The following is a 43,677-nucleotide window of genomic DNA, read 5'->3' as shown; positions in this document are numbered from 1 at the left end:
CATGGCCTCGCCGCGCCGGGCGGGCTGGTCTCCAAGACCGGCATCGCCGGTCTGACGCTGGGCGGCGGGCTCGGCTGGCTGCGGCGCAAGCACGGGCTGAGCTGCGATAGTCTGGTGTCGGTCGAGATCGTGACCGCCGACGGCGAAATCCGCACCGCAAGCGAGGCCGAGAACCCGGAGCTCTTCTGGGGCGTGCGCGGCGGGGGCGGCAATTTCGGAGTCGTCACGCGTTTCGACTACCGCATTTATCCAATCGGCCCTGAGGTCATGTTCTGCTTCGTGCTCTACCCGCTCGAAGACGGCCGCTCGGTCCTGAAGGGGTGGCGCGATTTCTGCGAGCACGCACCCGACGAAGCCTGCTCGATCGTGCTGTGCGGAACGGTGCCCGGTGAGGAGCCGTTTCCCGCCGGGATCCACGGGCGCCAGTTCGTTGCCCTTGCCACGCTCTATGCCGGGCCCGTCGCGGAGGGCGAGCGCGTCCTGCAGCCGTTGCGCGAGCTCGGCGCGCCCTTGTGCGACTTTTCCGGTCCGGCGCCCTATGTCGAGGTGCAGACGATTTTCGACGGCGACTACCCGGACGGGCTGCGCTACTACTGGAAGTCGCTCTACCTCGAACGCTTCGATGACGACGCCGTCAACATGGTATTGAAGCTGACGCGGGAACGGCCGTCGCCGCTTTCGACGATCGATGTCTGGCAGCTCGGCGGCGCGATGGGGCGGGTGGCACCGGATGCCACGGCCTTCGGCGAGCGCAGCGCGCCCTGGCTGCTCGGGGTCGAATCGAACTGGGACGATCCGCAGGCGGACGAACGCAACAGGTCCTGGACGCGCGAGGCCTGCGCCCGCATGGAGCGCTTCTCCAATGGCGTTTCCTATCTCAATTTCGAGCCCGACATCGATGTGGGGCCGCCAGGTGGCAATGCCCATCGCCGGCGCCTGGCCGAGATCAAGCGACGCTACGATCCCGCGAACCTGTTCCGCCTGAACCACAACATCCTGCCTTCGGCGTCGCCAGGCTGACGGCTATCGGAAGGGGGCGAGGCCCCGGAACCCCAAGTCCGGTCATCCGGCTTCAAATCTCCAGTACCGCATAGGGCCGTCCGGTCGGTTTCTCGATCGGGTAGGCGACGTTGTAGACGCGCGTGCCGCCGGCTGTCCTGCCTTCATGGGTTCCGTGATGCGCATGGCCGTGCACGACCGCGCTGATACGGAAGCGGTCGATGGTCTCGCCCAGCCGCGAGGACCCCAGAAAGGGATAGATCTCCAGCGGCTCGCCCTTCACGGTTTCGGCGATGGGCGCATAGTGGACCAGGACCACCGAGCGCTCGGTGTCGAGCTGGTGCAGGGCATTCTCCAGCTTCATGGCTTCGGCGACCGTCTCGGCGACCATGGCCTTGATGGCCGCCTCGCCGAAGGAGGCCAGCATGCGACGCCCGAAACCGCCGGCAAACCCCTTCACGCCGGTGAAATGCACCCCTTTGAGCTCGACCGTCTGGCCATCCAGCAGATGCACGCCCGCGTCCCTCAACAGGTGCGAGATGTGGTCCACCTGGTCGCATTCATGGTCGTGGTTGCCGAGCACGGCGACGACCGGCACGCCGCACCCGCGCAGGTCCTCCGCCAGGAGCTCGGCCTCGCGCGGCTTGCCGAGGTCGGTCAGATCGCCGGCGATCGCCAGCACGTCGGCCTCGCGGGCGATTTCATTGAACAGTTCACGATAGGAGACGGCCGCGTCCTCCTTCATGTGCAGGTCGGCGATGGCGGCGACCCTGACTGGCTTGTTCGTTTCCGTCATTCCTGTTTTCCGTCCTTTCCGTCGATATCGGCGAAATTCCATTCGCGCACGTCGATCTCGTAGTCCGCGCTGGAAAACATGCGCCCGCGGCAGATCCTGGCAGAGGGCGGTGGCAGCTTGCGCTGGTGCCGAAGCCGGTCCAGGAGCTCGTCCAGCAGCCATTCCGGCACATGGTCGCGCTCGCTGGGATAGATCCACCGGAAATTCAGGAGGTGGATGAGAAGCACCTCCCAATGCATCTCCATGTGCTGGAGAAGCCGCGCCCAGTCGATCTCGTCGTGCGCCCGCAGGATGAGATGTGCCACATCCGCCCCGTCATAGCGTTCGCGGTTCTGGATGAAGCATTTGGACCAGACGAGTTCCGTCGGCCCCACCAGCCGCACGGTACGGCCCAGAACGTTGCTTTCGCGGGCATTTTCGAACCAGGTGTCGGTGACCGGCGAGGTGCCGTTGGAGGAGGCGAAGATGACGTCGAAGAAGGCCGCGCCGCGCTCCACCTTACCCAGCCAGCGCTCGTCCTCGATGTGCACCCTGTCTCCCAACTCTTTGAAATGGGTAAGGATACGTGGCCAGTCCCCGGCCTTGCAGAAGATGTCCAGATCCTTGGTCGCACGCGATATCCCGGTATAGGCGCTCACCGCGAAGGTTCCCGCCACGAGGAACGGGATGCCGGCTTCGTCCAGCGCGCGGATCGCATCCGCGTAGAAGGCCTCCGCCTCCGCGCTGTCGATTACGGGCGCGGCGCGCGCATGCAAGGCGCCGGTGTGCGGGGAACTGCTTGGCGGGTCGCTGGTCATGTCCGGATCCATCGCTTGTCGAGACAACCCGCCGGCGGGCACACCGGTTCCCGTCCGCCTCACCGCAACGCGTAAAGCAGCACCAGGCCGCCGAAATAGGTGATCAGGACGGCGATGGAATCGTAACCGAACCGCAGCACGGACCTGTCCCGCCGCTCCGCAAGCCCTGCCAGGAAGAGCGCGGTCAGCACGATCGCCAGGAGCGCACCAAAGGTGGCGAAGCGGTCCGTCTCAGCGAGCGGAGGTCCCGCCGGACTGAGCACGTCGACGAGGAAGACCAGTCCCACATTGATGAGGTTGGTACCGAGAATGTCGGACATGGCCATGACGAAATGCCCATGCCGGGCCGCCGCCAGGGCCGTGCTCGCTTCGGGCAGGGACGTGGAAATCGCCACCAGGACGAAACCCACGAAGCTCGCGCCGAGACCGGTCTGCTGAGCGATCGCTTCTCCGGACCGGGCGACGACGAAGCCGGCGAACAGGATCACCGCGGCGGCCGCAAACGTCTTGTAGAGAACCGGTCTCAGCCCAGGCTCGTGCGCCCCGTCCTCCTGATATTGCTCGAGTTCGCGCATCAGGGCGCGGTCGGGTTTCCCCCGCCGTGCGGCCAGCCAGGGCTTGCGCCCTTCTTCGCGCGACAGGATCCAAACGCAGCCCACATAGGAAAAAAGACATCCCCACGACCAAAGGCCGACGCCCAGAACGGCGACGTCGCCCACCACCATGCCGCTGGCGGCTATGGCGAGAAGCAGCACGCACAGGATGCCCTGCAGCATGACCGTCGGCTCCGGTACCACTGCCGTGAGCGCGCGACAGCCGATGATGAAGTCGACACCGGCCAGCAATGCGACCTGCATGGCAATACTGCCAAAGAGATTGTTGATGGCCAGCGGGGCGTTCCCAGCCAGCGAGGCGGTCGCCGTAACACCAATCTCGGGCAGCGAGGTAACCCCGGCAAGCAGCAGCATTCCGATCGCGGCATGGCCGAAGCCCGTCATCGAGCTGATGGCGTCGGCATAGCGCGACAGGCGCGCGCCGGCGATAAGTACCGCCAACGCCGCTACGGTGAAGAGCGCCAGGTTGAGCGGAAGCGGAAAATGCGTGAATTCAAGCATAGCGCCCCTGTCGGAAAGGGGTGGCGCTGTCCGTCCCGTCCATACGGCAATGTCGCGGTACTAGCGAGTGGCGGCCACGCGCACCTTGGTGGCCAGCGGTCCCGTGTCGCCGACCTCCTCGACGTAGTGGACCTCGTCGCCCACCCTGAGCTTGTCGAAATCGCCCTGCAGCATCGCGTTGCGATGGAAGTAGAGGCTGCCGCCCTCCTTCGTCAGCAGGAAGCCGTGATCCTCCTCGGGGTAGATCTGCGCGACCTGGCCGAGAAACTGGTTCTGAGAATCGTGATCGGCACCCTTGCCGCGCCCCTCACGCGATTCCTTCAACAGCGAGAGCCGCCTTTCGGCGATCCCGAAGGCGTCATTGATCGCATTCCCGAGATCCGGCGACTGGTATTTGTGCTGAAGGCGGTCGGGTTCATAGGCGACCACGAGCGGCGCCATTCCCGGCAGGCTGATCTCGATGCGCACGACCGGCGGCAGCGTGCCTTCGACGTTCCGCGCGCGTTGATCGACGGTCACGCGGCATCCGACAATACGGTCGTAGAAAGTCTGCAGCTTGGCGACGCGGGCGCGGATTTCCTCCTCCGCCCAATCGGACTTCTCGGCTCTGTGAAAGGCGATCTGCAGGGGGATGTCCATTCTGATCCTCGCATGAGACGTCGGGGCTGGCCCGAGTGATCGTCGCCTTAACGCCCGCGCAAATGACTTGTTCCGTTTGGCCACGGACCGGAACCCCGGCAAGCCAAGGTGCGTTAATCTTCGCGAACCAGGGAGAAGCATCGTGAACGAGAAACCGAAAGTGACGGTCGAGCCGTTCCGCGGATCGGTCACCGTCAATTTCTCCGACGCCATAATCGCCTCGACGCGGGATGCGCTCTTGTTGAAGGAGTCGGGACACGATCCGGTCTTCTACATTCCGTTTCGGGACATCTATTTCGACTTCCTCTGGCGCTCCGACACCGAATACCGCTGTCCGCGCAAGGGGCTGGCGCATTACTGGAACGTCGAGGCGGTGGGAGAGGCCGAAGACGACGTTATGTGGGCCTATGAGGAGCCGCTCCCGCAAGCCAGCGCCATCCGCGAACACGGGGCCTTCGATCCCGCGAAGGTGCGCATCGAGGTCACGCCCGAGGAGGACCTGCTGCACCGCCCGCACGTTCCCTGAACGCGACCGGTAAGCCCATGAACCCGCCCAGGCAGAAGCCAGAGCACGAGGATCCGCCCACGGTCGACCGCCTGCGCCACGATATCGACAGCGGCAAGACCGGTGAGAAGGTCCCCTATCCCGACCCGGCCGCGGCGCCGCTCGGGGCCGATGACGAGGCAGCGGGAGCACCGCCGACCGCCCGCCAGCGCCGTCAGGCGGTCACGGAAAAGCCACGCGGCGAGCCGGCCCGCCGCAGTGAACCGGGAGTGCTCGTCCTCTATGCCCTGCTGATCGGCGGGGTGCTGCTTGTGGTCCTCGGTGCCGTGCTGCTTCTGCGGGCCTGATAAGGAGGACGCGATGCCCATACCGCCGCGCCCGGTGCCGATTCCCGATCCCACGCCTCCACCCGTGCCGCCGTTCGATCCTTCCCGCGAGCCGGAGCCGGTGCGCGAGCCCGATCCCGATCAGCTTCCGGACGAGACGCCGCTGCCCAACCCGGACGAGAACGACGAACCGCCGCGGCGCGCGGACAAAACAATGCCGAGAAGGCCGGACACCGGCTTTCCGTCCGCAACTGCGTGAATCAAGCGTTCCCCCGTTGCCCGCGAGCCGTTGGAGTGATCTAGCGCTGCCGATCGTCGTTGCCGTAAAGCTCCCGCGTTTTGGAGTTGCGCTCGGCTTTCTCTTCCGCGCTCAGCCGCCTACGCTTCACCAGTGCGTATATGACGACGAGAGCGACGAGGAACGGGGCGATCCCGACGGCAAAGAACCACAGATAGTCCGCCATGAGGTCTCCAAACGGTTTGCCGATCGTCACCGTCCGAAAGGACGGCGCCTGTCCTGGGAGGAACGGGACCCCCGCGGCTTGGTTCCACGCGGCGGCGGCCCCGACGTCCCGTGGCGGGCACTGCGCACGCGCCTGAACCAGCCCGGCAGGATTTCCGCCAGGAGGCTGCGCAGAAATGTACGGGCCTTGCTTGCCATTTCCGATCAACCCGCGAAGCGGCGGCTTGTTCCGGTTCGCTCACGCTTCCTGGGCGCGCAGCCACCGCAGCACGAGGGACTCCTCTGCATCGAGCCCCTTCAGGGCGCGGCGGTTGCGGCGGCGTATGTCGGCGAGCTCGGCGGCAAGCCGCCCCTCCTGCCACGCCTCCACTACGGTCGGATGAATATAGCAGCTCCGGCACACGGCGCGGGTGTTGTGCAGCCTGCGCGCGACGCGGTCGATTATGGTGTTGAGTTCCCGCGTTGCGGCGCGCTTGCTGCCCGGCATCGGGGTTTCCGCCAATAGTACGGCCGCCGCCCGTGTCGCCCCCCAGGTGCGGAAGTGCTTGGATGTGAACGCCTCTCCCGCGTGCGCGTGGATATAGGCGTTGACGTCGTGCGAATGCACCGGCCGGCGCTCCCCCGCCTCGTCGATGTACTGGAAGAGATGCTGGCCGGGCAGTTCCTGAATGGCACGTACGACCCGGGCGATGCGCCGGTCGGACAGCTTCAGTCTCCATTCCTGGCCCGACTTGCCGACGAAGGAGAACCGCAACTGGCCTCCCTCCACCGCAACGTGATGGTTTTCCAGCGTGGTCAGGCCGAAACTCATGTTCTCCCGCCGGTAGGTCTCGTTGCCGATGCGGATCATCGTCCGGTCGAGCAGCCACACGACAGAGGCGATGGCCCGCTCGCGCGGGATTCCCCTTCTGGAGAGGTCCGCATCCACCTGTTCCCTGAGTCGCGGCAGCCCATAGGCGAAAGCGAGCAGGCTGGAGAACTTGGCCTCGTCGCGTAGCGCCTGCCAGTCGGCATGGTACCGGTACTGCTTTCGTCCGCGCTGATCGCGGCCTGTCGCCTGGATGTGGCCGTCTGGCTCTGGCGAGATCCAGACGTCGATCCAGGCGGGAGGTATGGCGAGCTTGCGGATGCGCGCCAGCGTCTCTCGGTCCGAGATGCGTGTGCCGTCGGGCGCATGATAGCTGAAGCCCTTGCCCGCCCCCCGGCGGCGGATGCCGGGCTCCGTGTCGCTGACATAGACGAGATGCGCCCGCTGCGCATCGGCGGCCGGATCTCCGTTGCAAGGAGCCGGAATATCGATCTTGTTCAGGTCCGTGCTCCTTCTCCAGCACAAGCGGCGCGGTGTCGGAAATGAAATGCGGCCAGGGCTGGTTCCACGCCAACGGCCGGAATCGTCCTTTCCGTGAAACTTCCCCGTTGGCCTGCCGCGTTCCGATGCGCTATGACGGGCCGGACGGTGCCCATGCGCGAAAGGGCACCTGCTACGGCGATGGCGGTTGCCAAAAGCCCGACGAAGCGGCAAACCTGGGCGGAAGGGCAAGAACGGGGTTTACTTTATGAAGGGCAAGAACGATCCGCGCTCGGGCTCCGCGCGCAAGCCGGCTCGCGATTTTCCGCCTGAGGTGCGGGTGCTTTTGTCGGAAATCGAGAAGGAACCCGTTCCCGAAAGACTGCTCGAGCTTGCCAGGCGGTTGCAGGACGCGCTGGTGCGCAAGCGCGCCGAAGAGGACGAGCCCTCGGAGCGCCATGCCAGGCAAGCCGGCCAAAGGTGACGTTTCCCGGGCCGCACCGGTCAGGCAGTCTGCCGATAGGTGCTGTCGGTATCGCGGCGGCGCTTCCGCCGGCCTTCGCTTTTCAGGCGGAACCAGGCGATTGTTTCCTCCAACCCCTGCGACAGGCGAATGCGAGGCTCCCAGCCCAGCAGATTGCGGGCCCGTGATATGTCCGGGCGCCGGCGGCGCGGGTCGTCCTCCGGCAAGGGCCGGTACACCACCGCCCCCGCCCCGGGCACTCTCTTGCAAATCATTTCAGCCAGTTCCCCAACAGTGAACTCGCCGGGATTGCCGAGATTCACCGGCGCCTTCGGGTTCGGCTCGACACACATGAGCGCCATGAGCCCGGCCACCATGTCGCTCACATGGCAAAAGGAGCGCGTCTGCTTTCCCGTGCCGTAGACGGTCAGCGGCTCGCCGCGTAGCGCCTGGTTGATGAAATTCGAGATGATGCGCCCGTCATCGGCACGCATGCGCGGCCCATAGGTGTTGAAGATACGCGCCACGCGCACATCCGCCCGGCCGAGCCGCAGATAGTCGAAACACAAGGCTTCGGCGGCCCTCTTGCCCTCGTCGTAGCAGGCGCGCGGCCCGGTCGCATTTACGTTTCCGCGATAGTCTTCCGGCTGGGGATGCACCTCCGGATCGCCGTAGATCTCGCTGGTGGAAGCCTGGAGAAACCGCGCCCCGTGGCGTACGGCCAGTGCCAGGAGATTGCCGGCGCCCACGACACTGGTCATCATGGTGTGGATCGGGTCCGCCTGATAACGCGGCGGCGAGGCCGCGCAGGCGAGATTGTAGATCTCGTCAAGGGACTCATCGATCGCGAGCGGCTCGCAGATATCCTGCCGCACGAGCCGGAAGGCGGGATGGTTGCCGAGGGGCGCGATGTTGGCGCGCACGCCGGTGACGAAGCTGTCGACGCAGACGACCTCATGGCCGTCGGCCAGGAGCGCGTCGCACAGATGCGAGCCTATGAACCCCGCCCCTCCGGCGACGAGCACCCGCTTGCGCACCTTTCCGACATTCACCGCATCCATGCAACGATCCCTTTCTCGTCGGCTCGCCTCAGCCCGTTCTGGCGAGCCTGCCTTGGCCGGCCCCCGCTTCCTTCAGCGCCTGAACCATGCCCCGCGCTCGCGCGCGCCCGGTATGGCTTTTCAGAACCAGCGCCCGACCCGCTTTCGCCATGGCCAGCCGTTCGTCTTCCGGCATCCGCGTGAGGGCATCGACGACCGCGTCGGCCTTATCGGCGATCAGGATGGCTTCGCCGTCGGGAAAGAGCTCTTCGAGGCCCGGCCAGCGATCGCTGATGATCGGCGCCATGCAGGCCCCGGCCTCGAACAGCCGCACGCTCGGCGACCATCCCGCGGCCACCATGTCGGCGCGGGTTGCGTTGAGGGTGAAACGCTGCCGGCTGTAGAAGGATGCGTGCGCTTCCGGCGGCAGATGCTCGATGCGCTCGACATTGGCGGGCCAGTCGATATCGTCCGGATACTGCGCCCCGGCCACCACGAAGCGCTTGTCCGGCAGGCGGCCCGCCGGGGCGATCAGGAGCCGTTCCAGCACCGGCTGGCGATCCGGACTGTAGGTGCCGATATAGCCGAGGTCCCAGCGCGGCGGCTCGCCGGTGGGCCGGTAGTGCTCCGGATCCACCGAGCAGTAGAGTGCCTCGGGCCGCCGGGCACCCGCCTCCGAGCGCAGCCGGTCGAGGACCTTGCCGCCGGAAAAGGAGAAGTAGACGTCGAAGCGCGGCACCTGCCGACGGGCCAGAAATTCCTCCTCCCCGCGCGCGAGCGCGGCAAGGGTGACCGGCGTGTCGATGTCGTAGAAGGCAAGGAGTCGCGGCCGCATCTCCTCCACCCGTTCGATGACCTCTCGGCCTTCCGGCACGAATGAGCCGACGACAACCGCATCGGCGTTGCGGATCGCCGGTTTGAAGCGGTCCAGGTCGGCAAGGCTGTCGTAATAGGCCAGGCGACAGAAATCCGGATCCGGCATGTCCCGGTGCTGGGCGTACCACGGCATGTCGCGCTCCAGGAACAAGACCTGATGCCCTTCCTCCTTCAGCCCCCGCAGCAGGGCCCGGTAAGTCGTGGCATGTCCGTTGCCCCATGAGGACGATAATGACAGGCCGAGAATGACGATGGAGAGCGGCTTGCTCATTCAGCCGCCTCCACCTGGCGCGGTGAGATGTGGCTGGTGATGATGCGGTGCACCTCGGCGGCCCGATGGGCATAGGTGTGATCGCGCATGATGCGCGCACGCGCGCGCCGGCCGATTTCCGCCGCCTGCGCCGGCGTCAAGGAGGCGACGGCGTCCGCCACGTCCTGGCCATCGCGTGCGGAAAGCACCTCCTCACCCTCCTTCAGGAAAAGCTCGAGGCCTGTCCAGGCGTCGGTGATCAGGCAGGCGCCTGCCCCCGCTGCCTCGAACACCCGGGTGGCCGGCGAATAGCCGTTGGCCGCCATGCTGGCGCGGCTGATGTTCAGCACCGCCTTGGGCGTGACGTTGAAGCAATTGTGGTCGCGCGTGGAGACATGGCCGATATAGCGCACGTTGGCAGGCATCGGCTTGTCGCACCAGCCCGATCCGCCGAGCAGGAATGCCGCGTCGGGCAGCTTCGCCGCAGCATCGAGGAAAAAGGTCTCGACCCGCGCCTCGCGGTCCGGCAGGCGATTGCCCAGGAAGGCGAGGTCGGCCGCGAAGCGGTCGTCGGGGCGTACCGGACGATGGGTATCGGGATCGAGGGCATTATAGATGGGCACGCAGGCCCGCGCACCGAAGGTGCGATAGCCGTAGACGACGGGATCACCCCCGCCATAGGTGAGCACCAGGTCGACCTTTTGCAGTTGGCCGTGCAACGGGTGGTCCGGTTCCTGCCCCAGTTGCGCCAGCGTCGCCGGCGCGTCGACGTCCCAATAGATCTTCAGCGCATCCGGCCGCGCCGCCGAAAGCACGTGGTCCATCAATGCCTCGTCCTCGAAGCCGACCCCGCTCGCCTTGACGACGACATCGGCTTCGCGCGCCTCGGCCGCGGCCTCCTTCAGCGCCTCGCGCGTGCCCTCGTAGACGACCACCTTGCACCAGGTGGGCGGAACCATGTCGCGATGCTTCTGCCGGTCGTAGACGTTGGGCTCGTAGAAGGTGACCTGATAGCCGAGCTTGGCGAGCTGCCGGATGAGGCCCCGGTAATAGGTGGCCGCGCCGTTCCAGTAGGAAGAAAGCAGGCTCGAACCGTAAAAGGCGATCTTCGTCATTCCGCGGCCTCCCTCGGCGCCAGTTGCGAACGCACCTTCTGCGTGCCGTGGCCCGCAAGGTGCTGGAAGAGCTCGTCCACCCGGTGGGCGCAGCTATGCCGCTTGGCTATGGTCTCGAGCCCGTGCGCCGACAGGCTGGCCGCCAGTTCCGGATCGGCCATGAGCCGCCGCATCTGAGCGGCCATCTCCGCGCCGTCGCGGGCGAACAGAAAGTCCTCGCCCGGGCGGAACAGCCCCTCCGCGTCGTCCCAGGGCGCGGAAACAAGCGGGATTCCGCAGGCCAGCGCCTCGAAAACACGGATGGTGGGAATGCCCGGCAACGCCTCCACGTATGGTCGGCGCGGGATATGAACCGTCATTCGGTGGCGCGCGAAGGCGGCCGGCACATCGGCATTGGCGATCCAGCCGCCATAGGCAAGCCCCGCTTCGGCGAGTGCCGCACGCGCTTCCGCCGGATAACGCACGCCGCGCACGGTACCCTTCAGCCCCAGCCGCGCCGCCGGCTCCACGAGGAAGGTGCGGATCTCGGCCGTTCGCTCGTCGTCGCCCCAGTTGCCGATCCAGATCAGGTCACATTCTTTTTCCTCCCCGGCAAGCGGGCGGAAAAGACGGGTGTCGGCCGCCTCGTGCCAGGTGACCACCTGCCGGCCCCATCCGGCCCGGCGATAGCGCTCGCTGAGCGCTTCGCCGAAGGCGAGGATCAGATCGTAGTCGGCAAGATCCAGCCCGGCGATCTCCGGCCGTGCCGAGACCGCCCGGTGATGGGTATCGTGGAAGGCGAGCGTGAAATCGCCACCGGCCCGCCGTGCCCGGCCGATCCGGGCAATGAGCGCCGGATCCGTCCATTCGTGCACGATCACGACATCGGCGTCGTCCAACACTGCTTCATGCGGGAAATCCGCGTCATAGGCGTGCGAGACCAGGCCGGGAAAATCCCTTTGGAAGCGCTCCAGCGCCGCCTCGCCCTGCTCGCTTACAAGGTTGCTCCGGCTCCAGCCGTCCTGCGGCTCCAGCGCCAGCACGTCGTGGCCCTCCCGCACCAACTCACGCATGACACCGCGCAGGAAATGGGCGTTGCCATGATTCCAGTCGGAAACCAGCGAATGGGTGTAGAAGACGAGTTTCATCTCAGGCCCTCGCCACCGGCGCGTCGGTCAGATCGCGGTAGAGCTCGGCCATGCGCCGCGCCTGGACATCGGGCGTGAAGCGGCGCGATCGGGCAAGCGCCCGCGCGCCCATTTCGAGGCGCAGGGATTCGTCCTTAACGAGCCGGTTGACGGCCTCCGCCAGGGAGTCCGGGTCGTGCGGATCGAAGAAAAGGGCAGCCTCGCTCCACAGCTCGCGATAGGTGGGGATATCCGACAGGACCAGCGCCGCCCCGGCACGCGCACCTTCGAGTGCGGCCAGGCCGAAGGGCTCGTAGAGCGAGGGAGAGACGACGATGGCCGCCTGCCGCACCTGCGCCAACACCTTGCGGTGCGGTATCTCGCCGAGGAGGCGAACACGGGAAAGCCGGGTTTTCTGGCCCGAGGGACTTACGTCGGCGCCGGCGAGAATGATCGGCCAGGAGATCTTCGCCGCGGCACGGTCCAGCGCACGCGCATTCTTGCCCTCGTCCCACCAGCGCCCGGCGCCAAAGACGAAATGCTCCTTCTCGCCGCCCTGGAGAAAGGCGCTGATCCCGTTGTGCACGACGTGGAGAAGCGGCTGCTCGCCGTAGCAGCGCACGAGCGCCTGAGCATAGCTGCCGCTGGGTGACACGACGGCATCGGCACGCGCCATGCCGGCGGTGTTCAGCCGCTTGATCCAATCCCATTCGCCGGGCAGCGACGTGCCGTGGACGGCATTCCACCACGTCACCATGCAGGAATGGGACACCGCGACCACGGGACGGCGCGTATCGAGCCCGGCAGCCTGCGTGGGCAGGTTGAGGTGCAGGAGGTCCGCTCCCTCCTCTTCCGCCAGCCGCGCCAGGGTCGACGGGATCTGTGCAAGGGCTCCTTCGTCCCGCGCCATCCAGTCGAGCGGCGCATCGAGCCAGACGACGTCGCCCAGCGGCTTTATCTCTTCCACCTTCTCGCGCGACGGCTTCGGGCCGAGGCCGGCGAACACGACCTCGACGCCGTGCGGACGCAGCCCGCGCGCCAGTTCGACGGCATAACGCCAGACCCCGCCGACGGCATCGAGCGTCATCAACACGCGCCGCCGCTCCCCGTCGCCGTAGCGGCTCAGGAAATCCAGAGCCGCGTTGTTCGCCACGCCCGTCATTCGCAGCATGTTCATGCCGTCAGCCTTTCCTGTTGGGTCGTCCGCCCCAGCCCGCGTTCTTCTCGCAGCCACTTCGCGAGTTGTCTCAAACCGTCGCGCCAGCCGGTGTTCGCCTTCCACCCGAGTTGACGCTGCAACCGCCGCGTGTCGGCGACGAAATAGTGCTGGTCGCCCGGCCGCCAGTCGTTCCATTCCACGGCCGGGTCCCGTCCGGTAATGTCGCGGATCTCCTCGAGAACCATGCGCAGGCTGACGGCGTTTTCGACCCCGCCGCCGAGGTTGAAGGTCTGTCCGTTCACCTGCGGGATCCGCTCCAGTAGCGCCCGGTAGGCCGCCACCGCATCGGCTACGTGCAGAACGTCGCGCACCTGTTTGCCGTCGCCGAAGATGGAAATGGGTGCGCCGGACAACGCCCGGATCAGGAAATGGGCGACCCAACCCTGATCCTCCGTGCCGAACTGGCGCGGACCGTAGATGCAGCTCATGCGCAAAACGGCGGTGGGGATGCCGTAGGAGGCGGCATAGTCGAGCACATACTGATCGGCCACGCCCTTCGAGCAACCGTAGGGCGTACAGAAGGAAAGCGGGCGCTCTTCCCCGATTCCGTGCCGCCGCACGTCCTCCGCCGCCGGGACGTAGCGGTCTTCCAGCGCCACCATCTCCAGATCCTCGAGCGCGCCGTAGACCTTGTTGGTGCTGGCGAAGATGACGGGCACCCACCGGCCGCCGCGCCGCACCGCCTCGAGCACGTTCAACGTGCCGCGGGCATTGACCTCGAAGTCCTCGAAAGGCTGACGCAGGCTGGTCGTGACCGCCGTCTGCGCCGCAAGGTGGAAAACGGCCTTGGCATCTGCAAGGGCCGGCTCGATGGCCCGCAGGTCGCGTATGTCCGCCACGAGCGGATGGACACGGGCCCCGTACGCCTCCCGCAGCCATGCCAGGTTCCGATCCACGCCCGGCCGGCTCAGATTGTCGAGGATGACGACGTCCTCGCCGGCCGCCAGATAGCTTTGCGCCAGGTTGCAGCCGATGAAACCGCTGCCTCCGGAAATGACGATCGGCCTTGCCTTTCCGGAAATGGCGGTCATGACACCAGCCCCCTTTCCTCCAGCTGCCGGCGCATCTTGGCGGCGTTGTCTACCGCGCCGACGTCACGCACCCAGCGGGCGAACTCGCCAACCGTGTCCTCCAGCCGGTACTGCGGCCTGAAGCCAAGCAATTCGCGCGCCTTGGAGATATCGGCAAAGCAGTTGCGGATGTCGCCCGCACGCGCCTTGCCGAGGATCTCCGGCTCCAGCTCGGGGGCCTCCATCGCCTCGGCGACGATCTCAGCCACCTGGCGGATCGAATAGGCGTTGCCGCTGCCGATATTGATCACCTGGCCGTCGGCACGCTTCTGCTCGAGCGCCAGGCGGAAGGCGCGCGCAACATCGCGCACGTGAACGAAGTCGCGCTTCTGGTTCCCGTCCTCGAAGACAAGCGGCCGTTCGCCATTGGCAAGCCGCGAGGCGAAATTGGCCAGCACCCCCGTATAGGGATTGGAAAGCGCCTGCCCCGGCCCGAAGACGTTGAACAGCCTGAGCGCCACCGCTTCGACGGGGTAGGCCTCGCCGAAGATCAGCACGGCGCGCTCCTGGGCATATTTCGTCAGCGCATAGATGGACGCCAGGTCCACCGGCTTCTCCTCATCGGTGGCGACCGGTGATATGGGCCGGCCATCCGCATGGAGCGGCTCCCACTGGCCGGCCTGGACCTGCTCCTTGCGCCGACGCGCAGCATCGAAGCGGGCGCCGTCCTTGCTCCGGTAGAGCCCCTCACCGTAAACGCTCATCGAGGAAGCGACGACAATGCGCTCGACGGGCCGGTCGATCAGACATTCCAGCAGGACGGCCGTGCCCAGATCGTTGGCGCCCACGTAGCGGGAAATCTCGTACATGGACTGGCCCACCCCCACTTCCGCGGCGAGATGGACCACCATGTCGACGCCGCTAAGGGCGGCGCGCACCGCCTGCGGGTCGCGTACGTCGCCGAAGCGATACTCCACCTTCTGCTGTGTGGCTGCTCTTGCCTCTCCGTGTACCTGCTCGACGAGGCTGTCGAGAACGACAACCGAATATCCGTTATCCAAAAGCTCTTCCGCAACCTGCCGGCCGATGAAACCGCAGCCTCCGGTAACCAGGACTTTCTTGCTCACGGTTGCTCCCGAAAACCAATGAAGAAGGTATGTGACGGTTTTCAAACACCGAAACGGGGTTTTTGTTCCCGCTGCACGATGAGCCGGCGAAGCGCGCACCCCTCGCCGGCAGGAACAATTTCCGGCCGCATCGTGTTCGCTGAACGTACAGGTGGCGCCTGCCGGTGCAGAGCGCCGCGCATCGACATACGGGAACCAAAGCGATGAGCCAGGCCAGCACCACCACCGACCATGACACCATCCGAAAATGGGCCGAGATGCGGAACGGCCGCCCTGCGCGCGTGAAGACCACCGAGCCCGGCGGCATTCTGCGCATCGATTTCGGCGAGCCGGAAGAAAGCCTCGAGGAGATCGACTGGGACGAGTTCTTCCGTGTCTTCGAGGACCGGAAGCTTGCCTTCCTCCATCAGGACAAAACGGACAGCGGAGAGACCAGCCGCTTCAACAAATTCGTCGACCGGCAAGCTTCTGAATAGCGCGCGAAATGCGTTGCGAGGCGGCGCGGCAAGCCGCGCCGCCGCGATATCTCCTTACGTTTCAATCCCTTCCGTCCTTCTTCAGCTTCTTCAGCGGGAACAACGTCTCCGGTCCGTGGTTAGGCGGCCGTAACCGTCACAGGAGAACGGCATGCAAATCACGATGATCGGCGCTGGCTATGTGGGCCTGACCACCGGCACCTGCCTGGCCAATATGGGCCATGATGTGTGTTGCTATGACATCGATTCCCGGCGCATCACGCGTCTGGAACGGTTTGACCTTCCCATCTACGAACCGGGTCTCGAGAACGCGATGCGGCGGGCCGTGGACGTCGGCCACCTGCGTTTCTCCTCGAAAATCCGAACCAGCGTCAGCGAGGCCGACGCCGTCTTCATTACCGTCGGCACGCCGTCGGCTCCGACCGGCGGCATTGACTTGACCCATGTCTTCTCGGCGGCCCGACAGATCGCACCGCACCTGAAGCGCGGCGCCGTCATCGTCATCAAGTCCACCGTGGTGGTCGGCACGGCACAGCGCGTCCGGGAGATGATCGCCCGTGAACGCGGCGCCTTCGATATCCGGGTGGCCTCGAATCCGGAATTCCTGCGCGAAGGCTCGGCGATGCGGGATTTCGCCGAGCCCGACCGGATCGTTCTGGGGGCCGATGATGCCCGTTCCAGGCGGCTTCTGCGTTCCATCTACGGTACGTTCGAGAAAATCGGGATCCCCATGGTGGTGACCAGCACGGGCAATGCCGAGCTCATCAAATATGCCGCCAACGCTTTCCTGGCCATGAAAATCGGCTTCATCAACGACGTCGCCGATCTTTGCGAAAAGGCCGGCGGCGACATCGCGGACGTGACGCGCGGCATCGGTCTGGACCATCGCATCGGTGACAGCTTCCTGCAGCCCGGCCCAGGCTTCGGTGGTTCGTGCTTTCCCAAGGACACGCGCGCCTTCGCGGCCACGGGGCGGCAGTATGGCGCGCCGCAGAAGCTGATCGAGACGCTGATCGCCCGAAACGACCAGCGCAAGACGGCGCTCGCCCGGCGTATCGTCAAGGAGGCGCGGCTGGCGCCGGGCAGCAAGGTGACGGTCCTCGGCCTGGCTTTCAAGGCCAACACCGACGACGTGCGCGAAGCCGCTGCCCTCTCCATCATCCCTTTTCTCCGCGAAGCGGGGATGCGCGTCACCGTCCACGATCCCAAGGCCGCGTTCAACGCACGCGCGCATCTGAGCGATGTGACGTGGTCCGATTGTCCCTACAAGGCCTGCAAGGATGCGGCCGCCGTCGTCCTCCTCACCGAATGGGAGGAATATCGGGCACTCGACCTCGCACGGCTCGCCAAGGCACTCTCGGGCGACTTCCTCTTCGACTACCGCAACCTCTTCGAGCCACGCACGGTCGCCCGCCACGGGCTTCGTTATGCAAGCCTCGGCCGGTCGACGGTCTTCACAAGACAGCGTGCCGACGTCTCCTCGCTGGAGACATGGCCGCGCCGGATCGCCGCCCCGGGGCACATCTAACCCCCGACGCGACGAGAATCAGCGTGTTATGCTATGAAAAGGCATGGACCAACTGCTGAACGAGGGAACCGAACACCTTGCGGCTCTGACCGAGGCGGCGCCGGGCTGGCTGGTCTCGCTCGTCATCCTGCTTGTCGCGATTGCGGTCGCGCTCGTGCTGCACCAGGTCCTGCACCGGATTCTCCTGCACCTGGTGCGGCCGTACGAGCTGTTCTGGCACCAGCTCGTTGCGCGCACCAGACGCCCGCTGCGGCTTGCCTTCGTCCTCGGCGGGCTCGCCCTCGGCGCGACTTGGGCGCCGCTGAAGGAAGGAGGCCAGGCGCTGATTCACCACATATTGCTGATCGGCTTCGTCGCCATCCTCATGTGGCTCGCGCAACTGGCGCTCAACACCTTTATGGCGCTGCATCTGCAGCGCTTCGAGCATCAGACCGACGACCCGTTCCTGGCGCGCAGGCACATCACCCAGTCGCGCATTCTGCAACGGATCGCCGGCACGCTGATCATCGTGCTCGGTATCGGTGCGATGCTGATGACCTTCGATACGGTGCGCCAATACGGCATTAGCCTGCTCGCCTCCGCCGGTGCGGCAGGCATCATCGTCGGCCTGGCGCTACAGCCGATGCTGAAAAACCTTTTCGCCGGCATCCAACTCGCCATCACGCAGCCGATCCGCATCAACGACGCACTGATCGTCGAGGGCGAGTTCGGCAATGTGGAGGAGATCACCTCGACCTATGTCGTGGTGCGCGCCTGGGACCGTCGGCGCCTCATCATTCCGCTCAACTACTTCATCGAGCAGCCGTTTCAGAACTGGACGCGCGACGAGACTGCGCTCACCGGCATCGTCCTGCTCTATCTGGACTTTTCCGTGCCGCTCGACATGCTGCGTGAAAAGGCGCGGGAGATCGTCGAGGCCTCGCCGCTCTGGGACGGCGAGGTCTTCGCCCTGCAGGTAACGGACCTGCGCGAAACGTCCATGGAGGTGCGCATCCTGGCGAGTGCCGCGAATTCAGGCAACGCATTCGAACTGCGCTGCAACATCCGTGAACTTCTGGTCGCATTTCTCGTTCAGAACTATCCGCAGGCGCTGCCGCGCGTGCGCGCCGAGACCGAGGGCGGCAAACCCTCAGGCCGGGTCTCGGCCGCACGCCGGCAATTCAACCGAGAGGGAGGCTCGCAATGAACACCGCCAATCTGCAGATGGAAGGCGTTTTGATGGCCATGTCGGCGCTGTGCCGCATCATGCGCGAAAAGGAGATCGCCAGCAGCGAGGAGATCGATACCGCTCTGGCCGAGGCGGAGGCGGTGCTCGCGGCGGACAGGCTACGTCCCGAGAAGATCTCGCATGCCAATGTCGAGGCGGTGCTCTTTCCGCTGCGTTTTCTGCGCGAAGCCAATCGCCGCGAAGCGCCGGGAACAAGCGCGGCCTATACCGAAATCGCGACCCGCGTGGGGCGCCGCCGCGGCGAGACCGCTTGACGCCGGTCAGCCCTTCTTCTTGCGCGAGGGAATCTTTCCCTCGCGCGCCCGGCGTTCGTTGCGCCGCGAGGGCAGTTCGTCCTGCCAGTGATTGATTCCGTCGCCGTGAAGCGAGAGGTCGACGGGCTCGATCTTTTCGCCGCCGCCGACATTGGCGACCTCCGGCACGTCGGCCGCAGTCGGCTGTTCGGCGCGCTCGAGCACCTGGCGGTCGCTTTCCGTCGGCGTGCCGCGCTTCTGCTTCCGGCGGACGTTCCTTTTCGCTCTATCAGGCATAAGCGCTCCCCGAGACCTGTGGCTTTTGCTCAAACCGGAGGCCGAGGCGAATGTTCCCGTGTGGAACGCACGCACCCGCGAACGTGTTGACGCATAAAGGCGAGGAGACGTTCGGTGGCAGACGACGAGAAGAGGCGGCGCGAAGACGGCGGAAACGGCCCGGGGCCGGCCTATCCCGCCCGGTATGTACGGCTGGGCCGCGTCAATCTCGCCAGACCGGGCCGGCGCGCCATCCTGGGTACGGGAGCCCTCCTGCTTCTCGCCCTGCTGTTACTCGCGATCCTCGCAAGCTGAGCCCCCTCTGCCGAATGTCAGGCAGAAAGGAACCAATTCCGCCTCCTCCTGTTCTTCTTCCAAACGGTCGAACATCGGGCACCAGGAATGTCACAAACGCTTCATCGCGCTGCATCCTCCCCTCCTTCCCTCTCCACACGCAAGTCCATGCAAGCCGCCGTCCTGACCGGTCCCGGAAAACTGGAAATCCGCGAGGTGCCCTTGCCGGAGCCGAAGCCGGGAGAGGTCCGCGTACGCCTGAGGGGCTGCGGCGTGTGCGCCTCCAATCTGGAGCCCTGGAGCGGGCCGGACTGGATGGCGTTTCCCACGCGCCCCGGTGACCTGGGGCATGAGGGGTGGGGTGTCGTCGACGCGCTCGGCCCCGGCGTGACCGGCCTGGCACCGGGACAGCCCGTCACGACCCTGTTCTATAACAGCTATGCCGAGTTCGACGTGGGACCGGCCGAGAATGTCGTCCCGCTCCCACCAGCGCTGGAGGACATGCCCTTTCCCGGCGAGCCGCTTGGCTGCGCGATGAACATATTCCGCCGTGCCGGCATTCGGGCGGGGCAGACCGTCGCCATCGTCGGCATCGGCTTCCTGGGTGCCCTCCTCACCCGCCTTGCAAGCGAGACCGGCGCCCGTGTGGTCGCAATCTCAAGGCGCCCCTTCGCGCTGGAACTGGCCCGCCGCATGGGCGCGGCGCGCACGATCACGATGGACGACCATGCAAGGATCGTCGAAAAGGTCGAAGCGCTCACCGGCGGGCGCTTTTGCGAACGCGTTGTGGAGGCGACCGGCAAGGCATGGCCGCTGGCGCTCGCCGGCGAACTGACCGGCGAAGGCGGCCGGCTCGTTATCGCCGGCTATCACCAGGACGGCCCGCGCGAGATCAACATGCAGCTTTGGAACTGGCGCGGCTTCGATGTGATCAACGCCCATGAGCGCGATCCCATGGCCTATATCAGCGGCATGCGCGAGGCCATCGACGCGGTCCTGTCCGGCCGCCTCGAGCCCATGCCGCTGATTACCCACGCCTATCCGCTCGTTCGAACCGACGAGGCGCTGGACGCCACCCGCGACCGCCCGGACGGCTTTCTCAAAGCGGTGGTGAGGATGCCATGACCATCCCGCTTGGCGACCAGGCACGCACAACCGCCTGTAAGCGGCCGCGCCTCGGTTTCCTCGGCGTCGGCTGGATCGGACGGCACCGCATGAAGGCCCTTCTGGACTCCGGGATCGCCGAGGCCGCGGTGATCGCCGAACCCTCGCCCGAATGCCAAGACGAAGCCGCCAAGCTCGCACCGGCGGCGCAGCGCATGGAAACGCTGGAGGACCTGCTCGCCGCCGAGGTGGACGGGATCGTCATCGCCACGCCCAGCGCGAACCATGCTGAGCAGGCGATCGCCGCTCTTGGTCACGGGATTCCGGTCTTCTGCCAGAAGCCGCTCGGCCGGAGTTCAGAAGAAGCGAACGCGGTCATTGCGGCCGCCAGGGCCGCGGACAGGCTCCTCGGCCTCGACCTGTCCTATCGGCATACCGAGGCAATGCGGCGGATTCGGCCGATCGTCGCCGAAGGCGGCATTGGCCGCGTCCATGCCGTCGATCTCGTCTTTCACAACGCCTACGGCCCCGACAAACCCTGGTTCTACGACCCCGCCATCTCCGGCGGCGGCTGTGTAATCGACCTTGGCGTGCACCTGGTGGATTTGGCGCTCTGGACGCTCGACTTCCCCGGGGTCGCAAGGGTCGAAAGCCATCTCTTCAACGCCGGCAAGCCCTTGCCGCCAGATCCCGACATCGTCGAGGACTTCGCCGTCGCCACGCTGACGCTCGAAACCGGCACGGTCGTCCGTCTCACCTGCTCCTGGCGGCTGCACGCCGGCCGGGACGCCATGATCTCGGCCGCCTTCTACGGCACCGAGGGCGGGGCGACGCTCAGCAATGTCGACGGCTCGTTCTATGATTTCGTGGCCGAGCTCTTCAACGGAACCGCGCGCACGCGACTGGCCGCGCCGCCGGACGACTGGGGTGGCCGGGCCGCGGTTGCATGGGCCACGCGCCTTGCCATGAACAATCGCTACGATCCGCAAGCCGAACAGTTTGCTACAGTGGCGGAGATACTCGACCGCATCTACGGGAGAAGGCCACAGGAAAGCTGAGCGCAAGGGAGGCTCACCCATGTCCCATCTGCCCACCGACGAACTCGAAGGCCGGCTCAACGCCCAGCGCGAGACGCTGGCCATCATCGCCGCCCATATCGCCTATCTGGAGACCTGCTGGCGGCACTCGGCAACCGGGATCATCGAGACGCTCGAGGAGCACGTGCAGTTCCAGGATCACCAAGAAGACCCCGGCGCCGTCCCGACCGGCACGGCGCTGGCCATCGAAGGCGGCTCGACGCGCGAATTTCGGCTGATCCTCGAAGAGGTTCGGGCGCGGTTTTCGGAACTGCGCGAGAGCTGACGCCTTTCAGACCTCGTCGAAGCGTCCGCCCTCGCGCGCATTGTTGCGCCGGAAGACCTCTTCCTCCTTCTCGTCCGGCAAGGCCTCGTCGCTTTGCTGATAGGGATTGTCCTTGCCCTCGCCGTAGTGCTCGTCGGTACGCACCCTGCCGGCACGGTCGAAGGGGACCGCCTCGCCTTCGGCGTCTTCGGGTGTGAACTCGACGCCTTTCACCTCGTCCCAGTCCTGCCCCGCCCGTTCAGGCGCCTCCTCGGAGACGTCCTCGGGCGGATGCTTCTTGTTCTTCTCTTTGCTCATCCCGATGCTCCCTTGTGTTGGCAAGGCGAGGCCGCGCTCACGGCTGCGCCTCGCTGTCGCCCGTCTGGGTGTGACGCCCGCCGGGTCGCGAGATGCCGGTCAGCGCTTCGCCGGACGGGCGCAGTCCTTCGGTGATGGCCATGTCGCCAAGCGACAGGATTCCCACCAGGCGCTTGTCGCGGTTGACGACGGGGATGCGCCGGATCTGCTGGTCCGCCATGTTGCGGGCGATGTGATCGGTGTCCTCGTCCTCGAAGCAGTATTTGACGTCGCGTGTCATCACGTCGCCGACAAGCGCGGTCGGCCCCTGGCCCTGTGCCACCGCGCGGATGGCGATATCGCGGTCGGTGATCATGCCGACCAGCCGATCGTTGTCGCCCACCGGAAGTGCGCCCACGTCCATTTCGGCCATGACCCTGGCGGCTTCCTGGATCGTCTCGTCGGGATTGGCCACGCGCACGTCGCGCGTCATCTCCTCGCTGACTTTCATGGCTGAACTCCTTTGCCGGATTTGCCTGGCTCGATGCGTGCAAGCTCACCGAATCAAACGGGACCTCGCCGCCGAATGTTCCGGGGGTGCACGGATTTTCCCGTGTTTCCGCCGCCCACCGGGCTTGGAACAATCGACGCCGGCCTCCGGTTGGATTGGCTGAAGAAAACGGCTTTCATCAAACCCGCGAAGAGGAACGGAACCATGACCGCGACCGGGCTCGACGTCATCGACAGGACGCTGCAGACCACGAATATCTGGCTGGATGAGATCATGGACGAACTGGGGCCCGACCGTCAGTTCGCCTGGCATGTGCTGGGCGCCGTGTTGCGCGGCCTTCGCGACCGGCTTTCGCCGGAACTCGCCGCTCACCTCGGAGCCCAACTGCCGCTCCTCGTGCGCGGCACCTATTACGACCGCTATCAGCCGTCGAAAACACCGGAAAAGGTGCGTTCGCTCGACGAGTTCCTGTCCGGGATCGCCGACGAGCTTTCAACGACGCGGCCCGTGGGCGCCGAAGACGCGTTCCGTGTCGTCTGCCGCGTGCTCGACCGCCACATCGAAGGCGGCCAGGCTCAGAAGGTATGGCAGGCCTTGCCCGAGGACATCCGGCGCGTGGCCAACCCGTCCTGAGGTCGCCGACGGACTCTAACCCAGCTCACGCACCATCTCCGCTTCCCGTTCCAGGACAGCGGCCACTTCCTCACGCGTCAGATGCGTCAGCATGAGGCTGATGCAACACTCCAGATAGGTAAGCGACGACCGGCGCAGAAACTCTCTCGTCTGTTCCCGTGACAATCGGTCGATCTTGCTTTCCCGCTTCGACATCATCGTAACTCTTTGGTACCGGAGGACGGCCATGGCCGTCATTCCCGCACCCAATCGCCAAGGCCCGCCGAGGTTCCCTGCCGGACCGGTCTTTCATCGCCCTTGCGCGCAGGAAGACAGGGCCACCATGGCGATCCCCGACCACGCGATGCCGAAAAGCGACAGGAGGCAGAGGATCCGGGAGATTGCATCATAGACCCGTCGGTCGTCCGTCTCGTCGCCGATCCCGAACAAGCGGCCGGTGCGGCGCTGCAGGAGGACGGCGAGCGCCAGCGGCACGAAGGCCACCGCCGTTGCGGCCAGAAGGATCGTTGTGGAGACCGATGGCGCGCCGCCGAGCGCGCAGACGAGCGTGTGCGCGCCATAGACGACGAGAAGGTGCAGTCCCCATACCAGCGGCCCCAGCATCAAATAAGCGAGCATCACGACCACGGAGGGCTCGCGTTCTGCATGGTGCAGTTCCGCCATCCCTGCCTCCTCAATATGCGATGCGCGGAAAGCCGTGGATGACCACGAGTCCGAGCAGGATCTGTGCCGCCGCGTAATAGTAGAGCAGCGCCGCGTTGTCGAAGCTGAGGCGGCGCACATTGTCGAGCTTGCCGGCAACGTAACGCGCGATGGCGAAACCGGCCAAAACGACGCATGCGAGGCCCACCTGCAGATTGAGGAAGCTCGCCATATAGACCATCGCCCCATAGGCGTTCGCCGTGGGGCGCAGCCCCGTCGTCCAGTGCCCCCAGGCTTCCAGCGCTACGGCGGAAGCAAGGCATACGGCGCCGATGGCGATGAACACCGGCGCCAGCACACGCCGGGTGCCCGGGGCCGGCAGAAGGCGCCCGCCCGCGAACATCGAAGCCGCGCCGCCGACGACCAGCAGCGCCGAGGCGAATGGCAGCAGAGGCTGCGGCAAGGCGGGAGAGCCCTCAGGGGCCCAGATGTCGGGCGAAACGACCCAGAGATAGAAATAGGAGAAGACATAGGCGATGTAGAGCGAGGAAGCGACGATGATGAGGACGAACATCGCCCACCAGGAATGTGACGTCGGACCGGTCATATAGGTCGGCACCTTGATGCCGGCGCCGATATCCACCGGCCCCGTGCCCGGTCCGTGATCGAGCCCCCATGCCCAGACGATGCAGGAAGCGACCGAAATGACGCCGCATATGAGGGCCGGCACCACCAGCTTGACCGTCAGAAGCAGGAAGAAGCCGGCCATGAAAACCGCAGCCACCATCTGCGGCCAGCCGGGCCCCGGCATGCGAATGATGTATTGCGGCCGGGCGTCGATCGGGCTGGTGACGATGGTCTCCCGCCCGCCCGTGGGCGCCCCCGGCAGAAAGTGCCGTCCCTCCTCGACCTCGCGGGTGAGGTTCGGCTGGTCCCACAGCGGCTCCCGACTGGTGACGTAAGGGATGCTGCGCGTGGAATAAACGCCGCCCGGCAGCCATTCGAGCGTGCCCGCATCCCACGGATTGCCCTTCCCCCCGGCAGCGGACGGCCGGAAGTGCAGGACGAGGTCGATCACGAACACGAGGACGCCCACCGCCAGCATATAGGCTCCCACGGTCGAGATCATGTTGAGCCCGTTCCAGCCGAGATCGTCCGGATAGGTCCAGACGCGGCGCGGCATGCCGATCAGACCGGTCAGGTGCATGGGGAAGAAGGAGACGTTGAAGCCGAGAAACATCAGCCAGAAGACCCAGCGCCCCAACCGCTCGGACAGCATGGTGCTGCTCGCCATCGGCGCCCAGTAGTAGAAGGTCGCAAAGAGCGGGAAAACCATGCCGCCGACGAGGACATAGTGGAAGTGCGCGACCACGAAATAGGTGTCGTGTACCTGCCAGTCGACGGGGACCAGCGCCACCATTACGCCCGTCAGCCCGCCCACGGTGAAAATAAAGAGGAAGCCGAGCACGAAGAGCGACGGCGTGTTAATGCGGAAACGCTCCTTGCCGGCGGCAATGGTGGCGATCCAGGAAAAGACCTGGATGCCCGAGGGAATGGCGACGGCCATGCTGGCGGCCGAGAAGAATCCCAGACTGAGGGAGGGAATGCCCGTCGCGAACATGTGATGCACCCACAGCCCGAAGGAGAAGAAGGCCGTCCCGATGAGGGCGACCACGATCAGCCGGTAGCCGACCAGCGGATGCCGCGCCATGGTCGGCACGATCATCGAGACAAGTCCCGCCGCCGGCAAGAAGATGATGTAGACCTCCGGGTGGCCGAAGAACCAGAAGAGATGCTGCCACAGGAGCGGGTCGCCGCCCTTGTCGGCGGTGAAGAACGGCCAGCCGAATGCGCGCTCGATCTCCAGAAGCATGGTGGCGAGGATGACGGCCGGGAAGGCGACAATGATCATCGCCGCGAAGACCAGCATCGACCATGCGAAGATGGGCATTCTGGCCAGCGACATGCCCGGCGGGCGGGTGCGCAGCGCCCCGACGATGATCTCGATCGCCCCGGCGATGGCGGAAATCTCGATGAAGCCAATGCCGAGCAGCCAGAAATCGGCGTTGTTTTCAGGCGAGAATTCGAGCAGCGTCAGCGGCGGATACATGAACCAGCCGCCCTTCGGGGCAAGGTCGAAGAAGACCGTGAGGAAGAACACCGTGCCGCCGACGAAATAGGCCCAGATGGCGAAGGCCGAAAGCCGCGGGAAGGGAAGGTCGCGCGCCGCCAGCATCTGCGGCAGGAGGAGGACGCCCAGCGCCTCCACCGCCGGCACCGCGAAGAGGAACATCATGGTGGTGCCGTGGACGGTGAAGATCTGGTTGTAGAGGTCCTGGCTCAGAAAGTCGTTCTCCGGCACGGCAAGCTGCGTGCGCATGAGAAGCGCCAGGACGCCGGCGGCGAGGAAAAAGACGAAGGCGCCGCCGACATAGGCGATACCGACCACCGTATTGTTGACTGCCGTGACGATACGGAAGCCCTTGGGCGTCGCCCAGACGCGCTCGAGCTCCTCCAGTTCGCCCTCGGGCCTCGGTGCCTCGTTCGGCAGCTTGGTTTCCTGCTCCATGCACCTACTCCAGGCTTTCCAGATAGGCTGCGAGCGCCGACAACTCCTCCTGCGAAAACTGTTCGAAGGGCGGCATCAGGTTCTCCGGCTTGATTTGCTGGTTGTCGGCGATCCAGCGCGCAAAGGCCTCGCGGTCGTTCGGCAACGCCGCCGCCGCCAGCGAGAGGCGGCCGCCGACATGGGTGAGATCCGGACCGATCTCACCCCTGGCTCCGATGCCCCTGACGCGATGGCAGGCACCGCAGCCGTTCTCGAGGAAAAGCGTGCGCCCACGCTCCTGCTGTTCCGTCTGCGGTTCGCGCGCCGGCTCCGCCTCTTGTGTCAGCCAGGCATCGTATTCGTCTTCCGGCATCGCCACCACGTAGAGCGCCATGAGCGCGTGTGCCCCGCCGCAATATTCGGCGCACTGGGCGCGGCTGACCCCGGGCTCGCTCACCTCCACCACGAGTTCGTTGGTGCGCCCGGGGATCATGTCGAGCTTGCCGGCGAGCTTCGGCGCCCAGAAGCTGTGGATGACGTTGTCGGATTCAAGCTGCAGGCGCACCGGGCGCCCGACCGGCAGGCGCAATTCATTGGCGCTCACCACTTCCTCGCCGTCGGCCGTGGCGTAGGTGACTTCCCACCACCAGCGTTTGCCGACGATGGTCACCATGTCCGCGTCCGCTGCCTGGCTGCGCACCATTCCCGCCTGCATGACGACGAGTGCATAGACGAAAAGGCCGGTGAGCACCGTCACCGGAAAGACGATGCCGCCGCCGATCACCACCCAGTCGCTCGCCAGGCGTGAGCGCCAGCGTGCCGGTCCGTAAAGGGCGATCGCCACCAGCACGAGGACGATGAAGGTCACGACGACGCCAACCCAGGTAGCGGTCCACAACAGCGGATCGATTTGCAAGGCCTCCACGCCGCTCGGCGACAGCACGGACTGTACTCCGGCGCATCCGGCTGTCGCCGCAACGGGTGCATGAACCATGATGCGAAGGAGCAACCGTGCGGCCTGCCTCATCGCGCAGCCTCCCTGGCCGACGTTTCCGCCGCGCCGCCCGATGTACCGAGGGATGCGAAATAGGCGGCGACGTCCTCAATCTGCTGTTGGCTCAATCTGTCAGCGACGGGTGCCATGATGTCCGCATAGACGGTGCCCGAACGGACTCCGCTGCTGAAAAGTGAAAGCTGCGTCGCGATATATTCCGCCGGGAGCCCGTCGAGCCGCGGAAACTGCCCGGAGGTCGCGGTGCTGTGACAGGAGAGGCACGCGGGAACGTTGCCCTCTGGCGCGCCGCGCAACGCTATTGTCTGGCCGCGGCGCACCGCCTCCGGATCCAATGCACCGGGTGACAGTATTGGTTCGCTCTCACGCTCGGCATAGCGGCGGGCCAGCGCTTCCATCTGTCCTTCTCCGAGCTCGGACGCCACGGTTTCCATGATTCCGCTCTGGCGCCGATTTTGCGAATATTCAACGAGCGCACGCTCCATGTACTCGGGCTTCTGTCCCGAGAGCCGCGCTGCAAGCGGGTGGACCGGCGCCGCACCCGGTGCGCCGTGGCAGGTGTCGCACATGGCGGCCACATCCGCCGTCTCGAGATCCTGGCCGAACTCGAAACGGGTGGCGCCGGCAATCTCTTGCGTATCCAGGCCCGTCATTTCCGCATAGGTCTCGGCATCCATTTCCGGCAGACGCTCCAGGAACGCGACCAGCGCCCAGACCTCCTCGACGCGCTCTCGCCCCGGCCAGGCAGGCATGCCGGTGAATTTCAGCCCGTTGTCGACGATCCAGAAGAGCTCCTTGGTTTCCCAGTGCTCGACCGCCCGCGACAAGGGTGGAGGAGCTGGATACATCTCCGCGGCAACCGGGTTCTGCGTTGCGGCCGGCGAGGCGTGGCACGGTGCACAGCCCAGCGCGAAATGCCGCGCACCAAGCCGCGCCAGAGCTTCTTCGGAGAGATCGGGCGGGTCGCCGACGCCGAAGCTGTGGGTCTCCACCGACCGGCGCAGCGTGAGCCGGATCACGGCATTGGTGGCATCGAAATGGCGCACCGCCGCGCCGACATTGTAGACGCCCGAAAGGACAAAGATCCCGCCCAGGAGGAGACCGCCGACGACAGCAATAACGACGCCGAAAAGCAGCGCTTCCCAGCCCGGCAGCGAGATCCAGCGCATCTCAGCGGCTTTCTTCCGGCAAATAGGTTGGCGACCGGCGTTCGATGTCGCGGATCCAGCGCGCGGCGATCACCACGCCGGCAAGGACATAGGTGAGTGGACAGGCGATCAGCATCAAAAGTCCGGCAAGCTGCTGGTCGGGCAGCAACGCGGCAGCGGAAACGGGCCCGCCCATGTGGATTTCGGCGGCCCGCGAATAAAGAACGCGCGGTGCGAAGGTGAGCAGCGCACCCAACAGGCAGAACAGCTTGCCCGTGATGGCCAGCGCCCCCAGCGCCCGCCAGCGTGCCTCCTCCGCTTCCTCAAGGACGGCGCGCCAGAACCAGAGTGCGGAAAGTACAAGCGTGCCGTGCATCAGCATTGTGCCGCCTGGCGTGCCGAGCGCAAACGCCATCGGTGCGGGAAGATGCCACGCCCACAAAAGCGTGATCTGGACGAGCGCCGCCGGCCCGATCCAACACGCATAGCCTGGCGCAGGCCCGCTGCCTCTCCACAGGCGCCACGCGAGCACCGCGAGCGGCGCCCCGACGTTCATCGCCAGGATATGCGTAACCATGTGCTCGGTTAAAAAGCCGGCAGCTTCCATCATGTCGCCTGAACCAGAAAACCGCTAAGTTGTTCCGCCCGCCGCCTCATTCCGCGGCTGTTTTCATTGATGATTCGCCGCCTGCCGCCACGCTGGCACCTACCTGGTCGCGCATCTGCTTCTCGATGCGGCGGCGCTCCGCCTTGGAGCGGACCTGGTGCGTGGTGACGCTTTCCGACCGCAATATGCGCCGCCCCGCCCTCTCCACGATCTCGTAGTTGCGTTGGGCGGCGACGGGCCTGTCCTCCGATCCGTAAGTCGCCACGATCGTCAGCGTCAGCGCGCGGACAGAGGCGATATCCCTGCCCGTCTGGCCAAGGCTGTGCTCGATGATCTTGTGGTAAGGACCGAGCTCAACGGACCGGCCGCTGTTCAACGGCCCCTGATAGCCGTCCACCTCGGACTGACCTTCCGGCTCCACCCGTCCGCCCCAATCGGTGATGGAACAGACGATCGTATCGTCGGGGTCGTCACACTTCAGTTCCGCGATCACGCCCTCGATATAGATCGCCTCCGTACTCATGTTCGTCACGACGCATTGCGTGCCGAGGCTGTGGCCGTTGGCGCGGTTGATGAGAATCTTCGCGTGCCGCGCTCGCCGATACCCGTTGAGCAGCAATTGGAAATAGAGCGCCCAGACCACGAGCATGAGCCCGTTGAGAACGACATTGATCGGTTCGTTCTGCTGGCTGATCCAGTTCCACATGTCGTACCCGCCTCTCCCTCCACCGTCCACCCGAACGCCGAAGGGGGGCAATGGTTTCGCGGCCGTGGCGGAGAGGCAGGAGGAAGGGCGCCAACCCTTACGGTAATTTAATGATATAATGGATGAAATCAGACCCAATCTTGCCGTACATATGGTGTACGCATCGGTTTGGGCTACGGGATTGTTTTCAACCCTCCGTTGCTCCCGAGTCCGTGCATTGGAGAACTGAATGTCCTGGTGGAAGCAGGCCCTTTTGAGCCTCCTGATCCTGATGGTCGCGGCCGCCCTTTGGTACCGCTTCTTTCCCGGCGCGGCGGAAATCGCCAGCCATTGGGGACTCACGGAGGGTCCGGTCGAAGCGGCCGTCTCACAGGAGGAAAGACGGCGCGGCGGGAACGGAGGTATTGGCGGGCCCGGCGGCATACAGAGCCCCGTCATCACCATGCCGGTGACCAGCGCCACCATCAACGACCGCCTGACCGCAATCGGCACGGGCAGCGCGCTCCATACGGTGGCGGTGCGGCCCTTCACGGCGGGAAGGCTGACGGAGATCCTCGTCGAATCGGGCGCGGACGTCGCGGCCGGCGATGTCATCGCCCGTGTGGACTCGGAAGCTGAAAGCATCGCGGTCGACCGTGCCGAGCTCGCCCTCGACGACGCGCGCGCACGCCTGGAGCGTGTCATCGAGCTGCGCTCGAGCAATACCGTGACCGCCGTCCAGCAGACCGACGCGGAGTTGGCGGTGCGCAATGCCGAGCTCGAGCTGCGCACGGCCCGCCTGGCGCTGGAGCGGCGCCGGATCGTGGCGCCGATCAACGGCGTGGTGGGCATATTGCCGGTTTCTCCGGGCGACTATGTCACCTCCTCCGACGAGATCGCCACCATTGCCGACCGTTCGCAGATCCTCGTCGATTTCTGGGCACCGGAACGGTACGCGCCGGCGATAACGATCGATGCGGCGCTGACGGCGTCCTCCGTCGCGCGGCCGAACGAGTCCTATCGCGGCACCGTCCGCGCGATCGACAACCAGGTCGACCCGGAAAGCCGGACGATCCGCATCCAGGCGCTGATCGAGAATCCCGCCGATACGCTGCGCTCGGGCATGGCCTTCCGCATCAGCATGCGCTTCGAAGGTGAGATCTATCCCGCGGTCGATCCGCTGTCCGTCCAGTGGGGCACCGACGGCGCTTATGTCTGGGTGGTACGCGAAGGGGTAGCGCAGCGCACGCCGGTGGAGATCGTCCAGCGCAACGCCGACGCCATTCTCGTCGAAGGTGAATTCGCCGAGGGAGACCAGGTGGTGGTCGAAGGGGTGCATGCGGTGCGCGAAGGTGTACCGATCGCCGGCGGCGAGGACAACGACCTCGCCGTGCGCGGCTCGTGAGGATGCGCCGATGACCGCGGGGAACACCGATCAGGCGAGCCGCGGCATCACGGCGCTCTTCATCCGCCGTCCCGTCTTCGCTTTCGTGGTGAACACGCTGATCGCGGTGGCCGGACTGGCCGCGCTGTTCGGGGTCGAGGTGCGCGAGCTGCCCGATGTCGATCGCCCGGTCATTTCCGTCAGGACAAACTTCGACGGCGCTGCCGCCGAGACCATCGACCGCGAGATCACCGCCGTCATCGAGGGCGCGGTCTCGCGCATCGCCGGGGTTTCCGCCATCTCCTCCTCATCCTCCTTCGGCAGGAGCCGGATGACGATCGAGTTCCGCGAGAGCGTGAACCTGGACACAGCCGCCTCGGACGTGCGCGATGCGGTCGGGCGGATCCAGAACCAGCTTCCCGACGATGCCGACACGCCGACCATCGTCAAGGCCGACGACGATGCGCAGCCGGTCCTGCGCCTGGCGGTCACCTCCGAGACGATGAGCGTGGAGGACATGACCGTCTATGTGGAGGACGAGATCGTCGACAGGTTTGCCGCCGTACCCGGGGTCGCGAGCGTCCAGGTCTACGGCGACCGGGACAAGATCTTCCGCGTCGACATCGACCAGGCTAGGCTCGCAAGCCTCGGCATGACGGTCGGCGACATCGGCAACGCGCTGTCCAGCGTCGCTTTCGACAGCCCCGCGGGATCCCTGACCAACAACACGCAGGACCTCGTCGTGCGCGCGACGGCTTCGATCACCACGCCGGAGGACCTGGAAGCCATTCAACTGACGCGCAACGTGCGACTGGGCGACGTGGCGACGGTGTCGCTCGGACCCGATATCGGCGAGAGCCGCCTTCGCTCCAACGGTAAGCCCGGAATCGGGCTCGGCATCCTGCGCCAGGCGCAGTCGAACACGCTCGACATCTCGACCGGCGTGCGCGCGGCTGTGGAGGAGTTGAGGCCCATCCTGCCCGAGGGCATAAGCATAGCCGTCACCAGCGACGACGCCACCTTCATCCGGGGCGCCATCCACGAAGTGGAAATCGCCCTCGGCATTTCGGTGACTATCGTGCTGCTCGTCATCTATCTGTTCCTGCGCGACGTGCGGGCGACCATCATTCCGGGGGTGGCGATCCCCGTGGCGCTCATCGGCACGGTCGCGGCCATCTACCTGGCGGGCTTCTCGATCAACATCCTCACCCTGCTGGCGCTGGTCCTGGCGACCGGTCTCGTGGTGGACGACGCCATCGTGGTGCTGGAAAACATCGTCCGGCGGCGCAACCAGGGCATCGGGCCCCGCGCCGCCGCAACCCTCGGCACCGAGGAAGTCTTCTTCGCCGTCGTCGCCACCACGGCCACGCTGATCGCGGTGTTCGTGCCCCTTTCCTTTCTCCCCGGCCAGGCCGGAGGCCTGTTCCGCGAATTCGGTTTCGTTCTGGCGATCGCCGTTTTCCTGTCCTCGATCGTCGCGCTGTCGCTGTGCCCGATGCTGGCCTCGCGCCTCCTCGCCACCGGTAACGTTGAGGCGGAGGAGAGACGGCCCGGAGTGATCGAGCGTTTCGGCGGTGTCCTTGCGCGTCTCTACGAGAGGACGCTGCGCTTCTGCCTCAACGCCCCCGCCGTGGTGCTGCTCGTCTCGGCGCTCTTCGCGGCCACGGCCTACGGGCTGTTCGGCACCGTGAAATCGGAGCTCACGCCGAACGAGGACCGCTCGGTCGCCTTCATGCGCGTTTCCGCTCCGCAAGGCGTCAGCCTCGACTATCTTGCCGGCAAGATGCGGCAGATCGAGGGGTTGATCGAGCCCTTGCGCGAGCGCGGCGAAATCCGCAGCACCTTCTCCATCACCGGACGCGGCAGCACCAACAGCGCCTTCCTCGTCCTGGGCCTTGCGCCATGGGAAGAGCGCGAACGCAGCCAGCAGGAGATCCTGGACGAGGTGAACGTGCTGGCCGCACGCGTGCCCGGTGTGCGCGCCTTCGCTTTTCAGCCGAACAGCCTGGGCATCCGCGGCTCCGGCAGCGGCCTTCGTTTCGCCGTCGCCGGAAGCAACTACGAAAGGCTGACGCAATCGGCTATGGCCATTGTCGCGGAGATGGAGAAGGATCCGCGCTTCGATCGCCCGCGCCTTTCCGACGACGCCACGCAGCCGCAGCTCAAGATCGACATAGACCGCCAGCGCGCCGCCGACCTGGGGATCGGCATCGAAGGCATGGGCGAAGCCATCCAGGCGCTGCTCGACGGCAGGCAGGTCGCTTCGATCTTCATCGACGACAAGAGCTTCGACGTGAAGCTTCTCTCGTCCACCAACCCGGTCAACGACCCGACCGACCTCGAGAACATCTTCGTCAGGACCGGCGACGGACGCTTCGTGCCGCTCTCCACCATCACGACGCTCCGCGAGGAGCCGGTGCCGCCTTCGCTCGACCGCGAGTCGCAGATGCGCGTGGTGGAGATCACATCCGGGCTCGGCGACGATTTCGCCCTCGGCGCGGCGCTTGCACGGGCAACGGAAATCGCGGAGCCCCACCTGCCCCCCGGCGCGCGCATCATCCCGCTGGCCGAGGCGGCGACGCTCGGCGAGACCGGCAACAGCATGCTGACGATCTTCGGCTTCGCCGTGGTCATCATCCTTCTGGTGCTCGCCGCGCAGTTCGAAAGCTTCGTCAGCGCACTCATCATCATGGCCACCGTGCCGCTCGGGCTCGCCTGCGCGGTTTTCGCCCTGCTTCTGACCGGCACGAGCCTGAACGTCTACAGCCAGATCGGGCTGGTGCTGCTCGTCGGCATCATGGCCAAGAACGCGATCCTGATCGTCGAGTTCGCCAACCAGCAGCGCGACCGCGGACTGAAGGTGCGCGAGGCGATCGAGCAGGCCTCGCTCATTCGCCTGCGCCCCGTCGCCATGACGATGATCTGCACCGTGGTCGGCGGCGTGCCGCTGGTGCTGGCGAGCGGCGCAGGGGCCGAGGCGCGCATCGCGCTCGGCTGGGTGATCGTCGGCGGGCTGGGCCTCTCGGCGCTCTCGACCCTCTATCTCACTCCCGTCGCCTATCTCCTTCTCGGCCGCTTCATAACGCCGAAGGTGGAGGAGGAGGCCCGCCTCGAACGCGAGCTGAAGCACGCGGCGTCGCAGTCCCGATAGGCACCGGCGCGCGGCACAGCGCCGCACCATACGAACACCGCTCTCAGGCACCCTCATGACATCGCCGGCACAGCGCGGTATCTGTGCGCGGGGCGGCGACGGACCACGCGCGCTCCCCATGCTGATTGACGGCGCGTCACCGGTGCAGCATGGAATTGGTGCCCGTCGGGCGAATCGGCGGGCGCGTTGGCGAATGGAGAGTGATTGGTCAGGGATGGAAACGATAGGGATTGACGAAGCCAAGGCGATGGTGGGCCAAGAGGTGGGCATTTCCAACTGGCGCACGGTGTCGCAGAAGATGATCGACCAGTTCGCCGCCGCAACCGACGACTACCAGTTCATTCACACCGACCCCGAGCGGGCCGCCCGCGAAACGCCCTATGGCGGCACCATCGCCCACGGCTTCCTTTCCCTGTCCCTGCTTTCCACGATGATTTTCGAGGCGGTCCCGCGGCTCGAGGGCGCGCAGATGGGCGTGAATTTCGGCTTCGACCGCGTCCGGTTCCTGAACCCGGTGAAATCGGGCGCTCGCATTCGCGCCCGCTTCGCGCTGGCCGAGATGAAGGTGCGGCCCTCGGGCATCGTCGAATCCCACTACGACGTGACGGTGGAAATCGAGAACAGTCCCAAGCCCGCCCTCACGGCGCGCTGGCTGACACTGGCCATGCCGGACCGGACGGGGGAAGATGCGGCGTGACCGCCCACTGCGGCCCGCCATCGCCTTTCGTGAAAGCATGCTTGACGCCGCAGCCGCAAACCGGGAAAAGGCCGGTGAACCGCTGTCAAGCGCCTTTTCGCCAGCAAAATCGATGAGGAAACCGGTGGATGCAACCTGGAGCGGGTGACCGCAATACCGCCACGAGCCTGCCGCGCAACCGGGAAGAAGGGGCGCTGAATGGCGTGCTTTGACGGGCTGACGGTTCTCTTGACGGGAGCAACCGGCGGCTTCGGCCGGCCTCTGGCGAAAAAGCTTGCCGCAGCGGGCGCGCGCCTCGTCCTCTCGGACCTCGACAAGGCGTGCCTTGAAACGCTCGCTGCTTCGCTGGATGCGGAAACGGCGGTGCTGCCCGGCGACGTGGTCGACGAGAGCCTCTCGGAACGGCTGGTCGACCTCGCCTGCGAGCGCTTCGGCGGGCTCGACATCGCCATCAACAATGCCGGTATCGCCCAGACCTTCGTGAAGCTCCATCTCATCCCCTCGGAGGAGGCCCGCCGTGTCATCGACGTTGACCTGATGGGTGTCTTCTATGCGATGAAGCACCAGTTGCCGGCGATGGAGCGGCAGCACCGCGCCAGCGGACGCAAGGGTGCCATCGTCAACGTCGCATCGGTGGCCGGGCTCGCCGGCGCGCCGCGCCTTGCCGCCTATACCGCCGCCAAGCACGGGGTTATCGGCCTGACGCGCGCCGCCGCCGCCGAGTACGCCACCAGGGGCATCCGCATCAACGCCGTGTGCCCTTCCTTTTCGCGCACGGAGATGGTGACGGAAACGCTGAAGATGTCTCCCGTCGCAAGCACCAGGGCAGAGGCCGGCCTGACGCGCGGCGTGCCCATGAAGCGGCTGGCGGAGGTGGACGAGGTGCTGAACGTCATCCTGTTCGCCGCCGACCCGGCCAACAGCTTCATGACCGGCCAGGCACTGGCCGCCGACGGCGGCATCACGGCGGTGTGACGGAAACGCCCTCGGTGGCTTGCCCGCGGCCCGGGCGCCGCAGGCGAAGGTGCGTCACCGAGGCGATGTTGAAGATGATGAAGCTCGACATCGCCGGCCTGGAGGCTACCCACGAAGGCAGGTGAACGTCGCCTACACGACCCCGCAGGCGCGGATGAGCTTCAAAAGCCGCGGCAGGGACGGCGTCTTGTTCATGGCACAGTAGGTCTGGCGGCTTTCGCCGCCGTAGCCTTCCTTGTGCCTGGCCAGCGTCTGGGTGGGATAGACCAGACGCTGGGCGATCGGATTCGTGTAGATGAAGCGAAAGGCCCGCCGCGTCAGCCAGTCCTTGGTAAACTCCTTGTCTTCGATCCGATGGAAGGGCATGAGCCCGAAATAAAGGCGGGGAACGCCTTCGCGCTGGAACGTCTCGATTGCCCGACGCACCAGGAAATAGGCCGACAGCGGGTCGGCATCCGGAAGCCAGCGGCGTGTCGCCGAGAGATAGCCGACGATCCTGCCTTCTTTATAGAGCGGGTCGAAGAATGCGAAGGCGACCGGCTTGTCGTCACCATCGAGCAGGAAGAACTTGCGCACGCCCGGCTCGTCACGAAGCACGACGGGGCGCACGAGAAAGGAAAGCTCGCGCCGCTTGGTCGTCCGCGTGCGGCGCCAGCCGAGCGATATGGCTTCCAGCCGGGCAGGATCGAACACGCCCAGCGGCATCTCCGCGACGCGATGCCCGCTTCGGGTGAGCCGGTTTTCGGCGGTGCGGAAACTGCGCTTCCTCGGCCCCGAGAAATCATATCCGTCGAGATCGATCCAGTTTTCCAGGCCCAATTCGTTAACGCTGAAACCGCGCCCGGCGAGGATCTCGGCCATCCCATGCGAGACCTGCCAGAACGTCACGTCCTGCTTCTGCGCCACGAAGGCGTCAACGAGGCGCTCCCATTGCGCGCGCGGCGCCAGCGGATCGGCAAGTGCAAAGGCCGTGCGGCCCACCATCCGATAGGCGATGAATCCGGCCTCATCGCCGAAGCGCAGCAACCCCGGCTGAAACGCCACGGAATAGGCAAGAGCGAAATGCCCGTAGCGATCGAGCAGCGAGCGTCTGGCCGACTCGAAGACGAAACCTTCGCCCACTTCCTGATCGCGGCGGGCAAGCGCTGCAGCAAAATAGTTCACGAAAACGCCGATCCGACTGCTGCGCCCCTCCTTATGGATGCACACGGACGAACGATTCGGCAAGCCCCACCGCGCACCGCGAGCATGGCGGCGCAGATCCGTCGAAGACGGTGGCGGCTATTGGTCTTCCGGCAGGCACCTTGCTCCGGCCGACAGCGGAATCAGGAATGCGAAGCGATAGCCGCTCGTGGCGGGCGGTTCGATCGTCCCGCTCCATTTACGCTCGATGATAAGCTGCATCAGCTTGGAGCCGAACCCGGTTCCGTGTCCACGCGGCTGGCCGGCTGCCGTTTCATCGCGCCACTCCAGCCTGAAGCACTTCTCCCCTTCGGCATCGTCGACCAGCGACCAGCACAGGTCGACCATGCCCTCTTCCGAGGCGAGGCAGCCATACTTGACGGCATTTGTGGACAGTTCGTGCAGCACGAGACCGAGATCGAAGCACAATTCCGGCGGCAGCAGCACGTCCTCCCCATCGAGGCGCACGCGCTCGCGAAAAGGCTCCAGCGTCTCCTTCGCCAGGGCCGAAAAGCGCGTCAGCGACCAGCCGCCCTTGGCAATCAGGTAGTTGGCGCGTGAAAGGGAACTCAGCCTGCTGGAAAATGTGCGGTGGGCTTCGTCGAGATCGCGGTCGGGAGAGAAGGTCCGGTGCGCCAGCGTATCGACGAGTTGCAACAGATTGCCCGCCCGGTGCGCCATTTCGCGCACCAGCAGCAGACGATGATCGACGGCGGCGATCTGGCGCACACTGTTGGCAACAATGTTGGCGAGCGCGGTCAGAAACTCCGTGTCGGCACGGTCGAAACGCCGCGGCTCCCGCGTATGCACCCCGAATATGCCGAAAGGCCGGCCGGCCTCGCCGGCGATCACAGTGCTCATCCCGCTGACCACACCGTGAACATGCAGGTCTTCCGGCCCGCTGAAACGGGTTTCCGTGCGCAGATCGTCCACCACGACCGGACGGTTCTCCAAAAGGGTGAACCCTGCCTGGGAGTCCCGGTCGACGCCGATGGTGCCGCGTCCTACCAGACCTTCGTGCCAGCCCACACCGGCGATCAGCCGCAGTTGGTGGCCCTGGTCTTCGAACTGCAGAATCTCCGACAGCGGCACTTCGAGCACCTCGGCGGCGATCCTCACTGCCCTGTCCGTCACGGCCTGAAGGCTCGACTCGCCGATGGCGAAGCTGCCGAGTTCCTCGATCGCTTTCTGCTGCCTCAGCCGACGTTGCAGTTGGTTCTCCGCCTCAACGCGATCCGTGACGTCCAGGCAGATGCCGGTGAGCCAGGTGACACCGTCCTCCCTCACCAGCCCGCCGCGGGCCTCGATCCAGCGGAAGGTGCCGTCGGCCTTGGGACGGGTACGGTAGACGACGTTGTAATCGGCGCGATCGGCCACGGCCTCGGAAACCGCCTTCCACACGCGGTCGAAATCTTCGGGATGAAGATCGCGGCGAAAACTCTCGAGCGTGCCGTCATAGGCGACATTGTCATCCCCGTGCACGGATTCGAGATTGTCGGTCCACAACAGTTCGTCGCCGTCGACCCGCCACCGCCAGACCCCGACTCCGCCGTGACGGAGGCCCTGCAAAAGCTCCTTTGCACCGACCAGATAGCTGGCCTGCCTCGCGGCGGGATCATACATCCGTCGATATCCTGACTAAATCGGCGAATACGCCAGTGGATGTTCCGATCGGCGATATCGCCTTCAAAAATTCAATAACAGTTCAACGCATATTGCAAGAAAATCTGGTCGACGGCCATCCTCGGGAAGCGACCGCTCTCGTCCTGCCGTGCAACAACCGTGGGCGCACGCGCAAAGCGGGTGAGCAGCGCTCGGCAGGAACTCGTGTCGGAGGAAATGCCAGGAAGGACAAAAGAGGCCGAAACATGGCCACGCGGCGGCTATTTCTTCTTTCCCGGCGGCCCGGCATGGGTGCTCGTGGTCGCTGACACGGGGTCGCTGGCCGGAAAGGTGTCCTCCAGGCCTATTTCAAGATTCTCATCTTCCGCGTCGTGCTGCCCGGCGCGTTTTCGCTTCTTCGCGAGCTCACCGGGAGCGCCGGTCCGCGTGGCGCGCGTCACCGACACGGGATCGCTTGCGGGGAAGGTCTCTTCCAGGCCTTCTTCCAACTCTTCTTCGCGTTCCTGGGAGTCGGGAGCATCACGGTCGTTGCGCTTGTCGGGTCGAGGCATGGGACGGGTTCCTTTTTCACGGCAACGCAGGAGCAAGGTTCCAGGTTCCCGAACCGCTGATTGCAACGGTACTGCCGTTCTGTACCAGGTCGCGCGGGGCCGGTTTTCGGGTGGCCCGCCCACCCTGCGTCTGCGAGCAAGGCGATGTGCAGGCAAACGGCCGGTGCAATAGCGAAAGGATGCAAAAATGTCTTCACTCGAAAACAAGGTCGCCATCGTCACCGGAGCCAGCTCCGGCATCGGGCGGGCGGCGGCGAAACTCTTTGCCGAAGCCGGCGCACGGCTCATCGTCAGCGCGCGCCGCGAGTCCGAACTGGAGGCTCTGACGGCGGAAATTCGCGCGGCGGGCGGGGAAGCCGCCGCACTCGCCGGCGACGTGGCCGACGAAGCGCACGCCGAAGCGCTCGTGGCCTATGCGCGGGAACGCTTCGGCGGCCTCCACATCGCCTTCAACAATGCAGGTATTGTCGGGACGCTGGCCCCAGTGACGGAGTTGGAGCGCGAACAATGGGAAGAGACGCTGACGGTAAACCTCACGGCCGCCTTCTTCGCCGCCAAGCACCAGATTCCGGCCATGCTGGAGTGTGGCGGCGGCGCCCTCGTCTTCACCTCCAGCTTTGTCGGGCACACGGTCGGCATGCCGGGGATGAGCGCTTATGCGGCATCGAAAGCGGGCCTTGTCGGCCTCACCCAGGGACTGGCCGCCGAATACGGACCGAAGGGCATTCGCGTGAACGCCCTCCTGCCGGGCGGCACGGACACGCCGGCCGCCACCTTCAAGACGGCAGAGCAAAGAGCGTTCGTCGAAGGACTGCACGCACTCAAGCGGGTTGCAAAGCCGGAGGAGATCGCCCGCGCCGCGCTCTTCCTTGCCTCCGATGCGGCCAGTTTCGTAACCGGATCGGCCATGCTCGCCGATGGCGGCGTGTCGATCAGTCGTACCTGAACCTATGCAGGATAACTTCAGGCGAAGGCGCGATACGTGCCTTCGCCCCCCCCCCATGCTGAGCCTGCCGAACCACGAGGGCGGGCTGCAGCCGTCTTCATTCCGCCGCTTCGGCTTCCCTCCGGCCGGACCAGCGCTGCCACAGACGTGCGACCCGCTCGTGCACGCGGTGGCCAAGCAGAAGCATGCAAGGGGTCAGGATCAACGTCAGGAAAGTGGCGAACGCCAGCCCTCCGGCCACCGTGGTCGAAAGCTCCGTCCAGTACTGGGTGGACGGCGCGCGATACTTGATCTGGCGATTGAGCAGATCGATATTGAGCGCCAGCACCATCGGCATCAGAGCCAGAATGTCGGTGACGGAAGTGAGAAGCACCGGCCGCAGGCGCTGGGCCCCGGTGCGGATGGTCGCCTCGCGCACCTCATACCCCTTGGCGCGCATCTCGTTGTAGGTGTCGATCAGGACGATGTTGTTGTTGACGACGATGCCACCCAGCGCGATTACGCCGATCCCGCCCATGACGACGCCGAAAGGCCGTCCGGTGATCAGGAGCCCGATCATCACGCCGGCGATCGAAAAGACGATCGCACTCATTACAACCAGCGCCTGGTAGATGCTGTTGAGCTGGGTGACGATCACCAGAAACATCAGCGCGATGGCAGCGAGGAAAGCGCTCAAAAGAAAATTCTGGGCGTCGCGGATTTCCTCCTGCTGTCCGACGAATTCGGCCGTCACGCCCGCCGGAAGACCGGCCTCCTGGATAGCGCTTTGAAGCTCGGCGGTCTTGTCGGCCGGAAGCAGGCCTTCCGCAACATCGGCTTCAACCGTCACCACGCGCCGAGAGCCGACGCGATGAATGATGCCCGTGCGCGGCGCGGGCTCTATCGTCACGAAATTGGTGATCGGCGTCTGGCCGCGCTCGGTGGGCACGGTCAGACGCGAAAGACCGTCGAGCGTGCGCTCGCGGGCGGGAAACCGCACGCGGATGTCGACCGCATCCTCCACGTCCGGCGGGCGGTATTCGGCAAGCTGCAGCCCCTGGGTGAGAAGTTGCACGGCCTGCCCGAGCATCGTCACATCCGCGCCAAAACGGGCAGCGCTCTCACGGTCGACATGAAGACGCCATTCGACACCGGGCACCGGCCTGTCATCCGCGACATCGGTAAAGCCGCCCAATTCCTCCATCAAGGCGCGCACCTCTTCCGCCGCCGCTTCCATGGCTTCGCCGTCGCCGCCAGAAAGGCGCAGTTCCACCGGCTTTGCCTGGCCCGGCCCCGCCTCCTGCTCGGCCACGAGAATATCGATCCCGGGAATCTCCGCCGTGCGCGCCCGCACCTCGTCTATGATATCAACCGCACGTGGCCGCTCGTCCCAGTCAAGAAGGTCGAGTTGCAGGATCCCGATCGTGTCGGCAGAGACGTTCTCGGCGCCGGCACCTTCATCGACCGTGCGCGCATAGATGTTTTCCAGCCCCGCCGTGCCGAGCACCGCATCTTCCACCTGGCGCACCAGCGCATCCTTCTCGTGCACGGAAAGATTATCGCGCGCCTTCACCGTCGCCTGGATGAAACGTGGTTCGATCTGCGGGAAAAACTCGACGCCGCGGCCGAAAAACCCGTAGGCCGTCACGGCCGCAACGAGGAGGAGCGCGGTCGCGAGCAGGATGGTGCCGGGCCAGCGCAACGTCCGCCGCAGGATGTCCACATAGCCCCGGGTGAAGCCGCCCAGATCCTCCAGATCGCCTTCCTCGGCGGCCGCCAGCGATTTCTCCTCCTGCGCCGCACGCGGATTGCGGCGACCGATCAGCCCGCCCAGAACGGGGATGAAAACCAGACCCATGACGAGCGAGGCGGACAGGACGAGGATGACCGTCATGGGGAGAAACTTCATGAACTCGCCGACCACGCCGGTCCAGAACAGAAGCGGGAAGAACACCACCAGCGTCGTCAGCACGGAGGCGAAAATCGGCCAGGACATGCGCTTGGCCGCCGCCCGGTATGCATCATTGGGCGCCAGACCTCCGGCCATGCGGCGGTCGGCCAGTTCGGTCGAGACCACCGCCGCATCGATGACCATGCCGAGAACGAGGATGAGGCTGAAAAGGACGATGATGTTGAGCGTGAACCCCATCCACCAGATGATCAGGATTCCGGCGAGAAAGGAGCCGGGTATGGAAAGTCCCACCAGAAGTCCGTTGCGCCAGCCGAGCGCGGCCACGATGACGATCATCACCAAAAGGACCGCCGCCATCACGTTGTTCTGCAAGTCGCTCAGCGTCTCGCGCACCTCGGTCGACTGGTCCTGCAGATAGGTGACCGACACGCTCTGCGGGATCACGTCCCGACCTTCCTCGACGACCGCCTTCACCGCCTCGACCGTCTCGATGATGTTCGCCCCGATGCGCTTCTTAACTTCGAGCGCCACGGCCGGCTGGCCGTTGATGCGGGCGAAGCCGCTCGGATCCTCGAAGCCGCGGCGCACGACCGCGACGTCACCCACCGTGACGACCGCGTCACCGGAAACCTTCAGCGGGATATTGCGCACGTCGTCGATGTTCTCGATGACGCCGGGCACCTTGAGCGACAGCTTGCCCGCACCCGTGTCGATGGCGCCCGCGGTAACAAGCTGATTGTTGCGCTCGATACCGGCAAGCAGTTGCTCGAAAGGTACGTCGTAGCTTTCGAGCGCCGTCGGATCGATCAACACTTCCAGAACCTGGTCACGCGCACCCCCGATATCCACCTCCAAGACGTCGGTGAGCGCTTCGAAGCGGTCCTGGAACTCTTCGGCCAGATCGATCAGCGCGCGTTCCGAGACCGGGCCCGAGAGCATGACGGTGAGAACCGGAAAAAGCGCGACGTTGACCTCGCGCACGACCGGCTCTTCCGCACCCTGCGGAAGCTCCGCACCCGCCCGGTCTACGGCCTGGCGCACGTCCTGCTCGGCCTGATCGGCGTCGAACCCGGCGATGAATTCGAGCGTGACCGCGGCGTAGCCCTGGGCGGCGACGGAAGACATTTCGTCGAGCCCTTCTATGGACTGCAGTTCCGTCTCGAGCGGGCGCAAAAGAAGCCGCACGGCATCCTCGGGCGAAATGCCCTGCTGGGCGACCGATACGTAGATGACGGGGATGGGAACGTCCGGCGCCGATTCCTTGGGAATGACCGTATAGGCAAAGGCGCCAGCGACCAGGATCAGCCCGAAGAGAATGGCAACCACCCGGTTCCGGCTGAAGGCCGCGTCGATGATCGCCCTCATTGCGCGCCGCCTCCGTTTCCGCTGTCTTGCGGTGCGGCGTCACCGGCGCCGACGCCGGGTGACGGTGCATCGCTCGCGGTACCGTTTCCGCGCGTACCGCCGGGCCCGCCGTCGGTGCCCTGGGGCGAAGACTGCTGCAGCGAAGGGGCCGGTATGGCCGGTGAACTCGGCTCGACCGAGGGCGCCCGGGGGGTAGTGCCCGGCTGCGAAGTTCC

General features: G+C 65.6%; 46 protein-coding genes. 19 read left to right on the top strand and 27 right to left on the bottom strand.

Annotation, left to right across the window (positions count from 1 at the left end):
* Window positions 1-1,020, top strand: a 1,020-nt coding sequence (locus ACFP9U_RS08145; RefSeq protein WP_378620462.1) for an FAD-binding oxidoreductase, incomplete at its 5' end; no start/stop codon positions are given.
* 52 nt (window positions 1,021-1,072) lie between these two features.
* On the opposite strand, the gene ACFP9U_RS08140 is transcribed toward ACFP9U_RS08145, so the two are convergent.
* The 4 genes from ACFP9U_RS08140 to ACFP9U_RS08125 are packed head-to-tail and all read right to left on the bottom strand — an operon-like array spanning window position 1,073 to window position 4,346.
* Window positions 1,073-1,795, bottom strand: coding sequence for a metallophosphoesterase family protein (locus ACFP9U_RS08140; RefSeq protein WP_322452909.1), 723 nt, complete (start codon window positions 1,793-1,795; stop codon window positions 1,073-1,075).
* The gene (locus ACFP9U_RS08135; protein ID WP_378620461.1) at window positions 1,792-2,592 is read right to left on the bottom strand and encodes a hypothetical protein; all 801 of its coding nucleotides are present in this window, start codon (window positions 2,590-2,592) and stop codon (window positions 1,792-1,794) included. Before ACFP9U_RS08135 ends, ACFP9U_RS08140 begins: the two co-directional genes overlap by 4 nt.
* Window positions 2,593-2,651: 59 nt before the next feature.
* Window positions 2,652-3,707, bottom strand: coding sequence for a sodium:calcium antiporter (locus ACFP9U_RS08130; RefSeq protein WP_378620459.1), 1,056 nt, complete (start codon window positions 3,705-3,707; stop codon window positions 2,652-2,654).
* Window positions 3,708-3,767: 60 nt separating this feature from the next.
* Window positions 3,768-4,346, bottom strand: coding sequence for an HPF/RaiA family ribosome-associated protein (locus tag ACFP9U_RS08125; protein ID WP_378620458.1), 579 nt, complete (start codon window positions 4,344-4,346; stop codon window positions 3,768-3,770).
* A gap of 142 nt (window positions 4,347-4,488) precedes the next feature.
* Here ACFP9U_RS08125 and ACFP9U_RS08120 point away from each other — a divergent pair, with 142 nt between their 5' ends.
* Genes ACFP9U_RS08120 through ACFP9U_RS08110 form a run of 3 tightly spaced genes read left to right on the top strand, consistent with a single transcriptional unit; the run spans window position 4,489 to window position 5,436 of the window.
* Complete coding sequence (locus tag ACFP9U_RS08120) at window positions 4,489-4,872, top strand: DUF427 domain-containing protein (RefSeq protein ID WP_378620456.1); 384 nt, start codon at window positions 4,489-4,491, stop codon at window positions 4,870-4,872.
* 17 nt (window positions 4,873-4,889) lie between these two features.
* Entirely contained in the window at window positions 4,890-5,198 is a 309-nt protein-coding gene (locus ACFP9U_RS08115) for a hypothetical protein (RefSeq protein WP_378620455.1), read from the top strand.
* A 13-nt stretch (window positions 5,199-5,211) separates the two neighbouring features.
* A complete protein-coding gene (locus ACFP9U_RS08110) occupies window positions 5,212-5,436 on the top strand; it encodes a hypothetical protein (protein WP_322452903.1) in 225 nt (74 codons plus the stop codon).
* Between the two features lie 40 nt (window positions 5,437-5,476).
* Here the strand turns inward: ACFP9U_RS08110 and ACFP9U_RS08105 are convergent, their stop codons facing one another.
* Both ACFP9U_RS08105 and ACFP9U_RS08100 read right to left on the bottom strand, forming a co-directional pair.
* Entirely contained in the window at window positions 5,477-5,641 is a 165-nt protein-coding gene (locus ACFP9U_RS08105; protein WP_378620451.1) for a hypothetical protein, read from the bottom strand.
* 237 nt (window positions 5,642-5,878) lie between these two features.
* Entirely contained in the window at window positions 5,879-6,973 is a 1,095-nt protein-coding gene (locus tag ACFP9U_RS08100) for a DNA topoisomerase IB (RefSeq protein ID WP_378620449.1), read from the bottom strand.
* Between the two features lie 223 nt (window positions 6,974-7,196).
* Between ACFP9U_RS08100 and ACFP9U_RS08095 the strand changes: the two genes are divergently transcribed.
* Entirely contained in the window at window positions 7,197-7,412 is a 216-nt protein-coding gene (locus tag ACFP9U_RS08095) for a hypothetical protein (protein ID WP_378620446.1), read from the top strand.
* Window positions 7,413-7,432: 20 nt separating this feature from the next.
* Here the strand turns inward: ACFP9U_RS08095 and ACFP9U_RS08090 are convergent, their stop codons facing one another.
* From ACFP9U_RS08090 to ACFP9U_RS08060, 7 genes are read right to left on the bottom strand one after another with little or no spacing between them, the layout of a single operon-like run.
* Entirely contained in the window at window positions 7,433-8,452 is a 1,020-nt protein-coding gene (locus ACFP9U_RS08090) for a UDP-glucuronic acid decarboxylase family protein (protein WP_378620444.1), read from the bottom strand.
* A 28-nt stretch (window positions 8,453-8,480) separates the two neighbouring features.
* Window positions 8,481-9,578, bottom strand: a complete 1,098-nt coding sequence (locus ACFP9U_RS08085; protein WP_378620442.1) for a CgeB family protein — start codon at window positions 9,576-9,578, stop codon at window positions 8,481-8,483.
* Window positions 9,575-10,672, bottom strand: coding sequence for a CgeB family protein (locus tag ACFP9U_RS08080; protein ID WP_378620441.1), 1,098 nt, complete (start codon window positions 10,670-10,672; stop codon window positions 9,575-9,577). The genes ACFP9U_RS08085 and ACFP9U_RS08080 overlap by 4 nt, the downstream gene beginning before the upstream one ends.
* A complete protein-coding gene (locus ACFP9U_RS08075; RefSeq protein ID WP_378620440.1) occupies window positions 10,669-11,799 on the bottom strand; it encodes a CgeB family protein in 1,131 nt (376 codons plus the stop codon). Before ACFP9U_RS08075 ends, ACFP9U_RS08080 begins: the two co-directional genes overlap by 4 nt.
* A gap of 1 nt (window position 11,800) precedes the next feature.
* Window positions 11,801-12,955, bottom strand: a complete 1,155-nt coding sequence (locus ACFP9U_RS08070) for a glycosyltransferase family 4 protein (protein WP_378620437.1) — start codon at window positions 12,953-12,955, stop codon at window positions 11,801-11,803.
* A complete protein-coding gene (locus ACFP9U_RS08065) occupies window positions 12,952-14,028 on the bottom strand; it encodes an NAD-dependent epimerase/dehydratase family protein (protein WP_378620436.1) in 1,077 nt (358 codons plus the stop codon). Before ACFP9U_RS08065 ends, ACFP9U_RS08070 begins: the two co-directional genes overlap by 4 nt.
* A complete protein-coding gene (locus tag ACFP9U_RS08060; protein WP_378620433.1) occupies window positions 14,025-15,134 on the bottom strand; it encodes an NAD-dependent epimerase/dehydratase family protein in 1,110 nt (369 codons plus the stop codon). The genes ACFP9U_RS08065 and ACFP9U_RS08060 overlap by 4 nt, the downstream gene beginning before the upstream one ends.
* A gap of 203 nt (window positions 15,135-15,337) precedes the next feature.
* On the opposite strand from ACFP9U_RS08060, the gene ACFP9U_RS08055 reads away from it, so the two are divergent.
* The 4 genes from ACFP9U_RS08055 to ACFP9U_RS08040 all read left to right on the top strand — a co-directional run bounded on the left by ACFP9U_RS08055 (window position 15,338) and on the right by ACFP9U_RS08040 (window position 18,620).
* Window positions 15,338-15,610 carry a hypothetical protein gene (locus ACFP9U_RS08055; RefSeq protein WP_378620430.1) on the top strand — a complete coding sequence of 91 codons (273 nt, stop codon included), beginning with the start codon at window positions 15,338-15,340 and terminating at the stop codon, window positions 15,608-15,610.
* Between the two features lie 151 nt (window positions 15,611-15,761).
* Window positions 15,762-17,138 carry a UDP-glucose dehydrogenase family protein gene (locus ACFP9U_RS08050; RefSeq protein WP_378620429.1) on the top strand — a complete coding sequence of 459 codons (1,377 nt, stop codon included), beginning with the start codon at window positions 15,762-15,764 and terminating at the stop codon, window positions 17,136-17,138.
* Between the two features lie 43 nt (window positions 17,139-17,181).
* Window positions 17,182-18,324, top strand: coding sequence for a mechanosensitive ion channel family protein (locus tag ACFP9U_RS08045; protein ID WP_378620426.1), 1,143 nt, complete (start codon window positions 17,182-17,184; stop codon window positions 18,322-18,324).
* Window positions 18,321-18,620, top strand: a complete 300-nt coding sequence (locus tag ACFP9U_RS08040; RefSeq protein WP_322452892.1) for a hypothetical protein — start codon at window positions 18,321-18,323, stop codon at window positions 18,618-18,620. Before ACFP9U_RS08045 ends, ACFP9U_RS08040 begins: the two co-directional genes overlap by 4 nt.
* Window positions 18,621-18,626: 6 nt before the next feature.
* Here the strand turns inward: ACFP9U_RS08040 and ACFP9U_RS08035 are convergent, their stop codons facing one another.
* Window positions 18,627-18,896, bottom strand: coding sequence for a hypothetical protein (locus ACFP9U_RS08035; protein ID WP_378620425.1), 270 nt, complete (start codon window positions 18,894-18,896; stop codon window positions 18,627-18,629).
* A 114-nt stretch (window positions 18,897-19,010) separates the two neighbouring features.
* Here ACFP9U_RS08035 and ACFP9U_RS08030 point away from each other — a divergent pair, with 114 nt between their 5' ends.
* The 4 genes from ACFP9U_RS08030 (at window position 19,011) to ACFP9U_RS08015 (ending at window position 21,635) form a co-directional block, all read left to right on the top strand.
* Window positions 19,011-19,190 carry a hypothetical protein gene (locus ACFP9U_RS08030; protein ID WP_378620423.1) on the top strand — a complete coding sequence of 60 codons (180 nt, stop codon included), beginning with the start codon at window positions 19,011-19,013 and terminating at the stop codon, window positions 19,188-19,190.
* A 147-nt stretch (window positions 19,191-19,337) separates the two neighbouring features.
* A complete protein-coding gene (locus ACFP9U_RS08025; protein WP_378620422.1) occupies window positions 19,338-20,294 on the top strand; it encodes an MDR/zinc-dependent alcohol dehydrogenase-like family protein in 957 nt (318 codons plus the stop codon).
* Complete coding sequence (locus tag ACFP9U_RS08020) at window positions 20,291-21,331, top strand: Gfo/Idh/MocA family protein (protein ID WP_378620420.1); 1,041 nt, start codon at window positions 20,291-20,293, stop codon at window positions 21,329-21,331. The genes ACFP9U_RS08025 and ACFP9U_RS08020 overlap by 4 nt, the downstream gene beginning before the upstream one ends.
* 19 nt (window positions 21,332-21,350) lie before the next feature.
* Window positions 21,351-21,635 (top strand): hypothetical protein, encoded by a 285-nt coding sequence (locus ACFP9U_RS08015; RefSeq protein WP_378620419.1) that lies wholly within the window; start codon window positions 21,351-21,353, stop codon window positions 21,633-21,635.
* Window positions 21,636-21,641: 6 nt separating this feature from the next.
* Here the strand turns inward: ACFP9U_RS08015 and ACFP9U_RS08010 are convergent, their stop codons facing one another.
* Both ACFP9U_RS08010 and ACFP9U_RS08005 read right to left on the bottom strand, forming a co-directional pair.
* Window positions 21,642-21,932 (bottom strand): hypothetical protein, encoded by a 291-nt coding sequence (locus tag ACFP9U_RS08010; RefSeq protein ID WP_378620417.1) that lies wholly within the window; start codon window positions 21,930-21,932, stop codon window positions 21,642-21,644.
* Window positions 21,933-21,969: 37 nt separating this feature from the next.
* The gene (locus tag ACFP9U_RS08005; RefSeq protein ID WP_378620416.1) at window positions 21,970-22,422 is read right to left on the bottom strand and encodes a CBS domain-containing protein; all 453 of its coding nucleotides are present in this window, start codon (window positions 22,420-22,422) and stop codon (window positions 21,970-21,972) included.
* A gap of 204 nt (window positions 22,423-22,626) precedes the next feature.
* Here ACFP9U_RS08005 and ACFP9U_RS08000 point away from each other — a divergent pair, with 204 nt between their 5' ends.
* Window positions 22,627-23,055: a DUF2267 domain-containing protein gene (locus ACFP9U_RS08000; RefSeq protein WP_378620414.1), complete on the top strand. Its 429-nt coding sequence runs from the start codon at window positions 22,627-22,629 to the stop codon at window positions 23,053-23,055.
* Window positions 23,056-23,070: 15 nt separating this feature from the next.
* Here the strand turns inward: ACFP9U_RS08000 and ACFP9U_RS07995 are convergent, their stop codons facing one another.
* The 7 genes from ACFP9U_RS07995 to ACFP9U_RS07965 form a co-directional block, all read right to left on the bottom strand.
* Entirely contained in the window at window positions 23,071-23,250 is a 180-nt protein-coding gene (locus tag ACFP9U_RS07995) for a hypothetical protein (protein ID WP_378620413.1), read from the bottom strand.
* Window positions 23,251-23,343: 93 nt separating this feature from the next.
* On the bottom strand, window positions 23,344-23,718 hold the full coding sequence (locus ACFP9U_RS07990) for a hypothetical protein (protein WP_378620411.1): 375 nt from the start codon (window positions 23,716-23,718) through the stop codon (window positions 23,344-23,346).
* Window positions 23,719-23,728: 10 nt separating this feature from the next.
* A complete protein-coding gene (gene ctaD / locus ACFP9U_RS07985; protein WP_378620410.1) occupies window positions 23,729-26,266 on the bottom strand; it encodes a cytochrome c oxidase subunit I in 2,538 nt (845 codons plus the stop codon).
* A 4-nt stretch (window positions 26,267-26,270) separates the two neighbouring features.
* Entirely contained in the window at window positions 26,271-27,272 is a 1,002-nt protein-coding gene (gene coxB, locus ACFP9U_RS07980; RefSeq protein ID WP_378620408.1) for a cytochrome c oxidase subunit II, read from the bottom strand.
* The gene (locus ACFP9U_RS07975; RefSeq protein WP_378620406.1) at window positions 27,269-28,426 is read right to left on the bottom strand and encodes a c-type cytochrome; all 1,158 of its coding nucleotides are present in this window, start codon (window positions 28,424-28,426) and stop codon (window positions 27,269-27,271) included. Before ACFP9U_RS07975 ends, coxB begins: the two co-directional genes overlap by 4 nt.
* 1 nt (window position 28,427) lies before the next feature.
* Complete coding sequence (locus ACFP9U_RS07970) at window positions 28,428-29,015, bottom strand: cytochrome c oxidase assembly protein (RefSeq protein ID WP_378620405.1); 588 nt, start codon at window positions 29,013-29,015, stop codon at window positions 28,428-28,430.
* Window positions 29,016-29,058: 43 nt separating this feature from the next.
* Complete coding sequence (locus tag ACFP9U_RS07965; protein WP_378620403.1) at window positions 29,059-29,718, bottom strand: hypothetical protein; 660 nt, start codon at window positions 29,716-29,718, stop codon at window positions 29,059-29,061.
* Between the two features lie 229 nt (window positions 29,719-29,947).
* Between ACFP9U_RS07965 and ACFP9U_RS07960 the strand changes: the two genes are divergently transcribed.
* From ACFP9U_RS07960 to ACFP9U_RS07945, 4 genes are all read left to right on the top strand, one after another.
* Window positions 29,948-31,102 (top strand): efflux RND transporter periplasmic adaptor subunit, encoded by a 1,155-nt coding sequence (locus ACFP9U_RS07960; protein ID WP_378620402.1) that lies wholly within the window; start codon window positions 29,948-29,950, stop codon window positions 31,100-31,102.
* 10 nt (window positions 31,103-31,112) lie between these two features.
* Window positions 31,113-34,232, top strand: a complete 3,120-nt coding sequence (locus tag ACFP9U_RS07955) for an efflux RND transporter permease subunit (RefSeq protein ID WP_378620400.1) — start codon at window positions 31,113-31,115, stop codon at window positions 34,230-34,232.
* Window positions 34,233-34,446: 214 nt separating this feature from the next.
* Window positions 34,447-34,929 (top strand): MaoC family dehydratase, encoded by a 483-nt coding sequence (locus ACFP9U_RS07950; RefSeq protein WP_322452875.1) that lies wholly within the window; start codon window positions 34,447-34,449, stop codon window positions 34,927-34,929.
* 198 nt (window positions 34,930-35,127) lie between these two features.
* Window positions 35,128-35,904 carry an SDR family NAD(P)-dependent oxidoreductase gene (locus ACFP9U_RS07945; protein ID WP_378620398.1) on the top strand — a complete coding sequence of 259 codons (777 nt, stop codon included), beginning with the start codon at window positions 35,128-35,130 and terminating at the stop codon, window positions 35,902-35,904.
* Window positions 35,905-36,036: 132 nt separating this feature from the next.
* Here ACFP9U_RS07945 and ACFP9U_RS07940 read toward each other — a convergent pair whose 3' ends face one another.
* The 3 genes from ACFP9U_RS07940 to ACFP9U_RS07930 form a co-directional block, all read right to left on the bottom strand.
* The gene (locus ACFP9U_RS07940; RefSeq protein ID WP_378620397.1) at window positions 36,037-37,068 is read right to left on the bottom strand and encodes a phosphatidylglycerol lysyltransferase domain-containing protein; all 1,032 of its coding nucleotides are present in this window, start codon (window positions 37,066-37,068) and stop codon (window positions 36,037-36,039) included.
* A 117-nt stretch (window positions 37,069-37,185) separates the two neighbouring features.
* Entirely contained in the window at window positions 37,186-38,709 is a 1,524-nt protein-coding gene (locus ACFP9U_RS07935) for a sensor histidine kinase (protein ID WP_378620395.1), read from the bottom strand.
* A 260-nt stretch (window positions 38,710-38,969) separates the two neighbouring features.
* A complete protein-coding gene (locus ACFP9U_RS07930) occupies window positions 38,970-39,260 on the bottom strand; it encodes a hypothetical protein (RefSeq protein ID WP_378620392.1) in 291 nt (96 codons plus the stop codon).
* Between the two features lie 187 nt (window positions 39,261-39,447).
* Between ACFP9U_RS07930 and ACFP9U_RS07925 the strand changes: the two genes are divergently transcribed.
* Window positions 39,448-40,206 carry an SDR family oxidoreductase gene (locus tag ACFP9U_RS07925; RefSeq protein ID WP_378620391.1) on the top strand — a complete coding sequence of 253 codons (759 nt, stop codon included), beginning with the start codon at window positions 39,448-39,450 and terminating at the stop codon, window positions 40,204-40,206.
* A 97-nt stretch (window positions 40,207-40,303) separates the two neighbouring features.
* On the opposite strand, the gene ACFP9U_RS07920 is transcribed toward ACFP9U_RS07925, so the two are convergent.
* Complete coding sequence (locus ACFP9U_RS07920; protein WP_378620388.1) at window positions 40,304-43,462, bottom strand: efflux RND transporter permease subunit; 3,159 nt, start codon at window positions 43,460-43,462, stop codon at window positions 40,304-40,306.
* Window positions 43,463-43,677: the final 215 nt, after the last annotated feature.

This window comes from Nitratireductor sp. GCM10026969, from assembly GCF_042660605.1.
Taxonomy (GTDB): domain Bacteria; phylum Pseudomonadota; class Alphaproteobacteria; order Rhizobiales; family Rhizobiaceae; genus Chelativorans.
Note: the sequence above shows the minus strand (reverse complement) of the source record. Positions and strands in the feature narration are given on the sequence as shown.

What these genes read in the sequence shown, in the direction of transcription:
- ACFP9U_RS08140 (WP_322452909.1), bottom strand. Translation starts at nt 1,795, where the DNA reads ATGACGGAAACGAACAAGCCAGTCAGGGTCGCCGCCATCGCCGACCTG.
- ACFP9U_RS08135 (WP_378620461.1), bottom strand. Translation starts at nt 2,592, where the DNA reads ATGACCAGCGACCCGCCAAGCAGTTCCCCGCACACCGGCGCCTTGCAT.
- ACFP9U_RS08130 (WP_378620459.1), bottom strand. Translation starts at nt 3,707, where the DNA reads ATGCTTGAATTCACGCATTTTCCGCTTCCGCTCAACCTGGCGCTCTTC.
- ACFP9U_RS08125 (WP_378620458.1), bottom strand. Translation starts at nt 4,346, where the DNA reads ATGGACATCCCCCTGCAGATCGCCTTTCACAGAGCCGAGAAGTCCGAT.
- ACFP9U_RS08115 (WP_378620455.1), top strand. Translation starts at nt 4,890, where the DNA reads ATGAACCCGCCCAGGCAGAAGCCAGAGCACGAGGATCCGCCCACGGTC.
- ACFP9U_RS08110 (WP_322452903.1), top strand. Translation starts at nt 5,212, where the DNA reads ATGCCCATACCGCCGCGCCCGGTGCCGATTCCCGATCCCACGCCTCCA.
- ACFP9U_RS08105 (WP_378620451.1), bottom strand. Translation starts at nt 5,641, where the DNA reads ATGGCGGACTATCTGTGGTTCTTTGCCGTCGGGATCGCCCCGTTCCTC.
- ACFP9U_RS08095 (WP_378620446.1), top strand. Translation starts at nt 7,197, where the DNA reads ATGAAGGGCAAGAACGATCCGCGCTCGGGCTCCGCGCGCAAGCCGGCT.
- ACFP9U_RS08090 (WP_378620444.1), bottom strand. Translation starts at nt 8,452, where the DNA reads ATGGATGCGGTGAATGTCGGAAAGGTGCGCAAGCGGGTGCTCGTCGCC.
- ACFP9U_RS08085 (WP_378620442.1), bottom strand. Translation starts at nt 9,578, where the DNA reads ATGAGCAAGCCGCTCTCCATCGTCATTCTCGGCCTGTCATTATCGTCC.
- ACFP9U_RS08080 (WP_378620441.1), bottom strand. Translation starts at nt 10,672, where the DNA reads ATGACGAAGATCGCCTTTTACGGTTCGAGCCTGCTTTCTTCCTACTGG.
- ACFP9U_RS08075 (WP_378620440.1), bottom strand. Translation starts at nt 11,799, where the DNA reads ATGAAACTCGTCTTCTACACCCATTCGCTGGTTTCCGACTGGAATCAT.
- ACFP9U_RS08070 (WP_378620437.1), bottom strand. Translation starts at nt 12,955, where the DNA reads ATGAACATGCTGCGAATGACGGGCGTGGCGAACAACGCGGCTCTGGAT.
- ACFP9U_RS08065 (WP_378620436.1), bottom strand. Translation starts at nt 14,028, where the DNA reads ATGACCGCCATTTCCGGAAAGGCAAGGCCGATCGTCATTTCCGGAGGC.
- ACFP9U_RS08055 (WP_378620430.1), top strand. Translation starts at nt 15,338, where the DNA reads ATGAGCCAGGCCAGCACCACCACCGACCATGACACCATCCGAAAATGG.
- ACFP9U_RS08050 (WP_378620429.1), top strand. Translation starts at nt 15,762, where the DNA reads ATGCAAATCACGATGATCGGCGCTGGCTATGTGGGCCTGACCACCGGC.
- ACFP9U_RS08045 (WP_378620426.1), top strand. Translation starts at nt 17,182, where the DNA reads ATGGACCAACTGCTGAACGAGGGAACCGAACACCTTGCGGCTCTGACC.
- ACFP9U_RS08040 (WP_322452892.1), top strand. Translation starts at nt 18,321, where the DNA reads ATGAACACCGCCAATCTGCAGATGGAAGGCGTTTTGATGGCCATGTCG.
- ACFP9U_RS08035 (WP_378620425.1), bottom strand. Translation starts at nt 18,896, where the DNA reads ATGCCTGATAGAGCGAAAAGGAACGTCCGCCGGAAGCAGAAGCGCGGC.
- ACFP9U_RS08025 (WP_378620422.1), top strand. Translation starts at nt 19,338, where the DNA reads ATGCAAGCCGCCGTCCTGACCGGTCCCGGAAAACTGGAAATCCGCGAG.
- ACFP9U_RS08020 (WP_378620420.1), top strand. Translation starts at nt 20,291, where the DNA reads ATGACCATCCCGCTTGGCGACCAGGCACGCACAACCGCCTGTAAGCGG.
- ACFP9U_RS08015 (WP_378620419.1), top strand. Translation starts at nt 21,351, where the DNA reads ATGTCCCATCTGCCCACCGACGAACTCGAAGGCCGGCTCAACGCCCAG.
- ACFP9U_RS08010 (WP_378620417.1), bottom strand. Translation starts at nt 21,932, where the DNA reads ATGAGCAAAGAGAAGAACAAGAAGCATCCGCCCGAGGACGTCTCCGAG.
- ACFP9U_RS08005 (WP_378620416.1), bottom strand. Translation starts at nt 22,422, where the DNA reads ATGAAAGTCAGCGAGGAGATGACGCGCGACGTGCGCGTGGCCAATCCC.
- ACFP9U_RS08000 (WP_378620414.1), top strand. Translation starts at nt 22,627, where the DNA reads ATGACCGCGACCGGGCTCGACGTCATCGACAGGACGCTGCAGACCACG.
- ACFP9U_RS07995 (WP_378620413.1), bottom strand. Translation starts at nt 23,250, where the DNA reads ATGTCGAAGCGGGAAAGCAAGATCGACCGATTGTCACGGGAACAGACG.
- ACFP9U_RS07990 (WP_378620411.1), bottom strand. Translation starts at nt 23,718, where the DNA reads ATGGCGGAACTGCACCATGCAGAACGCGAGCCCTCCGTGGTCGTGATG.
- ctaD (WP_378620410.1), bottom strand. Translation starts at nt 26,266, where the DNA reads ATGGAGCAGGAAACCAAGCTGCCGAACGAGGCACCGAGGCCCGAGGGC.
- coxB (WP_378620408.1), bottom strand. Translation starts at nt 27,272, where the DNA reads ATGAGGCAGGCCGCACGGTTGCTCCTTCGCATCATGGTTCATGCACCC.
- ACFP9U_RS07975 (WP_378620406.1), bottom strand. Translation starts at nt 28,426, where the DNA reads ATGCGCTGGATCTCGCTGCCGGGCTGGGAAGCGCTGCTTTTCGGCGTC.
- ACFP9U_RS07970 (WP_378620405.1), bottom strand. Translation starts at nt 29,015, where the DNA reads ATGATGGAAGCTGCCGGCTTTTTAACCGAGCACATGGTTACGCATATC.
- ACFP9U_RS07965 (WP_378620403.1), bottom strand. Translation starts at nt 29,718, where the DNA reads ATGTGGAACTGGATCAGCCAGCAGAACGAACCGATCAATGTCGTTCTC.
- ACFP9U_RS07960 (WP_378620402.1), top strand. Translation starts at nt 29,948, where the DNA reads ATGTCCTGGTGGAAGCAGGCCCTTTTGAGCCTCCTGATCCTGATGGTC.
- ACFP9U_RS07955 (WP_378620400.1), top strand. Translation starts at nt 31,113, where the DNA reads ATGACCGCGGGGAACACCGATCAGGCGAGCCGCGGCATCACGGCGCTC.
- ACFP9U_RS07950 (WP_322452875.1), top strand. Translation starts at nt 34,447, where the DNA reads ATGGAAACGATAGGGATTGACGAAGCCAAGGCGATGGTGGGCCAAGAG.
- ACFP9U_RS07945 (WP_378620398.1), top strand. Translation starts at nt 35,128, where the DNA reads ATGGCGTGCTTTGACGGGCTGACGGTTCTCTTGACGGGAGCAACCGGC.
- ACFP9U_RS07935 (WP_378620395.1), bottom strand. Translation starts at nt 38,709, where the DNA reads ATGTATGATCCCGCCGCGAGGCAGGCCAGCTATCTGGTCGGTGCAAAG.
- ACFP9U_RS07930 (WP_378620392.1), bottom strand. Translation starts at nt 39,260, where the DNA reads ATGCCTCGACCCGACAAGCGCAACGACCGTGATGCTCCCGACTCCCAG.
- ACFP9U_RS07925 (WP_378620391.1), top strand. Translation starts at nt 39,448, where the DNA reads ATGTCTTCACTCGAAAACAAGGTCGCCATCGTCACCGGAGCCAGCTCC.
- ACFP9U_RS07920 (WP_378620388.1), bottom strand. Translation starts at nt 43,462, where the DNA reads ATGAGGGCGATCATCGACGCGGCCTTCAGCCGGAACCGGGTGGTTGCC.